The sequence below is a fragment of the Streptomyces sp. JJ36 genome, from assembly GCF_021696945.1.
Taxonomy (GTDB): Bacteria; Actinomycetota; Actinomycetes; order Streptomycetales; family Streptomycetaceae; genus Streptomyces.
Genome location: NZ_JACYHE010000013.1, coordinates 1 through 56,562, shown reverse-complemented (window position 1 = coordinate 56,562; position 56,562 = coordinate 1). Strand labels below are relative to the sequence as shown.

Genomic DNA, 56,562 nt, shown 5'->3' with positions numbered 1-56,562 from the left:
GCCGCGGTCGGCCCGGGCCGGCTGCGACTGGTGCACGCGAACGACTCCCGGGACGTCGCGGGCGCCCGCAAGGACCGGCACGCGAACATCGGCCGTGGGCACATCGGCGAGGAGCCCTTCGCGGACCTGATGACCCACCCGGCGACGGAAGGGGTGCCGCTGGTGATCGAGACCCCCGGCCGCACGGAGGGGCACGCGGCGGACGTGGCCCTGCTGAAACGGCTCCGCGACGGGCCGGACTGAGCGGCGCGACCCGTCCGGCGGCAGGGCGGGCGGGCCCGGACGGTGCACGACCCCGGACCCCGGCCTACGGCTCGGGGCCGTCCCCCGGCTCCTCCTGGTAGGAGTAGCGCTGCTCCTGCCAGGGGTCGCCGATGTTGTGGTAACCGCGCTCCTCCCAGAAGCCCCGCCGGTCCGCGGTCATGTACTCCACGCCGCGCACCCACTTCGGCCCCTTCCAGGCGTACAGGTGCGGGACGATCAGGCGGACGGGGAAGCCGTGCTCGGCGGTGAGCAGCTCGCCCCCGCGGTGGGTGGCGAAGAGGGTGTGGCCGGCGGTGAAGTCGGACATCCGCAGGTTCGAGCTGAAGCCGTACTCGGCCCAGACCATGACATGGGTGGCCTCCGGCGCGGGCGGCGCCAGGTCCAGGACGGTGCGCGCCCGCACCCCGCCCCACTCGGCGTCCAGCATGCTGAACTTCGTCACGCAGTGCAGGTCGGCCACGACCGTCTCGTACGGAAGGGAGGTGAACTCCTCGTGGGACCAGCAGTGCTTCTCGCCGTCCGCGGTGGCGCCGAAGACGCGGAACTCCCAGCGCTCGGGCTTGAACTTCGGCACCGGCCCGTAGTGGGTGACCGGCCAGCCGCGCTGCAGCCGCTGACCGGGCGGGAGCCGCGCACCCTCCGCTCCTCGGCTGTCCGGCTGACCCATGGCTCCATGGTGACAGACTCCGGTGGACGGCCCGGACCGCACCCCCGGCGGGCCGGCTCCGGCACCCTCCCGGAGCAGTATTCGGGGCATTTGAGGTAAGCCTTTACTTACTGGACCCGCACGGCTTTCCGGTGCGAGGATGCGTGCGCACCTGGCCGATTCCCCTGGAAGGACCGCTGCGATGCAGGGCGACCCCGAGGTCATCGAATTCCTCAACGAGCAGCTCACCGCCGAGCTGACGGCGATCAACCAGTATTTCCTGCACGCCAAGATGCAGGAGAACTTCGGCTGGACGAAACTCGCCAAGTACACCCGCGCGGAATCCTTCGACGAGATGCGTCACGCGGAGCGGCTGACCGACCGCATTCTCTTTCTGGAGGGTCTGCCCAACTACCAGCGGCTGTTCCACGTCCGGGTCGGCCAGACGCTCACCGAGATGTTCCAGGCGGACCGGCAGATCGAGGTGGAGGCCATCGACCGGCTGCGCCGCGGCATCGAGGTGATGCGGAGCAAGGGCGACATCACCTCGGCGAACATCTTCGAGGACATCCTCGCCGACGAGGAGCACCACATCGACTACCTCGACACCCAGCTGGAGCTCGTCGGGAAGCTCGGCGAGGCGCTCTACATCGCGCAGCTCATCGAGCAGCCGGACTCCTGAGCCGCCCGTCCGCCGGCCGTGCGCCCCGGTGCGGAGACGCCGCACCGGGGCGCGGCCGTTGCCGCGGGCGGGTGCCCGGGGTCAGCCGAAGCCGGGACGGTCCCGGAAGACCGCCCAGATGACCAGCGCAGCCATCGCGATCACCACCACGGACCACACCGGGTAGTAGGGCAGCGACAGGAAGTTGGCCACGATGATCAGTGAGGCCATGAGGACGGCGAACGCCCGCGCCCAGATCGCGCCGCTGAACAGGCCGAGCCCGGCGAGCACGGTCACCGCGCCCAGGATCAGGTGGATCCAGCCCCAGCCGGTGACGTCGAACTCGAAGGTGTAGTCGGCCGAGCTGACGACGAGCTGGTCCTCTCCGAGGGCCGCGATGCCCCGGAAGACGTCGAGCACACCGGTGATGAGCATCATCACGCCGGCGAACGCGACGACTCCCCCGGCGAGGGCGGACGGCCCGCCTCGTGCTGTGGTGGTCATGATCGGATCTCCTCTCCGGCTCGTCGGGCCGGGGCTCCGGGACGCGGCGGATGCGGTGCGCAGCGGGCCGCTCCGGCGGCCGGACGCACCCGTCCGGGGTGCGACACGAGGCCGACCGGGTCGGTTCACCCGGTCCACAGCGTCATTGTCCGCCGCTCGGCGGGAACCTGCCATTCCCGGCGTGCACGCAGCAGGAGAGCCGAGGCGAGGAGGAGAGAAGGGGGAGGAAGCGTGGCCGTCAGGCGGCCGCCGTCACACCCGGGACGGCCGCGGGCACGGGGGGCACCGGCGCCGGGGCGGCCGCGGGCACCAGCGCGGGCTCGGCGCGGTCCGGGGACTCGCCCCGGGGGCAGGCGCCGCGGCCGAGGATGCCCTGGATGCGGCGTACGCAGGAGCCGCAGTCGGTGCCGGCCTTGCAGGCGGAGGCTATCTGGCGCGGGGTGCACGAGCCGGCGTCGGCGTGCTCGCGGACCTGCTGCTCCGTGATGCCGAAGCACGAGCAGACGTACACGCGATCCACCTCCGTCGCGGGGCCGGGCGAACCCGGAAGGCCAGTGAGGTAACCCTAACCTTACCCGGGGGGCGCCGTCCACCGGGTGCCCGGCCACGCCCCCGCACATGCCACGGGGCCCGCGTCCCGGAGGACGCGGGCCCCGTGCCGTACGGACGGCCCCGTGCCGCCCGTGGCGGAGACCACGGGCGGCGGGGTACGGGCTCACTGGTCCCGGTACATCTCCGCGACCAGGAAGGCCAGGTCGAGCGACTGGCTGCGGTTGAGCCGCGGGTCGCAGGCGGTCTCGTACCGCTGGTGCAGGTCGTCGACGAAGATCTCGTCCCCGCCGCCCACGCACTCGGTCACGTCGTCCCCGGTCAGCTCCACATGGATGCCGCCCGGGTGCGTGCCCAGGCCCTTGTGGACCTCGAAGAAGCCCTTGACCTCGTCCAGCACGTCGTCGAAGCGCCGGGTCTTGTGTCCGCTGGCAGCCTCGAAGGTGTTGCCGTGCATCGGGTCGCAGACCCAGGCCGGCCGGGCGCCCGAGGCGGAGACCTTCTCCACCAGCGTGGGCAGCCGGTCGCGGATGCGGTCCGCTCCCATCCGGGTGATGAAGGTCAGCCGGCCCGGCTCGCGCTCCGGGTCCAGCCGCTCGACGAGGGTCAGGGCCTCCTCCGGGGTGGTGGTCGGGCCCAGCTTCACCCCGATCGGGTTGCGGACGCGGGAGGCGAACTCGATGTGCGCCCCGTCGAGCTGGCGGGTCCGCTCCCCGATCCAGAGCATGTGGCCGGAGACGTCGTAGAGGCTGCCGCTCCGCGAGTCCGTACGGGTCAGCGCTCCCTCGTAGTCGAGCAGCAGCGCCTCGTGCGAGGAGTAGAACTCGACGGTCTTGAGCTCCTCCGGGTCCGTGCCGCAGGCGTGCATGAACTTCAGGGCCTGGTCGATCTCGCGTGCCAGCGCCTCGTAGCGCTGCCCCGAGGGGGAGTTGCGCACGAAGTCCTGGTTCCAGGCGTGCACCTGCCGCAGGTCGGCGTAGCCGCCGGTGGTGAAGGCACGCACGAGGTTCAGTGTGGAGGCGGAGGCGTGGTACATGCGCTTCAGCCGCTCCGGGTCGGGGCGGCGGGCCTCGGGGGTGAACTCGAAGCCGTTGACCGAGTCCCCGCGGTAGCTCGGGAGCGTCACGCCGTCCCGGGTCTCGGTGGGCTTGGAGCGCGGCTTGCTGTACTGCCCCGCGATACGCCCGACCTTGACCACCGGGACCGAGCCGGCGTAGGTCAGCACGGCGCCCATCTGGAGCAGCGTCTTCAGCTTGTTCCGGATGTGCTCGGCGGACACGGCGTCGAACGCCTCGGCGCAGTCACCGCCCTGCAGCAGGAACGCCTCGCCGCGGGCCACGGCGCCCATCCGCTCCTTGAGCTGATCGCACTCGCCCGCGAAGACGAGCGGCGGATAGGACTCGAGCTCGGCGACGGCGTCGCGCAGAGCCTCGGTGTCCGGCCACTCGGGCTGCTGCGCCGCGGGAAGATCTCGCCAGCTGGCGTCGGGGGTGCTGGTCTCAGCGTTCACGGTCACGCGTCCAGGTTACGGGGTCGTGCCCGGGTATCAGCCCGCTGCCCGCGAAGTGAGACGCGCCGCGCATACCACACCTGGCGTGCACGCCCGGCGCACGGAGCGGGTACCCCGCGCACGTGCCCGACCGGGCGCCCCCCACCCGCGGTGGAGGCGCGACGGTACGGCCGGCGCGCACCCGGCGTGGCCCGGCGGGGCCCGGCGGCCGTCAGCCCGCGTACAGCCCTTCGATCTCCTCGGCGAAGTCCTTCGCCACCACGTTGCGCTTGAGCTTGAGCGACGGGGTGAGATGGCCGGAGTCCTCGGTGAACTGGGTGTGCAGCACCCGGAACCTGCGTACCGACTCCGCCCGCGACACCGCCGCGTTCCCCTGGTCCACGGCGCGCTGGAGCTCCGCGTGCAACTCCTCGTCGGCCAGCAGCTCCCCGTGCGAGAGGCCCGCCTTGCCGTGCTCCTCGGCCCACCGCGGCAGGAACTCCTCGTCCACCGTGAGCAGCGCCCCCACGAAGGGGCGGCCGTCCCCGACCACCATGCACTCGGCGACCAGAGCGTGCCCGCGGATACGGTCCTCCAGGACCGCCGGGGCGACGTTCTTGCCCCCGGCCGTCACCAGGATCTCCTTCTTCCGCCCGGTGATGGTCAGATAGCCGTCGGCGTCCAGGGTGCCGAGGTCGCCGGTGTGGAACCACCCCTGCGCCAAGGCGTCCTCGGTGGCCTGCGGGTTGTTCCAGTAGCCGGTGAAGAGATGCTCGCCGTGGAGCATGACCTCGCCGTCGTCCGCGATACGGATGACCGAGCCGGGCAGCGGCTGCCCGACGGTGCCGATCTTCTGCCGGTCGGCCGGGTTGAAGGCGGTCGCCGCACAGGACTCGGTGAGCCCGTAGCCCTCCAGCACCGTGAAGCCGATGCCGCGGTAGAAGTGGCCCAGGCGCTCCCCGAGCGGGGCACCGCCGGAGATGGCGTGGGTGGCCCGGCCGCCCAGCACGGCGCGGAGCTTGCGGAAGACCAGCCGGTCGAAGAGGGCGTGGCGGAGCCGCAGCCCCCAGCCGGGGCCGCCCTCGTTCTCCATGGCACGGCTGTAGGCGACCGCGGTGGCCACGGCCCGGTCGAAGATCCTCCCCTTGCCGCCGGCCTGCGCCTGGGCACGCGCGGAGTTGTAGACCTTCTCGAACACCCGCGGCACGCCCAGCACCATGGTCGGCCGGAAGGAGGCCAGCTCGTCGGTGAGCGTCCGGACGTCGGCGACATGCCCCAGCTTGACCGGCGCCATCACCGCCGCCACCTGCACCAGCCGCCCGAGGACGTGGGCGACCGGCAGGAAGAGCAGCACGGAGGACTCGCCGGTGCGGAAGAGCGGCGCCAGCCGCTCCACCACGTTGCCGCACTCGGCGAAGAAGCTGCGGTGCGTCAGCACGCACCCCTTGGGCCGGCCGGTGGTGCCGGAGGTGTAGACGATGGTCGCCGGGGAGTCGGCGGTGGCCGATGAACTCGCCTCGTCCAGCGCGGCCTCGGTGATCTCCGCCCCGGCCGCGGACAGCTCGGCCACCGCGCCGGCCCCGTCCGCCCCGGGCTCGATCCGCCACACGTGCGCGAGCTCCGGCAGCCGGTCCCGTACGGAGTCCACGGCTTCCCGGTGCGCCGCGGTCTCCACCAGGCAGCCGACGGCCCCGGAGTCGCCGAGGATCCAGGCGATCTGCTCCGGGGAACTGGTCTCGTAGACCGGCACGGTGATCCCGCCGGCGCTCCAGATCGCGAAGTCGAACAGCGTCCACTCGTAGCGGGTGCGGGACATCAGCCCGACCCGGTCGCCGGGCCGCACGCCCGCGGCGATCAGCCCCTTGGCGGCGGCGCGCACCTCCGCCAGGAACGCGGCGGCGGTCAGGTCCTCCCAGCGGCCGTCGCGCTTGCGCGCCACGACGGCGACGTCGGGGTGCTGCGCGGCGTTGCGGCGGACGAGATCCGTCAGATTGCCGTCCGCGGGGACCTCGTACAGGGCCGGAAGGCTGAACTCGCGCAATGGTGCTCCTCGTCGGCGCCGGGACGGGGGCCGTGGGGAAGCCTCCGTTGGCTGAATCCAGGATCCCGGGGGATCTTGGCGGTCTGACGGCCCGGACGTTACCCACTGGTAAAGGTGCCGGGATAGGGGGGACGGCCAGATGTTCCCTGCGTCACACGGGCCGAGTTCCGCCCGGCAGGTCCGGCCCCAGGAAGGGTAAGCGACCCGGTGCGTGACTGCCCAGTTCCGCACGGTGCGCACGCCGCGTGCGCGCCGAGCGCACCACCCCGCACCACCGGTCCGGCCACCCGTGCGCCGGGCGGCCTTAGGGTGTGGCCATGCGAGTCCACGTGGTGAGCGACGTGCACGGCAACAGCGAGGACCTCGCGACGGCGGGGGACGGCGCGGACGCGCTGGTGTGCCTGGGCGACCTGATCCTCTTCCTCGACTACGCCGACCACTCGCGCGGCATCTTCCCCGACCTCTTCGGGGCGGAGAACGCCACCCGCCTCGTCGAACTGCGCACCGCGCGCCGGTTCGCCGAGGCACGCGAGCTGTCCGCGCGGCTGTGGGCGGGCCTGGACCGCCGGGCGGCCACCGAGGAGGCGGTACGCCGGCAGTACGCGGAGCTCTTCGCCGCCTTCCCCTCCCCCACGTACGCGACCTACGGCAACGTCGACATGCCGCCGCTGTGGCCCGAGTACGCGCACCCGGGGACCACCGTGCTGGACGGGGAGACCACCGAGATCGGCGGGCTCCGCTTCGGCTTCGTGGGCGGCGGCCTGCCCAGCCCGATGCGCACCCCGTACGAGATCCCCGAGGAGACGTACGCCGCGAAGGTCGCCGCCCTCGGCGAGATCGACGTGCTCTGCTCGCACATCCCGCCCGCCGTCCCGGAACTCTGCTACGACACCGTCGCCCGCCGCTTCGAGCGGGGCAGCACGGCGCTGCTGGAGGCCATCCGTCAGGCACGGCCCCGCTACCACCTCTTCGGCCACGTCCACCAGCCGCTGCAACGCCGGATGCGGCTGGGCCGCACCGAATGCGTGAACGTCGGCCACTTCAACCACACCGGCACCCCCTGGGTCCTGGAGTGGTGACGGCCCGACCGCACGGTAACCTGCCCCCGCAGGCGGCAGGGCCGCACGGACCCGGCGGAGCAAGCGGAGGAGCCACGGCGATGGCGGAACACACCAGCTCGAGCATCACCATCGACGCCGCCCCCGGCGCGGTGATGGGGGTGATCTCCGACTTCGCCCGCTACCCGGAGTGGACCGGCGAGGTGAAGGAGGCCGAGGTGCTCTCCACCGACGTCGAGGGCCGCGCCGAGCGGGTGCGGCTGCTGCTGGACGCCGGAGCGATCAAGGACGAGCACACGTTGTCCTACGAGTGGGCAGGCCCGCACGAGGTGCGCTGGTCCCTGGTGTCCTCCCAGATGCTGCGCGCCCTGGACGGCTCCTACCGGCTCTCCCCGCTGGGGGACGGCACCCGCACCGAGGTGACGTACCGGCTGACGGTGGACGTCAAGATCCCGATGCTGGGCATGATCAAGCGCAAGGCGGAGAAGGTCATCATCGACCGGGCGCTGGACGGGCTGAAGAAGCGTGTCGAGTCCGTCGCCGACGGGACCGCCGGAGACGGCGGGCAGGGCGGAGGCGGCTCCCCGAAAGGCGGCGGGGAGTGAGATGACGGCCGACGGGCCGGCGCCGGCCGGCCGGGCCGGCGGACACGGCGGGCGCCCGCACACGGTGCTGGTGACCGGCGCGGGCGGCGCGGGGCGCACCACGGTCGCCGCGGCGAGCGCGCTGGCGGCGGCCCGCGCCGGACAGCGGGTGCTGCTGCTCACCACCGAGGACCCCGGCGTGCCGGAGGCCCTGCTGGACCTGCCGCCCGCGGAGACCCGCGGCAGCGGTCCCGCCGCCACAGCGGCGGCCCCCTCCGGGCCGCGCCCGGTTGCGGTCGGGGCGGTGCCGGGGCTGTGGGCGGCCCGCACGGCACCGGACGACAGCTTCCGGGAGCTCACCGCGGGCCTGCTGCGGCGGGCGCGTGCCGCGCTGGAGCTGGTGGGCACCGAGCCGCTGGACGAGGACGAGATCACCGCGCTGCCCGGCGCGGAGGCCCTGGCCCTGCTCCGGGCGCTACGTGCGGCGCACGCCTCCGGCGGACCGGGCGCCGGCGGCGCGGCGAGTCCGTACGGACCGTGGGACACCGTGGTGGTCGACCTGCCGCCCGCCCCGCAGGCCCTGCGGCTGCTCGCGCTGCCCGAGCAGCTCGGCCGCACGCTGCGCCGGCTGCTGCCGCCCGAGAAGCAGGCCGCCCGCGCCCTGCACCCGCTGCTGGCCCAGCTCGCCGGGGTGCCGATGCCGGCACCCCGGGTGTACGAGACGGCGGACCGGTGGCGGCGCGAACTGGCCGCCACCCGGGCGGTACTGGAGTCCCCCGGCACCTCGGTGCGGCTGGTCGCCGAACCGGGGCCGCTCGCGGCGGACCCCCTTGGCACCGCACGGGCAGCGCTGGCGCTGCACGGCGTACGCCTCGGGGCGCTGGTGGCGAACCGGGTGCTGCCCGCGGACTCCCCGGACCCCTGGCTCGCGGGACTTGCGGAGCAGCAGCGGGCCGCACTCAAGGAGTTCCGGGAGCTGTGCGCACCGGGCTGCCCGGGGGACCCGCCGGCCCTGTGCGAGCTCCCCCACCTGGGCCGTGCCCCGCTCGGCGTGGCCGCGCTGGCGGAGCTGGCGGCCCCGCTGCCGGTACCGGGTGACGGCACGGAGCCGTCCGCGACCGCGGCGCCCTCCGACAGGGGCGGGGCGGACGGCGCGCCGTCCGCAGGACGGCTGGAGGACCGGCTGACCGCCGAGGGACAGCTTCACTGGGTGCTGCCGCTGCCCGGGGCCCGCCGGGAACTGCTCGACCTGGTGCGGCGCGGGGACGACCTGCTCGTCTCCGTCGGGCCGCACCGGCGGCTGCTGTCGCTGCCCGCCGCGCTGCGCCGGTGCCGGGTGGCCGGGGCGGCGCTGCGGGACGGCGAGCTGCGGGTGCGGTTCACGCCCGACCCCGCGCTGTGGCCCCGGAGTGCCCGGCCGTTCGGGTAACGTCGGAGGAGAGGTCTTGTCTCCCGCGCGTGGTCAGCTTTCCGTACACCCGCGTTCCCGATACCCGCGTTCCCGCCTTCCCGCCGTAGGAGCCCGCCATGAGCGATGCCGCCGAGCGCCCCGCAGCCGAGCCCGACGCCGACGCCTGGGCCGCGGCCGTCGAGGAGGATCTCGCCGCCGAGCAGGCCCGGCGCCGCGCGGAGCACGGGCCGCAGCAGCTCAGCGCCGCGGAGGAGCTGCGCAAGCTCGCCGACGCGGTGTCGTCCCGGGTCGCGGAGCTGGGCCGGCCGCTCGGCGGCGCGGCCGGGCAGTTCGCCGTGCAGGGCGTCGCCCAGCAGTTCCTCGCCCAGGCCCGTGCGGTCGTCGAGCCGGTCGTCGAGCGCAACCCGCAGGTCTTCGACCACCTGGCCACCGCGGGCAGCGAACTGCTCGCCGCCTACCGCTCCGCCGTGCAGGGCCAGGAACGGCGCTGGGCGGCCACGCTGCGCCCGGAGGACGCGGTCCGGGAGGAGGGAGTCCCCGAGGACGCGGTCCGGGACGAGCCGGACCACCCGGGCGGCCGCACGGGCCGTACGGACGGTGCGGGCCGCGGCACGGACGCCGGCGACGGACGGGGCGACGACGACCCCGGCCCGGGGCCGGAGCGCATCGACCTCGACTGACCCGCCGGGCGGGGCGGAACGGATTGTGCCGGGCGTCCCACGGTGCGTGTGCAGGCGGGCGCCGGTGTGACGGATGCCTCCGGTACCCTCTCCGCAGCGGGGTTCGACGGAACAACTGAGGGACATATGGGACTCACCATCGGCGTCGACATCGGCGGTACCAAGATCGCGGCTGGCGTGGTCGACGAGGAGGGCACGATCCTCGAGACGTGCAAGGTGCCGACCCCGCCCACCGCCGAAGGCGTCGTCGACGCCATCGCCGACGCTGTCCGGACGGTCAGCGCGGAGCAGCCGGTGGAGGCGGTCGGCATCGGGGCCGCCGGCTATGTCGACGACAAACGCGCCACCGTGCTCTTCGCCCCGAACATCGCCTGGCGCCACGAGGCGCTCAAGGACAAGGTCGAGCAGCGCGTCGGCCTCCCCGTGGTGGTGGAGAACGACGCCAACGCCGCCGCCTGGGGCGAGTACCGCTTCGGCGCGGGCCAGGGCCACGACGACGTCGTCTGCATCACACTGGGGACCGGGCTGGGCGGCGGCATCGTGATCGGCGGCCGGCTGCACCGCGGACGCTTCGGCGTGGCGGCCGAGTTCGGGCACATCCGGGTGGTGCCGGACGGGCTGCTGTGCGGCTGCGGCAGCCAGGGCTGCTGGGAGCAGTACGCCTCCGGCCGGGCCCTGGTCCGGTACGCGCAGCAGCGGGCCGCGGCCACCCCGGAGAACGCCGAGATCCTGCTCGGGCTGGGCGACGGCACCGCAGCCGGGATCGAGGGCCGGCACATCAGCCAGGCGGCACGCGCCGGCGACCCGGTCGCCGTCGACGCCTTCCGGGAGCTGGCCCGCTGGGCCGGGGCCGGCCTGGCCGACCTGGCCTCGCTCTTCGACCCGTCGGCCTTCATCGTGGGCGGCGGCGTCTCGGACGAGGGAGACCTGGTCCTGGACCCGATCCGCAAGTCCTTCCGGCGCTGGCTGGTCGGCGGGAAGTGGCGGCCGCACGCCCAGGTGCTCGCCGCCCAACTCGGCGGCGAGGCGGGGCTGGTGGGCGCGGCCGACCTGGCACGCCAGGGCTGATCCGGCGCGGGCGCGCCCGCGCCGGGCAGGGCGCCCCGCGGTGCACCGGCGGGCGGTGCCGCACACGGGCGGAGTCGCGCGGGACGTCGTACGCTTCCGCCCATGACTCCTGCGGTGCTCACCGACCTCCCCGCATCGCGGACCGAGCCGGACGGCTCCGCGGTGATCCGCCTGCTCAGCTACAACGTCCGCTCCCTGCGGGACGACACGGGGGCGCTGGCCCGGGTGATCCGGGCCTGCGCCCCCGACGTCGTCTGCGTGCAGGAGGCACCCCGCTTCTTCCGCTGGCGCAAGCACGCCGCACGGCTCGCGCGCCTGTCGGGCCTGACCTGTGTGACGGGCGGCGCGACCGCCGCCGGGCCGATGATCCTGGCCTCGCTGCGGGCGTATGTGGAGGACACCGCGGACGTACTGCTCCCGCTCACTCCGGGGCTGCACCGACGGGGCTTCGCCACCGCCCTGCTCCGCTTCGGGCCCTCCGCGCGCCTGTCCGTGGTGAGCTGCCATCTCAGCCTCCGGGCGGACGAGCGCCATGCGCAGGCAGGGATGTTGCTGGAGCGGCTGCACCATCCGCGCACGCCGTACGCGGTGGCCGCGGGAGACCTCAACGAGGGACCACGCGGACGGTCCTTCCGCCGCCTGACCGCGGAGCTGCAGGACGCCTGGGCGGTGCGGCCGTGGGGGGCGGAGCACACCTCCACCCCGGCGGACCCGCACCAGCGCATCGACGCGGTGCTCGCCTCGGACGGCGTCGAGGTGCTGGGGTGCGGGGTGCCGCGCGGGCTGCCCGGGGTGAACGACCGGGACCTGCTGGCGGCGACGGATCATCTGCCGGTGCTGGCGGCCCTGCGCGTCCCGCCGCGCTAGGGGCCGCGCTTCGCGCGGGGCCCCTGTCTCCCTCGCGCCCGGCGCACCGTCCCGCCGGGACGGGCGCGGCGCCCCGACGGCCTCAGCGGGACCGCCGGACCCGGCCGGTGAGGGTGCGCGCGCTCGCTGAGGACGGAGGAGCCGCTCCCGCGGCACGCGCGCGCGGCGCCGGGCGCCTCGTCCGCCAGCGGGGTGAGCAGCTCCCGGACGGCCGCCGGGTACCGCCGGACCCGGCCGGCGACGGTGCGCGCCGCCGCGGCGGAACAGAGCCCGCTCGCGCAGCGCCCGCTGGCAGCGGGCGCGCCGCCGGACGGCCGCGGACGCCCCCACGGCACAGGAGCCCGGCGGGCGGACCCGCCCCGTCGCCGCGGGCCCTAACGGAGGCCCAGGCAGGGGAGCCAGGCGCGGTCGGCGCCGTGCCGCGCGGTGAGCAGGGCGCTCAGCGCTCCCGGCGCACCGCCCAGCAGCCCGTCCGACATCCCGGCGGGCGGTGTGCCGAGCACCCGCTTCGCCGTCAGGCGCTCCTCCAGGTGTCCAGTGAGCCGGTCGGCGAGGGCGGTGGCGGCCGGCAGCCCGGCGTGCCGGCGGAAGGCGTCCGCCACCGCGAGCACGCCCCCGGCGCCGTGGCAGAGCCCCAGCAGGTCGTCGGGGCGGTCCCCGAAGAGGTGGAAGTCCTCGTCGTACCGTTCGGCGAGGGTGCCGAACGCGGCCGCGGCCCGTTCGGCGGCCGCGGCGTCGCCGAGGGCGTCGGCCGCGTCCCAGAGGGCCCAGGGCACACCCGGGTTGCCGTAGCACCATGCCTGCCGGGCCTGTGCGCCGGCCGGCGGGGGCGTGCCGTCCAGCCCGGCGCCGGGCCAGCTCCGCACGCCGCGGGCGTCGTCGTACGCCTGGCCGGCCAGCCAGCGCGTGGCACGGCGCAGCGCGGCCGTGAGTTCCGGCTCCGGGCCGGATGCGGGTGCGGTGTGCCGTACGGCGGCGGTGAGCGCCGCGGCCAGCCCGGCCACGCCGTGCCCCATGCCGGTGTTGATCCGGCCCTGCAGCCAGGCGAGTTGCGGATGGCCGGCGTACCGGCCGGCCCGCAGGCGGGGCAGGTCGTCGCGGTCGCACAGGGCGACCAGATGGTGGGTGAACGGCCGCAGCAGAACCGCGGCGGGCCGGTCGCCGGCGCACAGCGCGAGCAGGGTGCCGGCGGGGCCGAGGACGAGGTCGTAGTCGGCGAAGCCGACCCGGTCCCGGCGCCGGTCGCGGGTGGCCGTGGCGGTGAGCCGGTCACGCAGCCGGTCGGCGGCGGTGTGCAGCACCGGGTGGAGCCCGGCGCCGAGCCGCAGCCCGGCGAGGGTGCCGGCGAGCCCGCCGTCGTACAGCCCGGGGTGCCCGCGCCCGTGCCCGGCCGTACGCGCCCAGACGGCGACCGCGCGCGCCGCCGTCTCCTCCGCCCCGGGCGCGCCGCTGCGGGCGACGAGCCGGGCGAGCACCGGGACGCCCGGGTCTCCGGGGGCGGCGGGGCGGCGGCCGGGGGCGGCCGACCACCGCTGCAGGAAGCGTACGGCGAGGTCATGGGCCGGTCCGTGTACGGCGGCGGGGCGGGGGCCGGTGGCGGGGCGGGGGCCGGGGGCGGGTGCCGTCCCGGTCGTGGTGGTGCCGGTGTGATCGGTGGTGCCCGGGTCGAGCGGCATGGGGGCTCCTCGTCGGCGTCCGCGCGGGGAGCCGTCCGGAGGTCCGGACGGCTCCGTGGGGTCACGGGCCCGCCCGGGGGTCCCGGGCGGGCCCTGGCTTCAGCTGCAGACGATGACCGTGCAGACGACCACCGTGCACAGCCCGCTGCAGGCGGCCGTGACGGCCTCCGGCGTGGGCAGCTCGCTGTCGGTGATGCGCTCGTCGAGGTCGTCGATCAGCGCGTCGAGGTCGGTGAGTTCCATGGTCGCGGGCATCTTCGTGTTCCCTTCTCTCCGTGGGTGAGGGCCGCCCCGGCGGCCCGTCCGGCGGCTGCGGACGGGCCGTCGGGGACGTCTGCGGGGACCTGCTCCGGGCCGGCGCACAGCGTCCGTGCGGCGGCCTCCGCGAAGTCCTCGGCACCGCGGTCGTGCGGCAGCCGCAGCAGGAGCTGCGCCGCGACAGCGGCTCCGTGGTGCAGCGGGTCCCGGAGCAGGAGGTCTCCGGGGGCGGGGAGCATCTCCTCGACCAGCAGGTCGTCACCGGCCTGCCGGGCGCAGAGCCGCTCCACGAGGTGCAGGGCGGTGAGCGAGGCGAGGTCCGCCGGCACCGGCTTGCCGCCCGAGGAGGTCCGGAGGAAGGCGTACCGGGGCAGCCCTGCGGAGTGGCGCAGCAGCGCCAGGGTGCGCGCCCGCTCCGGCAGCGGGTCGCCGGGCCGCCAGAGGGCGCCGCGGGGCACCCGCCAGGTGGCGGGGCTGAGCACCAGCGCGCCACCGGCGGCGGTGATGCGCGGCAGGCGGGGCGATCCGGGCAGCGCGGTGTCCGGCCGGTCGAGCCGGAGCATCCAGGAGGCGGCCGGGTGCCCGGCGGCCAGCAGTGCCCGCACCAGCAGGTCGTACGGCGGGACGGGGGTACGGGTGGCGTGGTGGACGGGGACGATGCGGCGCCCGTCGGCCTCGGCGAGGAGCCGTCCGCCGGGGCCGCGGCGGACGGTGATCCGGTCCAGCGGCAGGTAGCGCGGCCGCGGCCCGTGCGGACCGTAGTACGGGGTGGGGTCCGGGTCCCCGGTCCACCAGCCGGTGGTGACGGGCCGGCGGACGGCGTTGGCCGCGCGTTCGGCGAGCGGCGGCACCAGCAGTTCCACGAAGCGCACCCCGGTGCGGCGCTCCACGGCGGCGAGAAAGGCGCGGTAGGCGTCGGCGTTCGGGTAGGCGCCGTGCAGGGTGGCCAGCCCGTCGGCGAACCGGGCGTCCAGCATCCCGGCGGAGGAGGCGGATTCCAGTACGGCCACCGGTCCGGGGCCCGGCAGCGGTCGCAGCAGGCAGTCGAGCGGCCAGTCCGGCAGCGACGCGGCGGCGGGCGGGGCGCCGAGGGAGTCCAGCAGCGCGTCGTCGAGGTCGGTCTCCGCCGCGCCGGAGGCGTCGGCGAGGCGGGCCAGCAGCCGCCCGTAACCGGAGTCGCGGCACCGGGCGGCGGGCCAGCCGGGGTACGCCTGGTGGGCCGCGACCGGCGGCGGCCCGCCGGTCCCGGACTGCCAGCGGGCGAGCAGTTCGCTGACGGGCCGGGGTTCCCCGGTGAGCTGGTCGAGCCCGGGCGGGGACGCGGGCCGGTGCGTGCCGTGCGCGCCCTCCCGGGTGTCGGCGGCACGCAGCGCGGCGATACGTGCGGCGACGCGCAGGCCGTGTGCCACCCGGTCCGCGGCGGCGGCCGGCACCGGGGCGTCGAGGCGGCGGTAGGAGTCGAGGAACCATCCGGCGCCACCGGCCGGGCGGGGTCCGGTGCCCCTCTCCCCCTCCGCCGCGGGCTCCGGCCCGGGGCCGGGCAGGGTGCCGTGCCGGGCCGCTTCCACGGCGGAGGTCCACGGGGTGTGGTGCCGCCGGGGGGCGGTGCACACCTGGAGCACACCGCGCTCCAGCAGGTGCTGGAGGAAGCCGCGCAGCACTCCGGGGGCGGGGCCGGTGGGGTGCACGGCCGCGGCGCCGCCCGCCAGTGCGGCCTCCAGGCCGCCCAGCGTGACCGGCCCGTCGGCCAGCAGGGCCAGCACCGTCTCGAGAGCACGGGTGCGGCGGAGGACGACCTGCCGGAGGCGCCCCGGCTGCTGCGGGTCGACCACGTAGCAGCGCAGCCGTCCGGTGCCGTCGCCCGGAGCGGCGGGCGGCTCGGTGAAGTGCAGGGGCGCCGGGGCGAGCAGGGTGTCCGGGCCGGCGGTGCGCAGGTCCGGCGGTGTGTGGCGGGCGCGCGCCAGATGAACGTTCTCCGTGCGGCCGGCGGCGAGCGCCCCCAGGACGGTCCCGGGTGCGAGCAGCCGGTCCCCGGCCGGGCCGGCGGCGGTTTCCGGGGCGCCGGCGGCGAGCCGGGCCGTGGCCGTCTGGCCGGCCCACCCGCGGGGCGTGGTCTTGGCCGCGATCCGCCCCAGGACGCGCCAGAGATAGGCGCCGCGCTTGCGCAACTGCTTGCCGTCCCAGGTGCCGCCGGCCGCCAGCCGGCGCCCGGCGTCCGCGACGACCTCGGGGGCGGTGGCGGCCAGGAACTCCCGCAGGACCGGACGGGAGCACGCCAGGCCCCAGGCGTGGGCTCCGAGCCGGAGCTGTTCCGCCGTCACGGCCTGGTCCAGGGCGGCGCGTTCGGCGGCGGCCGTTTCGGTCTCGTGCGCCAGGTCGCGTACGGCTGCGGCGAGTCGGGGAGGCACGGCGGGCGAGGCGTCGAGGATCCGGCAGTCGTCGGGCCCGGGGACTCCGCCGCCGTGCAGCCGCCGGCGGAGGGCCAGCACGGCGCGGCGGTCGTCCCCGGCCAGCCGCGGGTGCGGCACCACGGTGCGGCCCAGCCGGTCGGCGAGTTCGCGGGCGCGGGCGGTACGGGCCGCGGCGGCGTGCTCGTACCGGACGAACCGCTCGGCCGGCCCCGGGTCGGCGGCGCCGGCCCAGTCGGCGCAGGGCAGCCCCGCGACCCGCAGCAGCACCGTGCCGCCGAGGGGCGGGTCGTGCGGCGCCGGTGCGGCGGGCCCGGGAGTCTGCCGCGAGGTCGGTGCGGACGGGTGCTCCGCTTCCGGGCGGCCGCCCATCTCAGCGGGCCTTCCCGTAGGCCGGCGCCGGGGCCGGCGTGTCCGCCCCCGCCGGGAACGGCGTGTCCGCCTCCGCGAGGGCCTCGGTCAGCAGCGCCTGGCGGGCGACCGAGAAGCGGCCCCGGTTCCAGTGGAAGATCACGGCGAAGGCGGCAGCGCGGCGCGGCCCCGTGCAGGCGTCACCGGACTCGAAGTAGCCCGCCCGCCAGCGCTCGGCGGCCTGCTGCACGGCCTCCGCGTGGCCGCGTACGGCGTCCCGCCACCCGGCGGGCAGGGCGCCGAGCTGCTCGTCGCGGGAGCACCGCCAGTACCCGCGGACTCCGGCGGCGGCGTGCTGCCGGGCCGGCCCGGTGAGGCCGTCCGGCAACCGGCGGCCGGTCTCCTCCCGTACGGCCGTCCAGACGCCGCGGTGTTCCCAGCCCACCACGCCCAGCCCGTCCAGCATCGCGCGCAGCAGCGTGAGGGACACCCGCCAGTCCGGCGGGGGCGGGGCGCCGTGACCGCCGGTCCCGGCGTGGTGGTCCAGCCAGGCGAGGGAGTCGGCGGTGAACAGGGCGTGCACCCAGGGCATGGCGCGTGGGCCGCCGAAGAGGTAGACCTCCGGCTCGTACACCCCCTCGACCGGCGGCTCCCCGTCGCCGTCGCGCGGCGTGAAGTGGTGCCGCAGGGCAGCCCGCAGGTCCTCCGCGTGTTCCGGGCCGGCGGCGCGGAAGCGGATCCGCAGGCCCGGCGGCTTGTGCAGGAAGAAGAAGTCGCCGGCCGGCCCTTCCGGGCCGGTGAGGGCGCGGGCGGCCGCGGCCAGCCGCCGGTACAGGTCCGGGAGCGGGTGCCGGCCGGGTGCGAGGGAGAGCTGCGTCCACCCGGACTCGGGCAGATCGTCCCGCAGCGCCCGCAGGCCGGCGGTGAGGAAGGTGCGGCGCGCCTCCGCGTAGGCGGTTCCGGGCTCGGCCGTGAGGGGCACGGTACGGTGCCCCTGCGTGCGTACGTCGTGCAGGCAGTCGGCCAGCAGACGTTCGACCTCCAGCATGCGGGCTCCTCGCGGTGGCTCCGGGCGGCGGAAGCACGCTGCCGGGACGCGGGGGGCGCTCCGGCACGGTGCGTTCCTCTCCTCCTGAGATGTCCGGACCGCGAATTCCCGAAAGCTCGGCACGCAGTAGTCAGATCATCGACGGGAGTGCGCCGGCGCTCCGGCCGGGCCGGGTGCGCCCTGCGGCGCCGCTAGGCGGAACGCCGCAGGTGTCCCGGCACCGGGCGTCCCCGGCCGCGCGGCGCAGGGCCGTCCCGGAGGCGTTCCGGCGGACGCCCCGGAAGAGCGGCGAACGGCCCGGAAGGGCGCTCCGGAGACCCCCGCGGAACACACCGGGCATCCCGGCACCGTCCCCGGAGGGGCACCCGGCGGAGCCCGCGGCGGAGGAAAGCCGGAGCACGCCGGTGAGGGGGCAGGCGCGGGGGGGGACCGCCCGGAACCAGCCGGGTCCGGCACGCGGGACGCGGCGCGGAACGCCTCCCGGCAGGAGCCCGCGGGCAGCGCGGACACGCCGCCCGCGGCACGGATCAGGTACGGCTCGGTGGAGGGGTGCGGGCTGCGGCGGGAACGCGCACGCACCGGAGGAGCGCCACCCGGCGGGGCACGGCGGAGCGGCCGCACGACGACTGCGCGAGGTCCGGCCTTCCGGCCCTCCCGTGGCGGCCGGAGGCGACGGCGGCGCGGGCTCGCCGTCCGGGCGGTGATCACGCCGGGCGGACTCCCCGGGTGCGGTGCGGACCGCCCCACCGGCCGGGCACGGCGACCCGCCGACAGCGCGAGCCGTCCGGCCCCGCCCGGGTGGGAGTCAGCGCCCGGCGCCCGCGCGCTCCCGCTCCCGGCGCAGCTCGACGTTGATGAGCCACCCCGTGAGCAGGGTCACCAGACTGAAGACCAGCAGCAGCGTGAGCATGGTCGGTTCCCCCTCGAACTCGTGCCCGTGACCGGCCCCTCCGGCACGGGTCAGGATTCTCCCGCACGGACCGGCCCTCGCGCACTTCCATATCCGGGCAGGCTGCGGCGGCGTCTCGCTGCCCGGTCCGGGCGGGACCCGCCCGCCCGGTGCTCAGACCACGGCCCCGCGCCCCGGGTCGTCGAAGTCGTCGTCGTCCCGGCCGTCCCGCATCCGGGCCACCAGGGTGGCGAACCCGCCCAGGAACCCGCCGACGCCGAGGGTGACGATCCACCAGGTCATCGGGACGCGGAAGAGCACCGCCCCGATCAGCAGCAGCGGCCCGCCCAGCGCCGCGACCCAGGCGAACTTGGTCACGGTGTCCGCCTCCGGCAGCGGCGGCGGCTCCGGCGGCACGAAGTGCCCTTCGTCGTCCTCGCGCTCCGCCCCCTCGGGCGGAGACCAGTCGCGGGGGCCGGCGCCCGGGGTGTAGACCGTGAAGCTGCGCACCGGCGGGTCGTCGTCCCGCTCCGGGACGTCCCCGGCGTCGTCCGGCCCGTCGCCGGTCCGGCGCGGGCCGTCCGCCGGTCCGTGCGCCCCGCCGGCCCGTCCGGGCGCTCCGTCCGTCCCGCCGTGTGCGTCCTCGGCGTCGCCCGCAGCGCTGCCGCGGGCGCCGGCGTCACGCGCCTCCGGCCCGCCGGTGTCCGGCTCGTCCTCGTACGCGGCGACGATCTGCGCCCAGGCGGCCTCCTCGTCGGCCGGCAGCGTGGGCTCGTGCTCGTCGCCCTGGCCCGGGCCGCCCTCACGCTCCGCCACGGGCGGCCTTCCCCGTCGCGGCGCCGGCGTCCGAACCGGAGAGCCGGGTGACGAAGCCGTGGGTGTCGGCGAAGACCCGCTCCGCGTCGTGGTCGAGGGGGGCCACGTGGTAGCTGCGTTCCAGCACCGTCTCGGTGACGTCCGTGGAGGAGACCCGGGAGAGGATCAGCGCCGAGTCGCCGGGGGGCACGACGTGGTCGGTGCGGCTGTGCAGCACCAGCAGCGGCTGGGTGACCTGCGGAAGCTCGGCCCGCACCACGCGGAAGAAGTCCCGCAGGGAGGAGGCGGCGTGCAGCGGCACCCGGGAGTAGCCCAACTCGTGTGTGCCCTCCTTGGCGATGTCGTCGGTCAGCCCCTTGGTGGAGGGCAGGAACTGGCGGAGTACGGGCAGCGCGTACCCCTGGAGCCGGGGGAAGGTGCACGCGGGGTTGACCACGGCCACCCCGCGGACCGCGTCCCCGTGCCGGGCGGCGAGGCGCAGCGCCAGCGCCCCGCCCATCGACAGGCCGCAGACGAACACCTCGTCGCAGCGCTCGCGCAGCACCCGCAGTTCGCGGTCGACGGTGGCGTACCAGTCCTGCCAGCCGGTGATCTGGAGGTCCTGCCAGCGGGTGCCGTGGCCCGGAAGCAACGGCAGGGCTACCGTGAGGCCCCGGTCCGCGAGGTACCGGGCCCACGGGCGCAGGGACTGCGGGGAGCCGGTGAAGCCGTGGCACAACAGGACGCCGGTCCGTGAACCGTCGTGATGCAGCGGCTCGGCTCCGGGCATGAGCGGCACCGCGGTACTCCCTTCGCGTCGTACGTCGGACACCACAGGGGCGGTGCTGCCACCCTACGCGCGCGTGCCGTCACCGGGTAGCGCGGCGGCGCCTGTGAGGGGAACCCGGCCCCGGGCGAGATAGGGTCGGCTCGTCGAACAGGAGGTCCTCGGTTGCTCTACGGCGCGATGAAGCTGTCGGTCGGCAGCTCCCTGAAGCTGGTCTTCCGCCCCTGGGTGGAGGGCCTGGAGAACGTGCCCGCCACGGGCCCGGCCATCCTGGCCAGCAACCACCTGTCCTTCTCGGACTCCTTCTTCCTGCCCGCGGTGCTGGACCGCAAGGTCACCTTCATCGCCAAGGCCGAGTACTTCACCTCCCCCGGCGTGAAGGGGAAGCTGACCGCGGCCTTCTTCAAGGGCGTGGGGCAGCTCCCGGTGGACCGGTCCGGCGTCCGGGGCGCGGGCGAGGCGGCGATCCGGAGCGGCCTGGAGGTACTGGAGCGCGGCGAGCTCTTCGGCATCTACCCGGAGGGCACCCGCTCACCCGACGGCCGGCTCTACCGCGGCAAGCCCGGCGGGCTGGCGCGGGTGGCGCTGCGCTCGGGCGCTCCGGTGATCCCGGTGGCGATGATCGACACGGAGAAGATCCAGCCGCCCGGGAAGCTGGTGCCCAAGCTGATGCGCCCGGGCATCCGGATCGGCCGGCCGATGGATTTCAGCCGTTACCAGGGCATGGACAACGACCGCTTCATCCAGCGCGCGGTGACCGACGAGGTCATGTACGAGATCATGCGGCTCTCCGGCCAGGAGTACGTGGACATGTACGCCACCGCGGCCAAGCGGCGGATCGCCGAGGCGCAGAAGGCGGCGGAGCAGGCCGCCAAGGAGGCGGACAAGGACCGGGACAGGGGCACGGACGAGGGCACGGGCAAGAACACGGACGAGGACGCGGACCACCGCCGGGGCCCGGGCACGGCGGAGCAGCCGGACACGGGGGACACCGGGGCCGCCCCGCCGGGCGGCACGGAGCGGCCCGCCGGGGAGGAGCGCGCCGCCGGGGAGGAGTCCGCCGGGCGGGCCGGCGGCCGCGGCGGCGACGGGCGCACCGCAGCCTGACGCCGCACGCGCCGGGGGACGAACGGAGGGGACGGGTGGCCGCGAGGATCTCGGTCGAGCAGCCGCTGTGGCGGGCGCTGACCGGCTACCGCCTGCTGACCATGTGCTACGCGGCCGGGCTGTGCGTCCTGGCGTACGACGAGTACGCGCACCCGCGGATCGCCGTGGCCTACCTCGCGGTCCTGGTGGTGTGGACGCTGGCCACCTGGAACCGGGTGCTGTCCGCGGCCCGCTGCACGCTCCCCTTCCTCGCCGCCGAACTGACGCTGGCGCTGACCGGCGTGGTGCTGACCCGCTACGTGGAGACCGCGGAGCGCATCGAGGGCGGCGCCAGCACGCTGCCGACGATCTGGACCGCCGGCGCCGTGCTCGGCTGTGCCATCAAGGGCGGCTGGCGCTGGGGCGCCTGGGCTTCGGTCGCGGTGGGCGTGGCCAATCTGGTGCAGCGCGGAAGCTGGTCCCGGGACACGGTGCACAACGTGCTGCTCGTCTGCGTCGCCAGCATCGCCATCGGCTATGTCATCGAGGTCGCCCGGGCGAGTGAACGTACGCTGGCCCGCGCGCTGCAGATCGAGGCGGCCACCCGGGAGCGGGAGCGGCTGGCCCGGGACATCCACGACAGCGTCCTCCAGGTGCTGGCCATGGTGCAGCGGCGCGGCACCGCGCTGGGCGGCGAGGCCGCCGAGCTGGGCCGGCTGGCCGGGGAGCAGGAGGTGGCGCTGCGCACGCTGGTCTCCTCCGGCCCGGTGCCCGCTCCCCGGGCGCCGGACGGCGGCACGGGCTCCCGACGGGATGCGCGGCGCCGGCGGCGCTCCGGCCGGGCGGGCAGGGCGGAGCCGTCGGCAGCGGCGACGGCGCCGGCCCGTACGGGTGGCCGGGGCGCCGCCGGGGAGGGCGCCGCGGACGGTACCGGGAGGCCGCACCCCGGGCGGACGACCGGCGGGGGCCGCACGGACACCGCCCCCGGCGCGGGCGAGGAGGGCGACGGCGCCCGGCTCACCGACCTGCGCACGCTGCTCGGCGGTCACGCCGGGTCCCGGGTGACCTTCGCCGAGCCGGGCGCGCCGGTGCTGCTGCCCGCGGCGGCGGCGCGCGAGACGGCGGCGGCCGTCGGAGCCGCCCTGGACAATGTGCGGCGGCACGCCGGCGAGGACGCGCACGCCTGGATCCTGCTGGAGGACGAGCCGGACGCCGTGCTGGTGACCGTGCGGGACGACGGGCCGGGCATCCCGGAGGGCCGGCTCGCCGCCGCGGAGGCGGAGGGGCGGATGGGCGTGGCGCTCTCCATCCGCGGCCGGCTGCGGGAGCTCGGCGGCACGGCGGCGCTGGTCTCGGTGCCGGGGCAGGGGACGGAAGTGGAGCTGCGGGTGCCGAAGGACGGAGGGGCGCCGCAGGACGGACCGCGGGACGGAGGGGTGTCGGATGACTGACGGGGAACGGCTCCCGGAGGCCGGGGGGCGGCCGCTGCGGGTGATGGTGGTGGACGACCATCCGATGTGGCGGGACGCGGTGGCCCGCGACCTGACGGCGGCCGGGTTCGAGGTGGTGGCGACCGCGGGCGACGGGCGGCAGGCGGTCCGCCGCGCCCGGGCGACCACCCCGGACGTGCTGGTGCTGGACCTCAATCTGCCGGAGCTGCCGGGCGTGGAGGTGTGCCGGCAGCTCGTGGGCGGGGAGTCGGCGCCCCGGGTGCTGGTGCTCTCCGCGAGCGGCGAGCACGCGGACGTGCTGGAGGCGGTGAAGTCGGGCGCCACCGGCTATCTGGTGAAGTCGGCCGGACCCGGGGAACTGCTGGACGCGGTGCGCCGCACGGCCGCCGGCGACCCGGTGTTCACGCCGGGGCTGGCGGGCCTGGTGCTGGGCGAGTACCGCCGGCTGGCGACGGAGCCGGCCCCCGCGGAGCCGGACGAGCCGGGGGTGCCGCACCTCACGGAGCGGGAGACGGAGGTGCTGCGGCTGGTCGCCAAGGGCCTGAGCTACAAGCAGATCGCCCAGCGTCTGGTGATCTCCCACCGCACGGTGCAGAACCACGTGCAGAACACCCTGGGCAAGCTCCAGCTCCACAACCGCGTGGAGCTGGTGCGCTATGCCATAGAGCGGGGCCTGGACGACTGACGGCCGGAGCCCGCCGGTCATCACTCGTACGGGTGGGCTCGGCGCGTCGCCGCGATTCGGCGCGTTCGGGGCATCCACTGTGACCTGGATCACCGTTAGCGTGGGCGCGTTGGCCCACGGAGAAGGGAGATCCGATGCGGGTCGGAGTGCTGACCGGCGGCGGCGACTGCCCCGGTCTCAACGCGGTCATGCGGGCCGTGGTCCGCAAGGGCGTCCAGGAGTACGACTACCGGTTCACCGGCTTCCGGGACGGTTGGCGCGGTCCGCTGGAAGGCGACGCCGTGCAGCTCGACATCCCGGCGGTGCGCGGCACGCTGCCGCGCGGCGGCACCATTCTGGGCTCCTCCCGGACGAACCCGTTCTCCGTGGAGAACGGCGTCCGGCTCATCGAGGAGAACCTCGCCAAGTTCGAGGTGGACGCGCTCATCGCGATCGGCGGCGAGGACACCCTCGGCGTCGCCGCGCGGCTCACCGAGGAGCACGGGCTGCGCTGCGTCGGCGTCCCCAAGACCATCGACAACGACCTCTGCGCCACCGACTACACCTTCGGCTTCGACACCGCCGTGCACGTCGCGACGGAGGCCATCGACCGCCTGCACACCACCGCGGAGTCCCACATGCGGGTCCTGGTGGTGGAGGTGATGGGCCGGCACGCGGGCTGGATCGCGCTCCACTCCGGCCTCGCGGGCGGCGCCAACTGCATCCTCATCCCCGAGCAGCCGTTCGACGTGGAGCGGGTCTGCGACTACGTCGAGTCCCGCTTCAAGGCGAGCTACGCGCCGATCGTGGTGGTCGCGGAGGGCGCCGTACCGCGGGACGGGACGATGGTGCTCAAGGACGACTCGCTGGACTCCTTCGGGCATGTGCGGCTCTCCGGCGTCGGCGAGTGGCTGGCCAAGGAGATCGAGCAGCGCACCGGCAAAGAGGCCCGTACCACCGTGCTGGGGCACACCCAGCGCGGCGGCACCCCGAGCGCCTTCGACCGCTGGCTGGCGACCCGCTTCGGCCTGCACGCGATCGAGGCGGTGCACGACCAGGCGTGGGGCAGCATGGTGGCCCTGCGCGGCACGGAGGTCGTCCGGGTGCCGCTCGCGGAGGCCACCGACGGGATCAAGACCGTGCCGCCCGAGCTCTACCAGGAGGTCAGCGTCTTCTTCGGCTGACGCCCCGGGCACGGCGCCGCGGGCCCGCGGCGCCGTGCCCGCCGCCCGGCACCACGCACCGCGGCGGTGCCGGGCACAGCGGTCACACCAGGACGCCGGCCAGCAGCTCGGCGGTGACCGTGGTGCCGTTCAGCGAGAGCACCGACTCGGGGTGGAACTGCACGCCCGCGAACCCGGGGCCGCGCAGGGCGTGCACCGCGCCGGTCCCCGGGTCCCGGCTCACCTCGACGCGGTGCAGGGCGAGCTCGGTGGCCTCGGCGTCGCCGCAGCGGGCGGTCCAGGAGCTGTAGAAGCCGACCGTCTCCGGCCGGCCGAAGAGGTCGATGCGCTCCTGCGCGCCCTGGCGGGGCCGCGCCGTGCGGACCAGTTCCAGACCGAGCTCGGCGGCGATCAGCTCGTGCCCCAGACACACTCCCAGCAGCCCGTGCCGGTGCCCGGCGAGCAGTTCCCGTGCCAGCCCACGGAGCAGCCGCATCCGGGGTTCGGCGGTGTCCCGCGGATCGCCCGGTCCGGGTCCCAGCACCACCGGGCCCCGGTGCCCGAGGGCCGCCTCCCGCACGCCGGGCTCGTCGTGCCGGCGTACGGTCACGGCGTATCCGCAGACCCGCAGCAGGTGGGCGAGCATCGAGGTGAAGGTGTCCCCGGCGTCCACCACCAGGGCGTGCCCGTGCGGCGCGGCGGACGGCTCCTGGAGGCGCAGCCAGAAGGGGGCGAGGCCCGCGCGGCGTGCCTCCAGCGCCTCCTGCACCCGGGGGTCGGCGGCGAGCCGCGGTCGGTGCCGCTCCCGGTGCCCGGGCGCCTCCCGTACGCCCAGCGCGGTGAGCACCCCGGCGGCCTTGGCGTGCGTCTCGGCGACCTCGGAGGCCGGGTCCGAGCCGCGGACCAGCGTGGCCCCGACCGGCACCCGGAACCGCCCGGTGGCCACGTCGACGTCCGCGGTGCGGATGAGGATGGGCGAGTCCAGGGTCTGCGCGCCGCCGGCGTCCCGGCCGAGCAGGGCCAGGGCTCCGGCGTAGTAGCCGCGGCCGCCGGGCTCGTGGCGGCGGATGACCCGGCAGGCGTTCTCCACCGGCGAGCCGGTGACCGTCGCGGCGAACATCGTCTCCCGGAGCACCTCGCGCACGTCGAGGGTGCTCCGGCCGCGCAGTTCGTACTCGGTGTGCGCGAGGTGCGCCATCTCCTTCAGCCGGGGCCCGACGACCACCCCGCCGCGGTCCCCGATGACGCTCATCATCTTGAGCTCCTCGTCGACCACCATGGAGAGCTCCTCGGTCTCCTTGGGGTCGCCGAGGAAGTCCAGCAACCCCTCGGGAGTGGGGCCCTCCGGCGGGTAGCGGTAGGTGCCGCTGATGGGGTTCATCACCACGGTGCCGCCGCTCATCCGCACGTGCACCTCGGGGCCGGCGCCCACCAGCACCCGGTCGCCGGTGTGCACGACGAACGTCCAGTACGCGCCCTGCTCCTGCACCAGCAGCCGCCGGAAGAGAGCCAGCGCGTCCGCGCGGGAGAAGCCGGGGAGGGTGCCCCGGTAGTCGCGCCGGATCACGAAGTCGGCGCCCTCTCCGGTGCCGATCTCGTCCCGCAGCACACGGCGCACGGTCTGCGCGTAGGCCGCGTCGGAGACGTCGAAGTCCCCGTCCGCGACGGTGACCCGGTGGTCCGGGAGGGCGTCCAGCGCGTCCGCGAGGGGCAGTTCGCCGCGTTCCCCGGGCACCAGCACGGTCAGCGGGGTGCCGTCGTCGCGGGCGTCGAACCCGCGTTCCCGGATCTGCCGGAACGGGACCAGCGCCAGGGCGCCGAGGCCGTGCGGCCCGTCCACCGGCAGGTCGGCGAGGCGTGCGGCCTCGTGCACCTCGCCGGCCAGCACCTCGACGGTGTCCGGGTTACGGCCGGGGGTGCGGCGGCGGAGCAGCGCGAAGGGGCGGGTGCCGGCGGCCAGGCGGCCCAGCACATCGCTCGCGGACGGCTCCTCGGGAGGACGTGCGGGCGGGCGGGCGGAGGGAGGCGTGTGCGGTGGGGTCATGGTGCGGGGTTCCTTTCCGGCCGGCGGTGCGCGTGACTGCCGGCGGCTCTCGGGACGCCCGATGCGGCGGAGGAACGGCCCGGAACGCACCGAAGGCCGCCCTCGGGCGGCCTTCGGTGTCTGCTGGGAGCGCGCGCAGTCAGGGGGCCGCCGGAGGAGCGGTCCACCACCAGGTACGGGTCTGCTGCGCGAACATGAGCGGCACCCTACCGCACCCCGGGCGGGCCCGGGCGTACGGCGCACCGGGCCCCGGGGCCGCACGGACCGCGCGCGGGCGCCGTACGGCCGGGCAGGCGCTCGGGTCCGGCGGGCGGCGTGCCGGCCGGGCTCCCGCTACAGCAGCGCGCGGAGCCGGTCGGCGAGCAGGTCCCAGCGCCAGCGCTCCTCGACCCAGGCGCGCCCGCGGGCCCCCGTCCGCGCGCGCAGTGCGGGATCCCGCAGCAGCGGCACGATCCGCTCGGCGGCCTCCTCGGGCGCACCGCCCCGTACGACCCACCCCGTCTCGCCGTGCAGCACCGCGTCCGGGGCGCCGCCGGAGTCCCCGGCGACCACGGGCAGCCCCGTGGCCGAGGCCTCCAGGTAGACGATGCCCAGTCCCTCCACGTCCAGCCCGCCACGCCGGGTGCGGCAGGGCATGGCGAAGACGTCCCCGGCGCCGAAGTGCGCGGGCAGCTCCTCCCAGGGCACCGCCCCGGTGAAGCGGACGGCGTCCGCGACCCCCGCGCGGGCGGCCAGGCGCTCCAGCTCGCCGCGGTACGGGCCGCCGCCGACGATCAGCAGCACGGCGTCCGGCACCTCCTCCCGGATGCGGGGCAGGGCGGCGATGAGGGTGTCCTGCCCCTTCCGCGGCACCAGCCGGGAGACGCACACCACCACCGGGTGGTCGCGCAGCCCGAGCCGTTCCCGTACCTCCGCGCCCCCGGAGCCGGGGTGGAAGGTCTTCTCGTCCACACCGGGCGGCAGTTGCACCATGCGTGCCGCGGCGGCCGGGGTCAGCGCGCCGGCGATCCGCCGCCGGGTGTACTCGCCGAGATAGGTCACGGTGTCCGTGTGCGCGCCGATGCGCCGCAGCAGCCGCCGGGCGGCGGGAAGCTGGGCCCAGGCCGCCTCGTGCCCGTGGGTGGTGGCCACCAGGCGCTCCGCGCCGGCCGCGCGCAGTGCCGGGGCCAGCAGGCCGAGCGGTGCGGCCGCGCCGAACCAGACCGCCCGGCAGCCGTGCTCCCGCAGCAACGCCACGGCCCGCCGGCGCACCCGCGGGGTGGGCAGCAGCATGGTGGTGCGGTCCCGTACCACGGGGAAGGGCTGTTCGGCGTCGAAGCGGGCGGTGGCCTCGGCGCCCTCCCGGCCGGGTTTCCAGGAGGAGGCGTAGACGACGACCTGCTCCGGGTCCAGGCGGAGCGCCATGCTGTGCAGGAACGCCTGGATGCCGCCCGGCCGGGGCGGGAAGTCGTTGGTGACGATGAGCGTCTTGCGCATGGCCCTCCTGTGCATCGCCGCACGACACTAGCGCCTGTCAGGCGCCGGCCGGCGCCCACGGTGCCACGGGACGCTGCCGGCCGGCGGCGCTTCCGGGCCCGGAAGCGCGGGCGGAGCCGCGGCGGGGCGGCGGGTACTGTCGGGGGATGCGCTCGACCACAGCCGCCGCGACCGCCGTCTGGACCGTCACCCGTGTCGCGCTGCTGCTGTGCGTCTTCCAGGTGTTCACCCTGCCCGGCCCCGACGTCACCAGCGACGTCCGGGTCATCTACCAGGGCTGGTCCGAGGTGCTGAGCCGGGGGACCTTCCCCCAGGACGACGTCTCCTGGCAGTACCCGCCGGCCGCGGCGCTGCCGGTGCTGGCCCCGCGGGCGCTGCCCTTCCTCGACTACCCGGCCGCCTTCTTCGTGCTGGCCTGCGTGGCCGACGCGGTCACCTTCGGCCTGCTGCTCCGCGCCGGGCGGCGCCCGGACGGACGGGCCGCGGGGGCCTGGTGCTGGGTGGCCGGGGTGCCGCTGCTGGGGCCGACGGCCTACGCCCGCTACGACGTGCTGGTCACGGCTCTCGCGGTCGCCGCGCTGCTGACGGCGGCCCACCGGCCGCGGGCCGCGGGGGTGCTGGCGGGGTTCGGGGCGCTGCTGAAGGTGTGGCCGGCGCTGCTGCTGCTCGGCATCCCGCGGGGACGTCCGGCACGGACCGCCTGGACCGCGGCCGCGGTGACCGGCGGTCTGCTCGCCCTCGCCTTCGGTGTGGCGATGCCGGGCGCCTGGGCGTTCCTCACCTTCCAGGGGGAACGGGGTACCGAGGTGGAGTCCCTGGGCGCGCTGGTCTTCCATGTCGCGCGGCACTTCGGCTGGGAAGGCCAGGTGCTGCTGCACTACGGCTCGATGGAGTTCCTGGGCCCGTACGTGTCCGTGGTGAGCGACGTGGCGCTGGCGCTGTCGGTGCTGGCCGGCGTGTGGCTGCTGAGTTGGCGGCTGCGGGCGCGACGGTGGAGCGGGAGCACGCCCGCGGAGGCGGCGTTCACCGCCGTGCTGCTCTTCACGGCCACCAGCCGCGTCATCAGCCCGCAGTACATGGTGTGGCTGGTCGGGCTGGCGGCGGTGTGTCTGGTGCTGCGGACGAGCCGCATGACCCCGCCGGCGCTGCTGGTGCTCGCGGCCACCGGGGTGACGCTGCTGGAGTTCCCGGTGTGGTTCGGGCACGTGGTGACCAGCGACATGCTGGGCATCGCGCTGCTGGTGGTGCGCAACGGGCTGCTGGTGGCGGCCTGTGTGCTGGCCTGCCGGCGGCTGTGGCGGGACACGGTGACCGAGCCGCGCGTGACGGACCGGGCGGAGGCGGCGGTGCCGGCCGCGGCGCCGCCCTGCCGGGCCGGGACCGGGGTCAGCCGAGCTCGGAGCGGAGATAGCCGCGCCACTGCGCGGTGAACTCCCGGGTGCCGACGCCGAGTACCGCACGCAACGCCCGGTCGGTGGTCTTCGGGCCCCCGTCGGCGTGCCGCCCGACGGCCGTGTAGAGCGTCATCAGCGCCCGCTCGCCCCAGCGTTCGGCGATCATGCGGCAGGCCAGCCAGCTCCCCTCGTAGGCGCGGGCAAGGACGGCGGCACCGTTGTCAAAGCCGAAGTCCTCGTCGGTGGGCAGGGCGCGCGGAATCCGCTCCGCGTACACCGCGCGGGCCAGCTCCGGGGCGGCCTGCCGGGCCGGGCGGCCGGTCCCGCGGTAGCCGAACCAGTCGGCCAGCCCCTCGGAGAGCCACAGCGGGGTCGCGGCTGTGGTGTGGGAGCGGGCGGCGACATGGGTCGTCTCATGGGTCATGACGACCTGCCGGCCCTCCCGGCTGAGCAGCCCGTACGCCTCCGGGTTCACCACGACGCGGTCGGCGGGCGCCGCCCGGCCCGGGCCGCCGCCGGAGGCCCGCCGGCCGGCGCTCTGGCTGCTGGTCACCGCCGCGATCCCGGCGTAGGCGTCGGCGGACGCGCCGAGCAGCTCCCCCATGCCGCGCACCGAGGCGGGGACCAGCACCACCAGCCGCTCCGGCCAGGGACGCGGCCAGGCGGCGGAGACGGCGGGCACGGCACGGTCGGCGGCCCGGGCGACGCCGCGCAGCACCTTCCGGTCCGCGAGGGTGCTCAGCACCAGGCTGCGGCTGCCCCGCACCGTCGTCACCCGGCCCTGTTCCCAGAGCTGCCGCGCACTGCCGCGGCGTTCCCCGGCGACGTACCAGCGTCCGTCGCGGCGGACCAGGTCCAGCTTCTCCACGCTGGTCCGGGGCGCCCGGTCGTAGCCGCGCAGCCGGTGCCGCAGCCGCACCTCCGCCGCGGCACGGCCGCCGTCCAGGCGCAGGCCGGTGATCTCGTAGGACCACTCGGCGAGCGGGAGGGCGCCGAGGTTCCGGAAGGCCCGCTGCTGCGCGGCGCGATAGCGGGGGGCCGCGGGATCGACGTGGGAGAGATAGCGCTCCGCGTCCCCGGCGTGGACGGCCGCGGCCTGCGTGTCGAGCAGCGCGCGCACCGCGTCGTGGGCGGTCCGCCGCTCGCCGGGCGGGCCTGCGCCACCACCGAGGGCCGCGAGCAGGGCGAGGAGCAGCACTGCGGCGAGCGCCTGCGGCCACCGTCGCCCATACTCACCCACACGAGGGATCGTACGGGGCGGTCAGGGCCGGGTCACCGCGGAGACGGGCATCATCCCGACCGGGTCGTGGCGGACGGCGGCGCCCGGATACGGGGCGTGGACGACCTGGCCGTTCCCCACGTACATGGCCACATGGCTGGCGTCGGCGCGGTAGAAGACCAGGTCGCCCGGTCTCGCCGCACTCAGCGGCACCCGCTGCCCGACGCCCGCCTGGGCCTGCGAGGTGCGTGGCAGTGCCACCCCGGCCTGGGCGTACGCCCACTGCGTCAGCCCGGAGCAGTCGAAGCTGTGCGGGCCGGCCTGGCCCCAGCCGTACGGTGCGCCGAGCGCCCGCCGGACCGCTGCCACCGCCGCGGCGGAGCGGCCGGAGACCGCCGCGGCCGGCACCACGTCCCGCTGCTCGCCCCGGGAGGCACGGTCACGGGCCGCCCGCTCCCGCGGAGTGAGCCGCTCCAGCAGCCGGCGGGCGGCGTCGAGCTTCCGCTGCACGGTGCTCTTGTGCTTCCGCAGCTCGGCACGGCGCCGCTCCAGCTCGCCGAGGCGACGCGCCGCCTCGGTGCGGTACTGCTCCAGGGACCGGCGGGCGTCCCGCAGCTCCTTCAGCCTGCCGGTCTGCCGGGCGCTGATGCGGTCCAGCGTGGCCGCCTTCGCCAGATAGCCGTCCGGGTCCTCGGAGAGCATCAGCAGCAGCCCGGGGTCGATGCCGCCGGAGCGGTACTGTGCACCGGCGGCCGCGCCGAGGGCGCCACGCAGCCGGTTGACCTCGGCCTGTCCTCGGGCGGCGCGGTCCTGCACCCGGCCGATGCGGTCCTGGAGCCGCTCGACCCGTTCCGCGGCGGCGTTGTACTTCTCGGTGGCGCGCTCGGCCTCGGTGTAGAGCCGGTCGACCCGGGCGGCCACCCTCCCCCGCTCCCCGCTGTCGGGCTCCGCGCCCGCGGGCACGGCGGCGAGTGCCGCGGCGGCGCTCGCCGCGGCGGTGAGCACGGTGACGCGTCCCGTCCAGCCGGAGGCCGGTGCGGGACGTCGGGAAGATCGGTGCGAGGCCACAGGAGGCGCGCTCCTTCCGCTAGGCGAACTGCCCGGCAGAATGTAGCCGTGTGACTACGCAGCGTCCAAGGACCGTGGCCCGGGACTCGATCCGTACGCAGATACGACTTCCCCGTCGATGACGCAGGTCACCGACGGGGAACCAACTCGGTTGGGGCCGCCCGGAATCACCCGGACGAAGGACGTTTGGCCACGCTCAGCCGACGCGCACCCCGAACATGAAGGGCATGTTGTTGATCGACTCGTAGCGCACGCTGGCGCCCGGCTTCGGGGCGTGCAGGATCTGGCCGTTGCCCGCGTAGAGACCGATGTGGTGCAGGTCGCTGTAGAAGAGCACCAGGTCGCCCGGTTGCAGGGCGCTGCGGCCGACCCGCGTGCCGGCGCTCGCCTGCGCCTGCGAGGTGCGCGGCAGCGAGACGCCCGCCTGTGCGTACGCCCAGGAGGTGAGGCCGGAGCAGTCGAAGGAGTTCGGGCCGGTGGCGCCCCAGACGTAGGGCGAGCCGATCTTGCCCTGGGCGGCGCTCAGCGCGGCGGAGGCCCGCTGCGAGGCGGGCACGTCGCTGCCCAGGTCCACGCGGTCGGAGGCGGCGCGGTTGGCGCGCTCCTCCTCGGCGGCGAGGGCGGCGCGTTCCCGCGCGGTCAGGGTGTTGAGCAGTTCCCGGGCCTCGGAGAGCTTGCCCTGGATCTTCTTCTTCTTGGCGCCCAGTTCCTTGCGGGTCTCGGCCAGGTCGGCGAGCTTGTCCTTGGCCTCCTCACGCTTCTGGGCGAGGCTGCGCTGCTTTCCCTGGATCTTCTCCAGCGCCTCGCTCTGCTTGGCGCTGAGCTGGTCCAGGGTGGACGCCTTGTCGAGATAGCTGTCCGGGTCGGAGGAGAGGAAGAGCTGCAGCGAGGGGTCCATGCCCCCGTTGCGGTACTGGGCGGTGGCCATCGAACCGAGGCCGTCGCGCAGCTCGTTCAGATCGGCCTGTCCGCGCGCGACGCTGTCCTGGAGATTGCCGACCTGCTTCTGCAGTTTCTCCTGCTTCTCCTTGGCGCCGTTGTACTTCTCGGTCGCCGCTTCCGCGTCCTCGTAGAGCTTGTCGACCTTGGCCTTGACCTCCTCCTTGGAGGGGTCGTCGGCCTGCGCGGTCTGCGAGGTCATGGCGACGGCAGCGGCTGCGGTCGCCGTGAGCACGGACACGCGAGCGCGGCTCGGCTGCTTGGGACGACGGTGGGACGCCACTGGGGCGAGCTCCTTCTTCCTCAGCCGCCTGCCGGTCGGTTCACTCCGGCTCCGCGTCACCGGTGCCCGGCTGACGGGACCGATTCGGCAGAACTAGGCGGTACCCCCGCTGTCACCCCGGTTGAGTGATCAAACGCGCGGAGGTTCGAGCCCAGACACTAGCCACGCGCATCTGATCGGATCAAATCCCTCCGGGAAAAAACCGGCCCGCAGACCACTTTCTTTACCCTCATCCCACGGGCAGCAACCATCACTTGACGCTCCGTAGGAGCAATACGGGCAAGCGGGAGCAATGGTCAGGATCGGGCAAGTCGCTTGAGCAGCAGCGCGGAGGCGACCGGACGGGCCCCGGCGGCCGCGCAACCGTCGGCGACCTCCCGGTCCGAGGAGACCACCACCACCGGGCGCCCCGCGGGCTCCGCACGCACCAGTTGCCGGATCAACTCGTCCGCGGTCTGGCCCGGTTTGCTGAACAGCACCCGCACCCCGCGGGGCGGCGCCAGCAGCACCGGCGCGGCCAGCTCCGCGCCGTCGAAGACACAGGTCACCTCGGCGCCGCTCTGCGCGGCGAGTCCGGCCAGCCCGCCGAGCAGCCGGAGCCGCTGCTTCTCCAGCGGCAGAGTCGGATAACCCGTCTTGGTGACGTTGTAGCCGTCCACCACCAGATGCGTCTGCGGCAGCGACAGCAACTGGTCCAGCCGCGCCGGGTCCGTCTCCGAAAGCCCGCGCGCCGCCAGGTCCTTGGGGCTCATGCGGCCGGGCTCCACCGCCTCCACGGTGTCGGCCGGCCGTACCTCGGAGGGCGGCACCGCCAGTTCCCGGCGCAGCCCCTGCGCCGCGTCCAGCACCGTGTCCAGCAGCAGCCGCACCCGCATGTCCTCGAGGCTGCGTCCCTCGCGCGCCGCCCTGCGGCCCGCTTCCAGCGCCGACTCCGCCTCGGCCAGCCGGGTCCGCAGCCGCCGTACGTCCTTGTCGGCGGCGGCCTTCTCCGTTGCGGCCGAGTCCCGCACCGACTCCAGCTCCGCCCGGAGCTTGCGCAGCGCCGCCTCGCCCCGCTTGACGTCGCTCTGGGCGCTGCGCAGTCTCCGCTGCACCGCCTCCAGCTCCTTGCGCGCGGCCTCCTGGTCGGCCCGGGCCCGCTCGGCCTCGTCCCGTGCCGCCGAGCGGGTACGGGCCAGCTCCTCCCGCAGCGCGGTCAGCTCGCGCTGGGTCTCCTCACCGGCGCGCTCCGCCTGCGCCCTGGCGGCCTCCTCGCCCGCGGCCAGCACCAGCTTGGGCCAGCCGTCCGGGCGCAGCACATAGGCCACGGCCGCCACCTCGACCGGGTCGGCGGCGGGCGGCGGGCTGCCGGACTCCAGCGCCTCCGCCAGTTCCGGCAGCGTCTCCCGCAGCCGGCCGGCGATGCGCTGCCGGAAGACCGCGTCGTTCTCCAGCGCCGCGGCGATGGCGTTGCCGCCGAACTTCGCCCGGCGCTGCGGGGTGAAGCGGGCGTACTGCCGCAGCGGCAGCGGCAGTTCCGCCATGGTGAGGCCGCCGAGCGCCTCGCCTGCCAGCGTGACGACCCGGCGGCGCACCTTCTCGGGCAGGGGACGGTCGAGCGCCTCGTCCGGCGTCCCGCGCTCCGTCGCGCGGTCACCGTTCGCACTGTCCGCCACCGCTCACACCTGCCCGTTCCGTCAGACCTGTGCGCCGGGCCGGTCCACCAGCTCGATCTGGTCCACGGAGTCGCACCACCGGCAGCGCACGGACTCGATGGTCTCACTGAGCACGTCCTGCTCCTCGACCCGCGCGTCACCCGCCAGGTCCAGATGGACGTACTCCACCACCTGGCTGGAGCGCTTCACGTCGAACCGGGTGAGATTGCCGCAGAGCGTGCAGCGCCACCGGGTCTCGGCCGTGGGCTGGGGAACCGTCATGGTGTCGTCCACTCCTTCACATCGCCTCGGGCACCTGTACCGCTTCGTCCTCGCGGGAGCACACCGGGTCACCCTACGGCCCGGCCACCACCGCGTGTGTCGGCGAGCGTGCACCGTGGCCGAGCCGTCATCATCCGCTCATGCACGGCTCCGGCACCCGCCCGCCTCACCGCACCGTTACCCGCTCCACGGCCGCTCACCCCGCGCCGCACCCGGTGACGACCTACGCCCTCATCGGGGTCTGCGCCCTGGTCTTCCTGCTGGGCCCGGCGTCCGGACCGGTGCCGGCGCACGACGGCGGGGCGGCGCTCCACCGCGAACAGGCCGCGTACTTCCAGCACTGGGGGGTGCTGCCGCGCGCGCTGTGGAGCGGCGCGGCCCGGCCGCTGCTCACCCCGTTCACCGCCCTCTTCCTGCACGGCGGCTGGCTGCACCTGCTCGGGAACCTGCTCTTCCTGTTCGTCTTCGGGGACCTGGTCGAGCGGCGGCTGGGCCCGTTCCGTTTCCTCTTCTTCTACGTCATTGTCGGCTACCTGGCCCTGCTGTGCTATGCCGCCGCACACCCGGATTCGGCCGAGCCGCTGATCGGGGCCTCCGGGGCGATCTCCGGAGTCCTCGGGGCCTTCCTCTACCTCTTCCCGACCGCCCGCGTCACCAGCGTCCTGCCCTTCCTCTGGTTCCTGCCGCTGCGCTTCCCGGCCTGGGCGGTGCTGGTCTTCTGGCTGGTGCTGCAGTGGGCGGCCGCCCGGCACGACACGGACGGGCCGGGGATCGCCTACCTTGCCCACGTCGTAGGCTTCATGGTCGGCTTCCTCTACGCGTGGCTCCGCTGTCGCTCCGCCACCCCCGATGAAGGGATCTCCTCGTGATCACCTCGATCGTGCTCATCAAGACCAGCACCGACCGCATCCCCGAGATCGCCGAGCAGATCGCCGCCCTCGAGGGCGTGAGCGAGGTGTACTCCGTGACCGGTGCCTACGACCTGATCGCCATGGTGCGGGTGGCGCAGCACGACGATCTGGCCGATGTGATCCCGGGGCGGATCAGCAAGGTGCCGGGGGTCCTGCACACCGAGACGCACATCGCCTTCCGCACGTACTCGCAGCACGACCTGGAGGCGGCGTTCGCCATCGGCCTGGACGCCTGACAGCGGCGGCCTCCCCGGCCGGGACGCCCGGCCCCGTCAGCCGCGGGGGCTCCGGACCAGCGCGCGGACGGCCGTGAGGAGACGGTCCACGTGCTCGTCGGGGGTGCCGGCGCCGAAGCTGACCCGCACGGCGTTCATCGGGGCGCCGGCCGCTCCGCACGTGTCCGGCCCGGCCGGCGCCCCGCCCAGCAGCACCCGCAGCAGCGGATGGGCGCAGAACAGACCGGCCCGCGCCCCGATGCCGTACTCCGCCGACAGCGCCTCCGCGAGCTCCGCGCTGTCCCGCCCCTCGGCCACGAAGGAGACCACGCCGACCCGCCCGGCCGGTCCGGCCCGCCCGGGCTCCTCACCGAAGAGCGAGAGCACCCGGGCCCCGGGCACCCCGGCCAGCCCGTCCAGCACCCCCCGGAGCAGCCGCTGCTCCCGGCGCAGCAGCCGGTCGAAGCCGGCCGCCTCCAGCGCGCGGCAGGCGGAGGCGAGGGCGTAGGCGCCGATCACGTTCGGGGAGCCGGCCTCGTGCCGGGCGGGCCCGGTGTGCCACTCGACCGCCACTCCCCCGTCCGGGCCGCGCTCCACCCGGCGGCCGGCGCCGCCGCCGGCCAGATAGGGCGGGGCGGCGTCCGGCCAGTCGGCCCGGCCGGCCAGCACTCCGGCGCCGAAGGGGGCGTACAGCTTGTGTCCGGAGAGGGCGACCCAGTCCACGTCCAGCGCGGCGATGTCGACCGGGTGATGGGGAGCGAGCTGAGCCGCGTCCAGCACGATGCGGGCGCCGTGCCGGCGGGCGACCCGGGCCAGCTCCCGCACCGGCCAGATCTCGCCGGTGACGTTGGAGGCTCCGGTGACGCAGACCAGCCGGGGGCCGGCGGGCGCGGCGCGCAACGCGGCCTCCAGGGCGGCGACGGCCTGCTCCGGGCTGCGCGGCGCCGGCAGACAGCGGGTCCGGTGGTCCCGCCAGGGCAGCAGGGCGGCATGGTGCTCGGTCTCGAAGACGAAGACCCGGGTGTCCGCGGGCAGGACGTGGGCGAGCAGGTTCAGGGAGTCGGTGGTGGCGCGGGTGAAGATCACCTGGTCGCCGGGGCGGCAGCCGAGGAAGCGGGCCACGGTGGCCCGGCTCTGCTCGTAGAGCTCGGTGGAGAGCTGCGAGAGCCGGCCGGCGCCGCGATGCACGCTCCCGTAACAGGGAGCGTACGCGGCGACGTCGTCCCAGACCCGCTGGAGTGCGGGGGCGCTGGCGGCGTAGTCGAGTGCGGCGTACGGCGCGTCCCCGCCCCCGGCGAGCGGGACCCGGACGTCCCGGCCCAGTACGGGCAGCGGGGTGTCGGCGGACGTGGAGCCGGTCCCGGGGGAGGCGGCGGAGGGGCGGCCCGAGAGGTGGGCGGTGACGTGGGCGGTGAGGGGAAGCGTGTCCACGGACATGGCGAGGTCTCCTGGTGGCTGGGCGGCACGCCGGGCGGTCGCGCCACGACGGCCGGGCGGGGCGGCATACGGGAGGAACCGGCCTCACGGTAGGAGTGCCGGGCGCGCGGCGGCAGACTGCGGCCGCGAAACCGCTGAGGCCCTGTCAAGTCGGCGCGGAGGCCGGCGGACAGGGCCTAGGGCATGTGCTGGGACACGCGAGACTCCCTCGGGGACCAGGACCCCTGCCCGACGAGGGATCCGCGCTTGCCGCAGACCTCGCTGCCTGCGGCCCGGTCATCACCCGGGGCACCCCGCCACGGACGGAGGGTTGCCGGACAGCGGGCCGGGGCCTTGATCGCTGTCACTCGTGACCTGCCCGGAAGTATGCCATACCCGGTCGGGGACCGGCCCCGTGGGTGCTCCCCCCAGGACCCGGCCCCCGCCCCGGACGGTATGCCGGTCGTGCCGTCCCCGCGGACGGCGAGGCTAGGCGTTGCTCGCCGCCACCCAGCGGTCCAGGACGTTCCGCGCCGCCCCCGAGTCGAGGGACTCCGCGGCCCGCACGAGGCCGGCGCCGATCCGCTCGACGAGCGGCCCCTCCTCGGGCTCCAGGGCGGCCAGCGCGGCCGCCGAGTTGAGCAGGACGGCGTCCCGGACCGGGCCCTTCTCGCCGTCCAGCAGGCGCCGGGCGACGTCGGCGTTGTACGCGGCGTCCGCGCCCTGCAGCGCCTCGACCGGCACCATCTCGATGCCGACCGCACGCGGGTCGAACGTCTCGCGCCGCACTTCGCCGTCCCGGACGATCCAGACCGTCGACGTGGCCGTCGTGGTGAGCTCGTCCAGTCCGTCGTCGCCGCGGAACACCAGCGCCGAGGAGCCGCGGTCCGCCAGGACCCCCGCGAGGATGGGCGCCATCCGGGCGTCCGCGACGCCGGTGGCCTGGGCGCGCACCCGCGCCGGGTTGGTCAGCGGGCCCAGGAAGTTGAAGGAGGTGGGGATGCCCAGCTCCCGGCGGGCGCCGGCCACATGCCGCAGCGAGGGGTGGAACGCGACGGCGAAGCAGAAGGTGATGCCGGCCTCCGCCGCCACCTCGGCGACCCGGCGCGGGGAGAGCTCCAGATTGACGCCCAGCTTCTCCAGCACGTCGGAGGCGCCGCTGGCGGAGGACGACGCGCGGTTGCCGTGCTTGACGACCTTCGCACCGGTCCCGGCCACCACGATGGCCGACATGGTGGAGATGTTCACGGTGCGGGCCCGGTCGCCGCCGGTGCCCACGATGTCGACCGTGGGGCCGGGGACCTCGATCAGGTTCGCGTGCTCGTACATGGCGCGGACCAGACCGGAGATCTCGTCGACCGTCTCACCCTTCGCCCGCAGTGCCACCGCGAAGCCGGCGATCTGGGCGTCGGTCGCCTCGCCGCGCATGATCCGGTCCATCGCCCAGGCGGTGGCGTCCGCCGTCAGGTCCTCCCCGGCCAGCAGGCTGCCCAACACGTCCGGCCAGTCCTGGGGGACGCCGCCGGAGGGTGAGCCGACGAGGGGAACAGTGTTCATCATCCACGCTCCAGAGTGCATCCACAGGACAGGCGGGCGAGCGGGCCGTCACGCACCGGAGGCGGCCGCCGGCGTGGGGCTGCCGCCACCGGACGCACCGACGGCGTCCGGCCCCGGTGTCAGCCTAACGGGACGGGCCGTTCCGTCGCGTGCACGCTCACATCGCGGGCGCCGCGTGCCACGCCCCGGCCGCGGCCCCGTACGGCACGCGCCGAGGCCCCGTACGACGAGGGCCCGCCCGGGTGTCCGGGCGGGCCCTCGCGGTGTGGCGACCGTGACGGTCAGTGGTGGCCGTGACCGCTGGTGATCTCGCGGTACTCCTCGGCGGTCGGCTTGGGGATCTGACTCTCCGGGCCGAAGTAGCCGCGGGACAGCTTGGCCCGCATCTTCTGCACCGGGCCGATCTTCCGCCGGACGCCGTTCTCGTCCACCTCCGGGCCGAGCTCGATCGGCCGGTACTGCTCGTGCGCGGTGAGGGTGTGGAGCTGCTCCTGGTTGAGCGGCTCGTGCACCTCGACGAACTCGCCGTGCGGCAGCCGCTTGATGATGCCGGACTCGCGCCCGTGCAGCACCTTCTCCTTGTCCCGGCGCTGCAGGCCGAGACAGATGCGGCGGGTGACGATGAAGGTGAGCACCGGCACCACGAAGAAGCCGATGCGGACGAACCAGGTGATGGCGTTGATCGACAGGTGGAAGTGGGTGGCCACCAGGTCGTTGCCGCCGCCGATCAGCATCACGAAGTACCAGCTGATCCACGCCGCGCCGACGCCGGTGCGGGTCGGGGCGTTGCGCGGGCGGTCCGCGATGTGGTGCTCCCGCTTGTCCCCGGTGACCCAGGCCTCGATGAACGGGTAGACCGCGATCGCGGCCAGCACCAGCGGGAAGACCAGCAGGGGGATGAAGACCCCCAGCACCAGGGTGTGCCCCGCGAAGTTGATCTCCCAGCCCGGCATGACGCGGATCAGGCCCTCGGAGAAGCCCATGTACCAGTCGGGCTGGGCGTTGGTGGACACCTGGTCCGGGCGGTACGGCCCGAGCACCCAGATCGGGTTGATCTGGAAGGTCGCGGAGAGCACCGCGATGACGCCGAAGACCAGGAAGAAGAAGCCGCCAGCCTTGGCCATGTAGACCGGCAGCAGCGGCATGCCGACCACGTTCTTGTTGCTCCGGCCGGGGCCCGCGAACTGGGTGTGCTTGTGGTAGAAGACCAGGATCAGGTGCGCCACCAGCAGCCCCAGCATGATGCCGGGCAGCAGCAGCACGTGCGCCGCGAAGAACCGCGGGATCACGTCGTGGCCGGGGAACTCCCCGCCGAAGAGGAACATCGACAGGTAGGTGCCGACCACCGGCACCGAGAGGATCGCGCCCTCCATGAAGCGGACACCGGTGCCGGAGAGCAGGTCGTCCGGGAGCGAGTAGCCGGTGAAGCCGGTGAACATGCCGAGCACGAACAGCAGGAAGCCGAAGAGCCAGTTGACCTCACGCGGCTTCCGGAAGGCGCCGGTGAAGAAGACGCGCATCATGTGCACGAACATCGCCGCGAGGAAGATCAGCGCGCCCCAGTGGTGGATCTGCCGGATGAGCAGACCGCCACGGACGTCGAAGCTGATGTCCAGCGTGGAGGCGTAGGCCTCCGTCATCCGGACGCCGTGCATCGGGACGTACGCCCCGTGGTACTCCACCTCGGCCATGCTCGGCGTGAAGAACAGCGTCAGGTAGACGCCGGTCAGGATGATGATGATGAAGCTGTAGAGCGCGACCTCGCCCAGCATGAAGGACCAGTGGTCCGGGAAGATCTTGCGCATGTTGGCCTTGGCCAGGCTGTAGACGCCCAGCCGGCCGTCGGCCCAGTCGGCGACCCGCTCGCCGCGGGGCGTCCGCTTCGTCTCGCTTGCAGTACTCATGCTCCGCGCTCCCAGAATGCCGGGCCGACGGGCTCGGCGAAGTCGCCCTGCGCCTCGAGGAACCCTTCGTCGTTGACGCTGATCTTCAGCTGCGGCAGCGGGTGGCCGGCCGGGCCGAAGAGCACCCGCGCACCGTCCGCGAGGTCGAAGGTGGACTGGTGGCACGGGCAGAGCACATGGTGCGTCTGCTGCTCGTAGAGGCTGACCGGGCAGCCGACATGGGTGCAGATCTTGGAGTAGGCCAGCACCCCTTCGTAGGACCAGTCCAGGGTCTTCTTGTCCTTGATGTCCTCCGGCTCGATCCGGACGAGCATCAGGGCGGCCTTGGCGATCTCGGTGTTGAACTCGTGGTCCTCGGGCTCCAGGCCCTCCGGACGGGCGAAGGCGAGCGAGCCGATGACCACGTCCTCGGGCCGCAGCGGCTCACCGGTGTTCTCGTTGATGAGCAGCTTGCCCTTCTCCCACGCGGTGTGGAAGAGCTTGTCCTCGGGCAGCGGACCGAGGTCGCGCAGCAGCACCACGCCGGAGAGCGGCACCAGCGTGAGCGCGCCGAACATGGTGTTGCGGATCAGTTTCCGGCGGCCCAGCGCGGACTCGCGGGCACCGTCCCGGAAGTCCGACATCACCTTGGAGCGGACCTCGGGGTCGGCCTCGATCGGGTGGCGGTCGTCGGCGACCTCCACGTCCGACATCAGGGTGCGGGCCCAGTGGACGGCGCCGGCGCCGATGCAGAAGAGGGCGACACCCAGGGTCAGACCGAGCGCGAAGTTGAGCGCGCTGACGTGCCCGATCGGCCAGACGTGGACGTTCTCGTCGATCGGGATGGCCACGTAGGAGGCGATGAAGCCGATGGTGGCCAGCATGGACACGGTGAAGAGCAGGGCGACGGTGCGCTCGGAACGCTTGGCGGCCCGCTCGTCGACGTCCTGGATGCGGTGCCCGTGCGGCGGCAGCCCGGGGTTCCGGAAGGGGTCCCCCTCCGTCGCGGGCACCGCGCCGTGCGCCCGGTCCTGCGCGCCCGGCAGGGTCTCTTCTGCGTCTGACACGTGGTCGTGGGATCCCGTCTCGCTACTCATGACTTCCTGGCCTTTGCGGTCCGCGCGGCGACCCAGACGGCGAGGACGACCATCGCACCGAGGCCGAACACCCAGGCGAACAGCCCCTCGCTGACCGGACCGAGACCGCCGAGCTTGAACCCGCCCGGCGTCTTCGCCTCGTCACTGTTCACGGTCTTCACGTAGGCGATGATGTCCTTCTTGTCCGTCTCGGTCAGGACCGAGTCGGGGAAGGAGGGCATGTTCTGCGGGCCGGTCTGCATCGCCTCGTAGATGTGCTTGGGCGTCACACCCTCGAGGTCCGGAGCGAACTTGCCGTGGGTGAGCGCACCGCCCTCACCGGTGAAGTTGTGGCACTGGGCGCAGTTGGTACGGAAGAGCTCACCGCCCTTGGCGATGTCGGCCCCGGACGGGTCGTACTGCTCCTCGGTGGGGATGGCCGGGCCCGGGCCGAGCGAGGCGATGTACGCGGCGAGCTGGTCGATCTCGGCCTGCGAGTACACCTTCGGCTTCTTCGGCGCCTGCGCCCCCGGCTGCTGGGCGGGCATCCGGCCGGTTCCGACCTGGAAGTCCACGGCGGCGGCACCGACGCCGACCAGGCTGGGGCCGTCGCTGGTGCCCTGGCCCTGGCTCCCGTGACAGCTTGAGCAGCCGACGTCGTAGAGCTTCTTGCCCTCCTTGATGGCGAGGGACTGGTTCGACTGCTGATCGGCCTTGGCCTCATCCACAGGAGCGAACGCGGCGTACAGCCCCCCGGTGGCCGCCAGCGCGAAGAGTAGGACGACAAGCGCCGCCAGCGGATGGCGCCGTCGTGCGGAGAGCTTTTTCACGGATTACCCCGGTGTCAGGATCTTCTGCGTCGATGCTTCTTGCTGTCTGCGTCGTGTCCCGCGGAGCGGGCCGCGCCCGCGTCGCCGGACTCGCTACTTGATCAGGTAGATCGTGGCGAAGAGGCCGATCCAGACGACATCGACGAAGTGCCAGTAATAGGACACGACGATGGCCGCAGTGGCCTGGTGGTGGGTGAATCTCCTGGCCATGTACGTCCTGCCCAGGACGAACAGGAACGCGATCAGGCCGCCCGTCACATGCAGACCGTGGAACCCGGTGGTCAGGTAGAACACCGACCCGTAGGGATCCGAGGAGAGCGTGAGGCCCTCGTGCTCGACCAGCTCCGTGTACTCGAAGACCTGACCGCCGATGAAGATCGCACCCATGATGAAGGTGACGATGAACCAGCCCCGGAGCTTCTTCACGTCACCGCGCTCGGCGGCGAACACGCCGAGCTGACACGTGAGGGAGGAGAGCACCAGGATCGTGGTGTTCGTCGCGGAGAAGGGGAGGTTCAGCGCCTGGGCGTGCTCCTCCCAGTACTCCGCACCCGTCACCGACCGCAGGGTGAAGTACATCGCGAAGAGGGCCGCGAAGAACATCAGCTCGGAACTCAACCAGATGATCGTTCCGACGCTGGTGAGGTTCGGCCGGTTGACCGACGGGTGCGCGTGCCCGGTTTCTACTGCTGTTGCTGTCGCCACGCCCGACATTATGTCGGTCGCTTATCCCGGGCTCACCTCGGGGGGTGCTGTTCGGTGTGTCCGTGCCCGTGCGCTGCCCGGACGCCGCTCCCCCGGGCGCGCCGCTGACCCTCCCGGCGGGGCTCGGGACGGCCCGGCGGGCGGCGCCCGGACCGCCGGCGCCCGGGCGTCACCCGGGCGTGCGAAGCGCTGTCGGGGCGGGCCGGTGAGGAGTAGCATCCGCAGCGACGGACGCGATCATCTCGGAGGAACGATGCAGCCGACCGCCACGGTGCTGGTCTACAGCGACGACGCCGACACCCGCGAGCAGGTGCGGCTCGCGGGCGGACGCCGCCCGGCGACCGACGTCCCCCCGGTGGAGTACGTGGAGTGCGCGACGCTGCCCGCGGTCCTCAGCACCCTCCAGGAGCGGCACATCGACGTCTGTGTGCTGGACGGCGAGGCGGTGCCGGCCGGCGGGATGGGCGTCTGCCGGCAGATCAAGGACGAGATCTTCCGCTGCCCGCCGGTGCTGCTGCTGATCGGACGGCCGCAGGACGCCTGGCTGGCGACCTGGAGCCGGGCCGAGGCGGCGGTCTCGCACCCGGTGGACCCGGTGGCCCTGGCGGACACCCTCGCGGGGCTGCTGCGCCACGACGGCGACGGGGCGAGGGCCGGGGCGGGCGCCGGGGCGGCCTGACCGGGCCCGGAGCACGTTCCGGGGGTTCCTCCGGGCGCCTTCCGGTCGCTCCGGGGCACGGCGGGTGCACGCTCAGGTGTCGAAACGGAGCCGTCCGGTCGCGTGGGTCTCGTCGCCGGAACCGCCCGCCGCGCGGTGGGTGGCGCTCCCCCGGCGCCACTTCTCCCAGGAGAGGTTCCAGTCGCCGTAGCCGTTGCCGAAGACCGGCATGTCCTCGCCCTGGCCGTTCACATAGCGGACGATGTCACCCGGCTGCACCAGGTGGTAGAACCACTTGGCGTCGGCGGTGCTCATGCCCGTGCAGCCGTGGCTCACGTTGGCGGCGCCCTGGGAGCCGGTGGACCAGGGGGCGGCGTGCACGAACTCGCCGCTCTGGGTCAGCCGTGCGTTCCAGTAGACCGGCAGGTCGTAGGATTCCGCACTGCCCGCGGGTATCCCGATGCTCCCGCTGGTCATCCGCACGAACTGCTGCTTGGCCAGGATCACCTTGATGCCCGAGCGGGTGCGGAAGCCGGCCTTGCCGGTGGTCACGGGTATCGTCTTCAGCTTCTCGCCGCTCTTCGACACCGTCATGGTGTGGGCGGCGATGTCCACCAGCGCCTCGACGCGGTCGTCGGTGCGGATCCGCAGCGGCTTCGAGGCGCCGCCGCGGAGGCCGTCGCGTATCCGGACGCCCTCCAGGGTGGAGCGGACGGATATGTCCGCGTTCTCGGGCCAGTACTCCCGCGGCCGGTAGTGCAGCGTCCGGTCGTCCACCCAGTGCCAGCCGCCGCGTACCAGCGGGCTGGACTCGACCTCCAGCGCGCGCTCGACGACGGCCTTCTCCTTGCGGCTCTTCAGCTTGTGGCTCAGTTCGGCGACGACGGGCTGGCCCACGCCGTAGGTGCCCTTCTCCGGGCCGAAGGTCACCTTGAGCTTCCGGCCGTCGGCCGGCCTGGTCGCGAAGCGGAGCGTACGGCGTCCGGGCTTGCCGCTGTCGTCCTCCGTGCTGATCCGCACGGTGTACCGCACCCCGGCGTGCAGCGGCGCCGTGCTGCGCCAGCTACTCCCGTCGGGGGCCAGCCGGCCACGCAGATACCGCCCGGCGCCGTCGACGGCGACCACATCGGTGATCCGCCCGCCCACGTCCTCCGCGGTGATCTTCAGTGGCTTGTCGTAGTCGGCGTCGTCGCTGCCCTCGGCGACGCTCACGGATATCTGCTCACTCGCGTCGTAGGGCTCGGCTGCGAGCGGGTTTCCGTCGTCGCTGCAGGCGGTGAGGCCGGCCGCCAGCGGGGCCAGCACCAGGGCACAGCTCAGAGCCGTGCGGCGGTTGCGCTTGGGTCGCTGTCTCATGACGCCAACATAGGGAGACATATCGCCACAGAGCCTGCTGAACTACGGCAAACGGGTCGGCCCCCGGGGGTGTGTCCCCGGGGGCCGACCCTGTGTGCCCGGCACGGCTTACTGGTTCTGCGCCTCACCGTGGTAGTACTCGAACACCCAGCCGAAGACGCCCACGAGCACCAGCGGCAGGGAGAAGAAGAACAGCCACCAGCCGAAGACGATGCCCAGGAAGGCCAGGGCGCCGCCGAGGCCGAGGGAGAGCGGCTGCCAGCTGTGCGGGCTGAAGAAGCCCAGCTCGCCGGCGTCGTCCGCGACGTCCGCCTCCTTGTTGTCCTGCGCGCCGGTGTCCGTACGGCGGGCGGTGAAGGCCAGGTAGTACCCGATCATCACCGCCAGTCCGAAGGACAGGAAGAGGGCGGTGGTGCCGACCGGCTCCTTCGACCACAGTCCGTAGACGACGGCCACGGCGAGCATGAACACCGAGAGCCAGATGAACATGTGTCCCTGGATCTTCACTTGGCGTCACCCTCTCCGTCGGTGGCTCCGTTGGTGGCACGCCCCTCGCCGGTACCGGCGGTGCTCCCGGCCAGGACCCGCTCCCCCGAACGCTGAGCCGGGATCTCGTCGAGCGCGGCGATCTCCGGGTGATGCAGGTCGAAGGCCGGGGACTCGGAGCGGATCCGCGGCAGGGTGAGGAAGTTGTGCCGCGGCGGCGGGCAGGAGGTGGCCCACTCCAGCGACCGGCCGTAGCCCCAGGGGTCGTCGACGTCGACCTTCCTGCCGTACTTGGCCGTCTTCCAGATGTTGTAGAAGAACGGCAGGATCGACAGCCCGAGCAGGAACGAACTGATCGTGGACACCGTGTTCAGCGCGGTGAAGCCGTCCGCGTCCAGGTAGTCGGCGTACCGGCGGGGCATGCCCTCGGCGCCCAGCCAGTGCTGCACCAGGAAGGTGCCGTGGAAGCCGATGAAGAGGGTCCAGAAGGTGATCTTGCCCAGCGTCTCGTCGAGCATCTTCCCGGTGAACTTCGGCCACCAGAAGTGGAAGCCGGCGAACATCGCGAAGACCACGGTGCCGAAGACCACGTAGTGGAAGTGGGCCACCACGAAGTACGAGTCGGAGACGTGGAAGTCCAGCGGCGGCGAGGCCAGGATGACACCGGTGAGACCGCCGAAGAGGAAGGTCACCAGGAACCCGATCGTCCAGAGCATCGGGGTCTCGAAGGAGAGCGAGCCCTTCCACATGGTGCCGATCCAGTTGAAGAACTTCACGCCCGTCGGCACCGCGATGAGGAAGGTCATGAAGGAGAAGAAGGGCAGCAACACCCCGCCGGTGACGTACATGTGGTGCGCCCACACGGTCACCGACAGACCCGCGATGGAGATGGTCGCGGCGATCAGCCCGATGTAGCCGAACATCGGCTTGCGGCTGAAGACCGGGATGACCTCCGAGACGATGCCGAAGAACGGCAGCGCGATGATGTACACCTCGGGGTGTCCGAAGAACCAGAACAGGTGCTGCCAGAGCAGCGCACCGCCGTTGGCCGCGTCGAAGATGTGCGAGCCGAACTTCCGGTCCGCCTCCAGCGCGAAGAGCGCGGCCGCCAGCACCGGGAAGGCCAGCAGCACCAGCACGCCGGTGAGCAGCACGTTCCAGGTGAAGATCGGCATCCGGAACATCGTCATGCCCGGGGCGCGCATGCAGATGATCGTGGTGATGAAGTTGACCGAGCCGAGGATGGTGCCGAAGCCGGAGAAGGCCAGGCCCATGATCCACATGTCGGCGCCGATACCCGGCGAGTGCACCTCGCTGGAGAGCGGGGAGTAGGCGAACCAGCCGAAGTCCGCCGCGCCCTGCGGGGTGAGGAACCCGCCCACCGCGATCAGCGAGCCGAAGAGGTAGAGCCAGTAGGCGAACATGTTCAGCCGCGGGAACGCCACGTCCGGCGCGCCGATCTGCAGCGGCATGATCCAGTTCGCGAACCCGGCGAACAGCGGGGTGGCGAACATCAGCAGCATCACCGTGCCGTGCATGGTGAACGCCTGGTTGAACTGCTCGTTCGACATGATCTGCGTGCCCGGGCGGGCCAGCTCGGCGCGCATGAAGAGCGCCATGACGCCGCCGATCACGAAGAAGGCGAACGACGTGATCAGGTAGAGGGTGCCGATCGTCTTGTGGTCGGTGGTGGTGAGCCACTTGACCACGACGTTGCCGGGCTCCCTGCGGCGCACCGGCAGCTCATCCTCGTACGAGTCCTCTGCTGCGGCGGCACCCTGGGGTTCGTTGAGGATGCTCACGGGTTATTCGTCTCCGCATTCCTGGCGTCGCCGGTCGTGGCGATGCCCGCCGGGATGTAGCCGGTCTGGCCCTTCTCCGCCAGCCTCTCGAGATGGCGCTGATAGCGCTCCGGGGAGACGATCTTGACGTTGAAGAGCATTCGGGAGTGGTCCACACCGCACAGTTCGGCGCACTTGCCGAGGTAGGTGCCCTCCTTGCTGGGGGTCACCTGGAAGCGGTTGACATGGCCGGGGATGACGTCCTGCTTCATCAGGAACGGGACCGCCCAGAAGGAGTGGATGACGTCCCGGGAGGTCAGCACGAACTGGACCGTTTCACCCTTCGGCAGCCACAGGGTCGGGCCCGGGTTGCCGGTCTGCGGGTTGCGGTCCGCCGGGGTGCCGACGGTGTAGACGCCCTCCGCGCCCTCGGGGAAGGCGCTGCGCATCCGGTCCGGGATGGGGGCGAGTTCGTCGGCGTCGGTGTTGGAGGTGGTCGCGTCGCCGTCGACGTCCTCGATGTAGTTGAAGCCCCAGCTCCACTGATAGCCGACGACGTTGATCACGTGGTCCGGCTTCTCGGAGGTCTCCAGCAACTCCGCCTCGTCACGCGCGGTGAAGTAGAAGAGCACCGAGACGATGATGATCGGGACCACGGTGTACAGCGCCTCGATGGGCAGGTTGTACCGGGTCTGGGGCGGGATCTCCACCTTGGTCCTGCTGCGCCGGTGGAAGATGACGCTCCACAGGATCAGACCCCAGACCAGGACGCCCGTGGCGATCGCCGCCGCCCACGAGCCCTGCCACAGGGAGAGGATCCGCGGCGCCTCCTCCGTGACCGGGGTGGGCATGCCGAGCCGGGGAAAGTCCTTGTATGTGCAACCGGTCGCGGTCGCCAGGACCAAGCCCGCAGTCAGCGCCTGCGGCAGCTTCCGCCGCATCGGGCGCCGCGACGAGCGGTCGGAGCCGTTGGGACTCACGTAGCGCCTTCCCGAGAGTCTCGCCCGCTTCAGCCGGGCTCGGCCGTCTTGCGTGGTCGGGCGCGGCCCTGGCGCGGGCAGGGGTTTGGATGTTTATGCGGACCAAACCCTAACGGACGCCCTCCGGGGGTGCGCGGGGAGGGTGCACAACGCGCCGCCGCGCCCACCCCGAAGGGGTGGCGGGCCGCGGAACGCCCCGCGGACGCCCCGGCACGGGGCCACGGCGCCGCCCGGAGCGCGGGGTTCCGCCGCACCTCCGGGGCGGGCCCGGCGCGCGCTCTCCGGAGGGCGGAGCGCCCCGGCACACCACCGGCGGAAAGAGTTAGCGTACGGGCGTGTCCTACTTCGACGCCGCGTCCGGCCTTCCCCTGCACCCCGTCGCCCGGGAGGCGCTGCTCGCCGCGCTCGACGACGGCTGGGCGGACCCCGCCCGGCTGCACCGGGAGGGCCGGCGTGCCCGGGTGCTGCTGGACGCGGCCCGGGAGACCGCGGCCGAGGCCGTCGGGTGCCGCCCGGACGAGCTGACCTTCACCCCGTCCGGCACCCGGGCGCTGCACACCGGCGTGGCCGGGGCGCTCGCCGGCCGCCGCCGGGCCGGCAGCCGCCTGGTGGTGTCCGCCGTGGAGCACTCCGCCGTGCTGCACGCGGCGGCCGCGCACACGGCCGCCGGGGGCACCGCGACGGAGGTGCCGGTGGACCGTACGGGCCGGGCCGGCCCGGAGGAGTACGCCCGCGCCCTGTCCCCGGACACGGCGCTGGCCTGCCTGCAGAGCGCCAACCACGAGGTGGGCACCGAGCAGCCGGTGGGTGACGTCGCCCGGGCGTGCCGGGAGGCCGGCGTACCGCTGCTGGTGGACGCGGCCCAGTCGCTGCCCTGGGGGCCGGTGGACGGGCCCTGGGCGCTGCTGGCCGCCAGCGCCCACAAGTGGGGCGGTCCGCCCGGGGTGGGGCTGCTGGCCGTACGCAAGGGGACCCGGTTCGCCCCGCCCGCGCCGTCCGACGAGCGGGAGTCCGGGCGGTCCCCCGGCTTCGAGAACATCCCGGCGATCGTGGCGGCGGCCGCCTCGCTGCGTGCGGTCCGGGAGCGCGCGGCCGCCGAGGCGGCCCGGCTGCGCGCCCTGGTGGACCGGATCCGCGCCCGCGTCCCGGCGCTGGTGCCGGACGCCGAGGTGGTGGGCGACCCGGTGCGGCGGCTGCCGCACCTGGTGACCTTCTCCTGTCTGTACGTCGACGGGGAGGCGCTGCTGCACGCCCTCGACCGGGCGGGCTTCTCCGTCTCCTCCGGGTCCTCCTGCACCTCCGGCACGCTGACGCCGAGTCATGTGCTGAAGGCGATGGGCGTGCTCTCCGAGGGCAACGTGCGGGTCTCGCTGCCACCGGGCACGGCGGACGCGGAGGTGGAGCGCTTCCTGGAGGTGCTGCCGGAGACCGTGGCCGCCGTACGGGCCGAGCTGGGCGCGCCCGCCCCGGCGGAGCCGCCCGGGACGGCGCCCGGGGACCGCACGGTGGACACCCTCGGGCGGCTCTGCCCGGTGCCGGTGATCGAGCTGGCGAAGGTGATCGGGGAGGTGCCGCCCGGCGGAGTGGTGACGGTGCTCTCCGACGACGAGGCGGCCCGGCTGGACATCCCCGCCTGGTGCGAGATGCGCGGCCAGGAGTACCTGGGGGTGGAAGGCACCGCCCACCGGGTGCGGCGCCGCGCCTGACGCCTGCGGCGCCCCGCCCGGCGCCCGCAGCCGCACACGGAACGGGCGGGACGGGGCGCCCGGCCCCGTCCCGCCCGCCTGGGACGCGCTCCGGTCAGTCCAGGTGGGCCTGGACCTCGGCGGCGGCGTCGTCCCCGTACGCCTTGGTGAAGCGCTCCATGAAGTGCCCGCGCCGCAGCTCGTACTCCTGCGTGCCGAGGGTCTCGATCACCAGTGTGGCGAGCATGCATCCGACCTGCGCCGCACGCTCCAGGGAGACGTTCCAGGAGAGCCCGGTGAGGAAGCCCGCGCGGAAGGCGTCACCGACGCCCGTCGGGTCGACCTTGGCCTCCTCCTGGGGGCAGCCGACCACGATCGGCTCCTCACCCTTGCGGTCGATCCGCACGCCCTGCGCGCCCAGCGTGGTGACCCGGGTGTCCACCCGGTCCAGGATCTCGGCGTCGCTCCAGCCGGTCTTGGTCTCGACGAGTCCCTTCTCGTACTCGTTGGTGAAGAGGTACGTCGCCTTGTCGAGCAGCACCCGGATGTCCTCGCCGTCCATCCGGGCGATCTGCTGCGAGAAGTCGGCGGCGAACGGGATGCCGCGGGAGCGGCACTCCTCCGTGTGGCGGATCATCGCCTCGGGGTCGTCGGCACCGATGCAGACCAGGTCGAGGCCGCCGACCCGTTCGGCGACCTTCTGCAGCTCGATCAGCCGGGCCTCGCTCATGGCACCGGTGTAGAACGAGCCGATCTGGTTGTGGTCGGTGTCCGTGGTGCACACGAAGCGGGCGGTGTGCGCCGTCTCGGAGATGCGGACGGACTCGGTGTCCACCCCGTGGCGGTCCAGCCAGGCGCGGTATTCGTCGAAGTCCTCCCCGGCGGCGCCGACCAGGACCGGCCGGGCGCCGAGCTGTCCCATGCCGAAACAGATGTTCGCACCGACGCCACCGCGGCGGACGTCCAGACTGTCGACGAGGAAGGACAGGGAGACCGTGTGGAGCTGCTCCGCGACGAGCTGGTCCGCGAAACGGCCGGGGAACGTCATCAGGTGGTCGGTGGCGATGGAACCGGTGACTGCAATACGCACGGCGAATTCTGCTCCTGATGGAGGAGACGGAAACGGGCCCGACCACGCTACCGGGTGAAGCCCGTCAGCCGAACAGGACGGATCTACCAGATAGTAGGTCCTTCCCGGCATCCGGGGGCGGGCGTAGCGTCGATCTCATGGACGAGTACGCGCCCGCGCCCGGTTTCCCGCCGGCAGAACCCGAATCGCTCTCCCAGCTTCGCGGCGACTGCGCCCGCATGGCTCCGCACTGGAGGGCCGGCACCCGCCCGGCCGGTCCGCGCCCCGCGCCCGCCGGCTCCCCGCGGCCCCGCGGCGTACGGGTGCCCGCGCGCTCGGCCCACCTGCTGGACGGAATGTCCGAGTACGGCGACTGAGGGAACCACTCGCTCCTCCGCCCCGTCCCACCGCCGTCCCGGCACACCGGGATGCGAGTCTGACGGACGAGCGCAGGCGAAGGAGCGATGCGGTGAGCACCCAGGAGACCCCCGAGCGGCCGCGGCGACACCGGCGGCTGACCGTCGTGTCGGTGGCGGCGGCCGTCCTGCTGGCCGGAGGCGGTGGCGCGTACTGGGCCTCGAGCGCCGCCGACGACGGCGCCGGCGGCCCCGCGAGCGGCGGCGGTTCCGGTCCCCCGCCCCTGACCCTCGACGGCCTCGGGCAGGAGGAGGCCGGCGGCGGCCGGGAGCCGGGGATCGCCCCCGGCGAGCCGGACCCGAACGGCGTCTTCTACCGCGCCGGCGGCCCGCTGCCGGACGGCCCGGAGCGCGCCGCGGTGCACCGCCCCGCCGGGGGCGTGACCGCGGAGAAGGTGCGGGCCGTCGCCGAAGCGCTGGACGTGGCGGGCGAGCCGGTGCACCGGCACGGGCGCTGGCGCGTCGGCGGCCACCGGGACGGCTCCGGGCCCACCCTGACGGTGGGCGCCGAGCAGGCGGCCGGCTCCTGGTCGTTCGTCCGTTACGCCCCGGCGTCCGACGACAAGTGCGGGAAGCCGGACGGACGGAGCCGTACGCTCCCCGCACCCTGCCCCGGCGGCCCGGTCGGCGGCCCCGGCGCGAGCGGCGGCGACCCGGTCCCGGCGGCGGAGGCGAAGCGGCAGGTGCGGCCGGTGCTGCGGGCCCTGGGCCTGGGCGGCGCGCGGCTCGACGCCTCCGCCACGCAGGGCGCGCTGCGCACGGTGGTCGCGCGGCCCGAGGTGGCCGGGGTGCCGACCCACGACTGGAGCAGCACCTTCACCGTGGCGGGGGACGGCCGGCTGGTGCGCGGGCACGGGCGGCTGGGCGCCCTGACGCGGGGCGCCGAGTACCCGGTGCTGCCCGCCGCGGACACCCTGCGGGAGCTGAACGAGCGGCGCGGCCCCGTGGGGCAGCTCCCGCCGTGCTCCGCCGCGCCGCCGGCCGCCGGCGAGCCGCACCCCGAGCGGCCGGAGGGATCCGACGTGGCGCCCTGCCGGCAGACCGGCCCGGACGGCACCGCGACCGTGACCGGTGCGACCTTCGCGCTGGCCACCCAGTACTCCCGCGGTGAGCCGGTGCTGGTGCCCTCCTGGGTCTTCGACGTGCGGCCTTCCGGCGCCTCCGGCGGCGGGAAGACCGGCGGCAGGACCTACCAGGTGACCTTCCCGGCCGTGCAGCCGGAGTTCCTGCGCACCGCCGGTGGCGGCCCGGGCGGCGGGGACAGGGACACGCCCACCGGGGCGCCCGCCGGCCCCGGCATCCCGCACGGCCCGGAGACCCCGGCCGACGCCCGGCGGCCGCTGGTCTCGTACGCGGCGGACGGGCGGACCCTGACACTCACCTTCTGGGGCGGCGTCTGTCACCCGTACGAGGCGCGGACCGAGGAGACCGCGGAGCGGGTGCGGGTCGCCGTCCGGCGGGTGCCGGAGAAGTCGGGGAAGCCGGAGGAGCCCTGCATCGCGATGGCGAAGAAGCAGACGGTGCGGGCGGAGCTGGAGCGGCCGCTCGGCGACCGCGCGGTGGTGCACGCGCGGAGCGGGAAGCCGGTGCCGCGTACGGAGTGAGCGGGAGCCCGCGGCACGAAACGAAGGCCGGGTCCGCTCGCGGCAGTGCCGTGAGCGGCCCCTGAGACGCCGCGAGGGCGGTGGACCCGTCCGGGTCCGCCGCCCTCGTGCGTACCGGGTGCGCCGGCCGGGGGCCGGCGGTCCGCGGTGTCGCGTTCTCGGGTGCGGAGGCTCAGTTGAAGGAGTCGCCGCAGGCGCAGGAGCCCGTGGCGTTCGGGTTGTCGATGGTGAAGCCCTGCTTCTCGATGGTGTCGACGAAGTCGATGGAGGCGCCGCCCAGGTAGGGGGCGCTCATCCGGTCGGTGACGACCTTGACGCCGTCGAAGTCCTTCACCACGTCGCCGTCGAGCGAGCGCTCGTCGAAGAAGAGCTGGTACCGCAGGCCCGAGCAGCCTCCGGGCTGGACGGCCACGCGCAGCGCCAGATCCTCCCGGCCCTCCTGCTCGAGGAGGCTCTTGACCTTCGCCGTGGCGGCGTCGGACAGGATGATGCCCTCACTCACAGCGGTCTCGTCCGATACGGACATCTGCTTCTCTCCCGGGTTGTACGGACTGCTCTGCCACCGGCTGGAACCAGCGGTGTCCCGGATTCATTCCAGGCTCTGCACTCGGTGTCGGCACATCACTGTGTCGTCCGCCTTCATGCTCGCACACCGGCGCCCGGCGGTCACCGGCACGCACCCGCGGCGCGCCCGGTAATGCGTCACATCGACACGATGGCCATCGTCAAACTGACGTGAAGCGGTTATGATGGATAACGTCAATGAGACGATAAGTGCTCGTGGATCTGAACAGAAAGGGTGTGTGACGTGTCCACCGCCCAGCCCCTGGACGTCCAGCCGACGCCGCTCGCCCTGCTGCTGCTCGGCCGCGAGGCCGACCCGAAGAGCGAACGCGGCGTGGAGTGCCCGGGCGACCTGCCCGCCCCCTCCGACCCGGACCTGGTGGCACGCGCGCGTGCGGCCAAGGAGAAGCTCGGCGACAAGGTCTTCGTCCTGGGCCATCACTACCAGCGCGACGAGGTCATCGAGTTCGCGGACGTCACCGGGGACTCGTTCAAGCTGGCGCGGGAAGCCGCCGCCCGCCCGGAGGCCGAGTACATCGTCTTCTGCGGCGTGCACTTCATGGCGGAGTCCGCGGACATCCTCACCTCCGGCACCCAGCAGGTCGTGCTGCCGGACCTGGCGGCCGGGTGCTCGATGGCCGACATGGCCAGCGCCGAGCAGGTCGCCGAGTGCTGGGACGTCCTGACCGAGGCCGGCGTCGCCGGGTCCACGGTGCCCGTCTCGTACATGAACTCCTCGGCCGACATCAAGGCCTTCACCGGCCGGCACGGCGGCACCATCTGCACCTCCTCCAACGCCCGCCGTGCGCTGAGCTGGGCCTTCGAGCAGGGGGACGGCCCGGACACCAAGGTGCTCTTCCTGCCCGACCAGCACCTCGGGCGGAACACCGCGGTGCGCGAGCTGGGCCTGTCCCCGGAGGACTGCGTGGTCTACAACCCGCACAAGCCGGGCGGCGGCCTGACCGCGCAGCAGCTCCGCGACGCCCGGATGATCCTGTGGCGCGGCCACTGCTCGGTGCACGGGCGCTTCTCGTCGGCCAGCGTGGAGGACGTACGGGCACGCATCCCCGGGGTGAACGTCCTGGTGCACCCCGAGTGCAAGCACGAGGTCGTCGCCGCCGCCGACCACGTCGGGTCGACGGAGTACATCATCCGGACGCTGGAGGAGGCGCCCGCCGGCTCGAAGTGGGCGATAGGCACCGAGCTGAACCTCGTGCGCCGGCTGGCGAACCGGTACGCCGACGAGGGCAAGGAGATCGTCTTCCTGGACCGCACGGTCTGCTTCTGCTCCACCATGAACCGCATCGACCTGCCGCACCTGGTGTGGGCGCTGGAGTCGCTCGCCGACGGCAAGGTGGTCAACCGCATCGAGGTGGACGCCGAGACCGAGCACTACGCCAAGGTCGCCCTGGAGCGGATGCTGGCGCTGCCGTGACCGGGACGCCCGCCCTCCGGCCCCTCCCCGGTCACTCCGGCCCCCCGGTGCCGGAGCCGGGCGGGCCGGGCTCTCCGCGACCGTCCGCCGGGCCCGGGGAGCCGGCTGCGGCGTCCCGGGCCGCCCGGTAGGCGGGGCGGAACAGGGGGAACGGGATTCTCCGGGGCGCGCGGAACCGCAAGCTCCGGGAATCCGTCACACTACGTGGTACGGACCGGACGCTGTGCTATCTTCCGGCAGCCGCGTTCCGGCGGACCGTGGACGGCTCGCAGGTGCCGGGACCGGTCCACCCGAGACGGCGGAGAGCGGAGAGGTGAGCAGCCCGATGCGGCACGGTCCCGTGGAGGAAAGAGCCCTGCGGCGGCTGCTCGCCGAAGCGGGGCGACCGCCCCGCGACGGGCAGCCTCCCGGCTTCTCCCGCGTCGCGGACCTGCTGCGGGACCTCTCCGGGCCCTCCGCCGGCGCAGAGGGCACAGAGCCCCTCCGCGGTGAGGAGGCCGCCGTGGCCGCCTTCCGCGCGGCTCATGCCGCCCGGACGGGCGCCCAGGCCGCCACGGATGCCCGTCCCGGTACGACACAGCCGCGGTCTGCCGGGCTGCGTCTCCCCGGACGCCTGCGGACGCGCACCGTCGCCGTGGGGGTCGCCGTGGCGGCGCTGCTCGGCAGTGGCGTCGCCGTCGGGGCCGGCCTCGGCCCCTTCGCCGGCCCCGGCCGGGACGGGGAGGACGACCCGGAGCCCGGACCGCGGCCCGTCTCCTCTCCCGCACCGCCCTCCCCGCCGGCTTCCCGGAGCACCGCACCGGAGCCGGACAGCGGGACCCGGGACCGTACCGGCGCGGAGCGGGACGGCGGTGCCACCGGTGCGGCGGAGCTCCGGGACCTGTGCCGCGTCTGGGCGGAACGGCACGGCGCGCGGCCCGGGGCCCTGAACAGACCCGGGTTGCGCCCGCTGGCCGAGGCGGCCGGGGGGCCGGGGAAGGTGGCCGGCTACTGCGCGGAGCGGCGCGACACACGCCGGCCGGCCCCCGGGCCCGCGGACACCGGCGGCGAGCGCGGCGACGGCGGCGAGCACGGCCGTCCGGGCGGCGAGCACGGCCGTCCGGGCGGCGAACAGGGCGGTGCCCGCGAGGACGGGCCCCGCGGCCCCGGCGGGAAACCGGGCGGAGGACCCGGCGGCGGCCCGGCCGGCGGCCACGGC

51 protein-coding genes and 1 riboswitch (1 of these 52 only partly in view) are annotated in these 56,562 nt (G+C 74.4%); of the genes, 21 read left to right on the top strand and 30 right to left on the bottom strand.

Going from position 1 to position 56,562, the window contains the following annotated elements:
- Positions 1–243: the 3' end of a deoxyribonuclease IV gene (locus tag HOY81_RS07895; RefSeq protein ID WP_237319513.1), read on the top strand. 636 nt of this gene lie to the left of the window's left edge; 243 of the gene's 879 nt are visible here — the last part of the coding sequence; its start codon lies off the left edge, out of view; it ends in the stop codon at positions 241–243.
- Between the two features lie 64 nt (positions 244–307).
- On the opposite strand, the gene HOY81_RS07890 is transcribed toward HOY81_RS07895, so the two are convergent.
- Positions 308–931, bottom strand: coding sequence for a sulfite oxidase-like oxidoreductase (locus tag HOY81_RS07890; RefSeq protein ID WP_237319512.1), 624 nt, complete (start codon positions 929–931; stop codon positions 308–310).
- Positions 932–1,112: 181 nt separating this feature from the next.
- Here HOY81_RS07890 and bfr point away from each other — a divergent pair, with 181 nt between their 5' ends.
- Positions 1,113–1,592, top strand: a complete 480-nt coding sequence (bfr, locus tag HOY81_RS07885; RefSeq protein ID WP_237319511.1) for a bacterioferritin — start codon at positions 1,113–1,115, stop codon at positions 1,590–1,592.
- 81 nt (positions 1,593–1,673) lie between these two features.
- On the opposite strand, the gene HOY81_RS07880 is transcribed toward bfr, so the two are convergent.
- The 4 genes from HOY81_RS07880 to HOY81_RS07865 form a co-directional block, all read right to left on the bottom strand.
- Positions 1,674–2,075 (bottom strand): hypothetical protein, encoded by a 402-nt coding sequence (locus HOY81_RS07880; protein WP_237319510.1) that lies wholly within the window; start codon positions 2,073–2,075, stop codon positions 1,674–1,676.
- 238 nt (positions 2,076–2,313) lie between these two features.
- A complete protein-coding gene (locus tag HOY81_RS07875; protein WP_237319509.1) occupies positions 2,314–2,586 on the bottom strand; it encodes a bacterioferritin-associated ferredoxin in 273 nt (90 codons plus the stop codon).
- Positions 2,587–2,790: 204 nt separating this feature from the next.
- Complete coding sequence (locus HOY81_RS07870) at positions 2,791–4,140, bottom strand: class II 3-deoxy-7-phosphoheptulonate synthase (RefSeq protein ID WP_237319508.1); 1,350 nt, start codon at positions 4,138–4,140, stop codon at positions 2,791–2,793.
- A gap of 205 nt (positions 4,141–4,345) precedes the next feature.
- The gene (locus HOY81_RS07865; protein ID WP_237319507.1) at positions 4,346–6,154 is read right to left on the bottom strand and encodes a long-chain fatty acid--CoA ligase; all 1,809 of its coding nucleotides are present in this window, start codon (positions 6,152–6,154) and stop codon (positions 4,346–4,348) included.
- A gap of 317 nt (positions 6,155–6,471) precedes the next feature.
- On the opposite strand from HOY81_RS07865, the gene HOY81_RS07860 reads away from it, so the two are divergent.
- The 6 genes from HOY81_RS07860 to HOY81_RS07835 all read left to right on the top strand — a co-directional run bounded on the left by HOY81_RS07860 (position 6,472) and on the right by HOY81_RS07835 (position 11,822).
- Positions 6,472–7,233 carry a metallophosphoesterase gene (locus tag HOY81_RS07860; RefSeq protein ID WP_237319506.1) on the top strand — a complete coding sequence of 254 codons (762 nt, stop codon included), beginning with the start codon at positions 6,472–6,474 and terminating at the stop codon, positions 7,231–7,233.
- Positions 7,234–7,313: 80 nt separating this feature from the next.
- Entirely contained in the window at positions 7,314–7,817 is a 504-nt protein-coding gene (locus HOY81_RS07855; RefSeq protein ID WP_237319505.1) for an SRPBCC family protein, read from the top strand.
- Position 7,818: 1 nt separating this feature from the next.
- Positions 7,819–9,225 carry an ArsA family ATPase gene (locus HOY81_RS07850; RefSeq protein WP_237319504.1) on the top strand — a complete coding sequence of 469 codons (1,407 nt, stop codon included), beginning with the start codon at positions 7,819–7,821 and terminating at the stop codon, positions 9,223–9,225.
- Positions 9,226–9,323: 98 nt separating this feature from the next.
- Positions 9,324–9,887 (top strand): DUF5304 domain-containing protein, encoded by a 564-nt coding sequence (locus HOY81_RS07845; RefSeq protein WP_237319503.1) that lies wholly within the window; start codon positions 9,324–9,326, stop codon positions 9,885–9,887.
- A 126-nt stretch (positions 9,888–10,013) separates the two neighbouring features.
- The gene (locus HOY81_RS07840; RefSeq protein ID WP_237319502.1) at positions 10,014–10,955 is read left to right on the top strand and encodes an ROK family glucokinase; all 942 of its coding nucleotides are present in this window, start codon (positions 10,014–10,016) and stop codon (positions 10,953–10,955) included.
- Positions 10,956–11,057: 102 nt separating this feature from the next.
- The gene (locus HOY81_RS07835) at positions 11,058–11,822 is read left to right on the top strand and encodes an endonuclease/exonuclease/phosphatase family protein (RefSeq protein WP_237319501.1); all 765 of its coding nucleotides are present in this window, start codon (positions 11,058–11,060) and stop codon (positions 11,820–11,822) included.
- Between the two features lie 374 nt (positions 11,823–12,196).
- Here the strand turns inward: HOY81_RS07835 and HOY81_RS07830 are convergent, their stop codons facing one another.
- From HOY81_RS07830 to HOY81_RS07805, 6 genes are all read right to left on the bottom strand, one after another.
- A complete protein-coding gene (locus HOY81_RS07830) occupies positions 12,197–13,498 on the bottom strand; it encodes a lanthionine synthetase LanC family protein (RefSeq protein ID WP_237319500.1) in 1,302 nt (433 codons plus the stop codon).
- A 99-nt stretch (positions 13,499–13,597) separates the two neighbouring features.
- Positions 13,598–13,741 (bottom strand): hypothetical protein, encoded by a 144-nt coding sequence (locus HOY81_RS07825; protein ID WP_237319499.1) that lies wholly within the window; start codon positions 13,739–13,741, stop codon positions 13,598–13,600.
- Positions 13,714–16,536 (bottom strand): lantibiotic dehydratase, encoded by a 2,823-nt coding sequence (locus HOY81_RS07820; RefSeq protein ID WP_237319498.1) that lies wholly within the window; start codon positions 16,534–16,536, stop codon positions 13,714–13,716. The genes HOY81_RS07825 and HOY81_RS07820 overlap by 28 nt, the downstream gene beginning before the upstream one ends.
- Before the next feature lies 1 nt (position 16,537).
- Positions 16,538–17,563: a thiopeptide-type bacteriocin biosynthesis protein gene (locus tag HOY81_RS07815; RefSeq protein ID WP_237319497.1), complete on the bottom strand. Its 1,026-nt coding sequence runs from the start codon at positions 17,561–17,563 to the stop codon at positions 16,538–16,540.
- Positions 17,564–18,626: 1,063 nt separating this feature from the next.
- Positions 18,627–19,268 carry a hypothetical protein gene (locus HOY81_RS07810; RefSeq protein WP_237319496.1) on the bottom strand — a complete coding sequence of 214 codons (642 nt, stop codon included), beginning with the start codon at positions 19,266–19,268 and terminating at the stop codon, positions 18,627–18,629.
- Positions 19,255–20,046, bottom strand: coding sequence for a carboxylesterase (locus tag HOY81_RS07805; protein ID WP_237319495.1), 792 nt, complete (start codon positions 20,044–20,046; stop codon positions 19,255–19,257). Before HOY81_RS07805 ends, HOY81_RS07810 begins: the two co-directional genes overlap by 14 nt.
- 168 nt (positions 20,047–20,214) lie before the next feature.
- On the opposite strand from HOY81_RS07805, the gene HOY81_RS07800 reads away from it, so the two are divergent.
- From HOY81_RS07800 to HOY81_RS07785, 4 genes are all read left to right on the top strand, one after another.
- The gene (locus tag HOY81_RS07800) at positions 20,215–21,141 is read left to right on the top strand and encodes a 1-acyl-sn-glycerol-3-phosphate acyltransferase (RefSeq protein WP_237319558.1); all 927 of its coding nucleotides are present in this window, start codon (positions 20,215–20,217) and stop codon (positions 21,139–21,141) included.
- Positions 21,142–21,176: 35 nt separating this feature from the next.
- Positions 21,177–22,571: a MacS family sensor histidine kinase gene (gene macS, locus HOY81_RS07795; protein WP_237319494.1), complete on the top strand. Its 1,395-nt coding sequence runs from the start codon at positions 21,177–21,179 to the stop codon at positions 22,569–22,571.
- Positions 22,564–23,256 carry a response regulator transcription factor gene (locus HOY81_RS07790; RefSeq protein WP_237319493.1) on the top strand — a complete coding sequence of 231 codons (693 nt, stop codon included), beginning with the start codon at positions 22,564–22,566 and terminating at the stop codon, positions 23,254–23,256. The genes macS and HOY81_RS07790 overlap by 8 nt, the downstream gene beginning before the upstream one ends.
- A 134-nt stretch (positions 23,257–23,390) precedes the next feature.
- A complete protein-coding gene (locus HOY81_RS07785) occupies positions 23,391–24,419 on the top strand; it encodes a 6-phosphofructokinase (protein WP_237319492.1) in 1,029 nt (342 codons plus the stop codon).
- A gap of 82 nt (positions 24,420–24,501) precedes the next feature.
- Here HOY81_RS07785 and HOY81_RS07780 read toward each other — a convergent pair whose 3' ends face one another.
- Positions 24,502–26,442, bottom strand: a complete 1,941-nt coding sequence (locus HOY81_RS07780) for an anthranilate synthase family protein (RefSeq protein ID WP_237319491.1) — start codon at positions 26,440–26,442, stop codon at positions 24,502–24,504.
- Positions 26,443–26,775: 333 nt separating this feature from the next.
- Positions 26,776–27,918: a glycosyltransferase family 4 protein gene (locus HOY81_RS07775; protein WP_237319490.1), complete on the bottom strand. Its 1,143-nt coding sequence runs from the start codon at positions 27,916–27,918 to the stop codon at positions 26,776–26,778.
- Between the two features lie 146 nt (positions 27,919–28,064).
- On the opposite strand from HOY81_RS07775, the gene HOY81_RS07770 reads away from it, so the two are divergent.
- Positions 28,065–29,348: a glycosyltransferase family 87 protein gene (locus tag HOY81_RS07770; RefSeq protein ID WP_237319489.1), complete on the top strand. Its 1,284-nt coding sequence runs from the start codon at positions 28,065–28,067 to the stop codon at positions 29,346–29,348.
- Here the strand turns inward: HOY81_RS07770 and HOY81_RS07765 are convergent.
- The 5 genes from HOY81_RS07765 to HOY81_RS07745 all read right to left on the bottom strand — a co-directional run bounded on the left by HOY81_RS07765 (position 29,305) and on the right by HOY81_RS07745 (position 34,737).
- On the bottom strand, positions 29,305–30,552 hold the full coding sequence (locus HOY81_RS07765; protein ID WP_237319488.1) for a hypothetical protein: 1,248 nt from the start codon (positions 30,550–30,552) through the stop codon (positions 29,305–29,307). The two genes, HOY81_RS07770 and HOY81_RS07765, sit on opposite strands and share 44 nt — an antisense overlap.
- 21 nt (positions 30,553–30,573) lie before the next feature.
- Entirely contained in the window at positions 30,574–31,599 is a 1,026-nt protein-coding gene (locus tag HOY81_RS07760; protein ID WP_237319487.1) for an NlpC/P60 family protein, read from the bottom strand.
- A gap of 196 nt (positions 31,600–31,795) precedes the next feature.
- On the bottom strand, positions 31,796–32,821 hold the full coding sequence (locus tag HOY81_RS07755) for an NlpC/P60 family protein (protein ID WP_237319486.1): 1,026 nt from the start codon (positions 32,819–32,821) through the stop codon (positions 31,796–31,798).
- 296 nt (positions 32,822–33,117) lie between these two features.
- On the bottom strand, positions 33,118–34,476 hold the full coding sequence (locus tag HOY81_RS07750) for an NYN domain-containing protein (protein ID WP_237319485.1): 1,359 nt from the start codon (positions 34,474–34,476) through the stop codon (positions 33,118–33,120).
- 21 nt (positions 34,477–34,497) lie between these two features.
- Entirely contained in the window at positions 34,498–34,737 is a 240-nt protein-coding gene (locus HOY81_RS07745; RefSeq protein WP_237319484.1) for a hypothetical protein, read from the bottom strand.
- 140 nt (positions 34,738–34,877) lie between these two features.
- Here HOY81_RS07745 and HOY81_RS07740 point away from each other — a divergent pair, with 140 nt between their 5' ends.
- Together HOY81_RS07740 and HOY81_RS07735 are read left to right on the top strand one after the other, a co-directional pair.
- Positions 34,878–35,606 (top strand): rhomboid family intramembrane serine protease, encoded by a 729-nt coding sequence (locus tag HOY81_RS07740; RefSeq protein WP_237319483.1) that lies wholly within the window; start codon positions 34,878–34,880, stop codon positions 35,604–35,606.
- Complete coding sequence (locus HOY81_RS07735) at positions 35,603–35,884, top strand: Lrp/AsnC family transcriptional regulator (RefSeq protein WP_237319482.1); 282 nt, start codon at positions 35,603–35,605, stop codon at positions 35,882–35,884. Before HOY81_RS07740 ends, HOY81_RS07735 begins: the two co-directional genes overlap by 4 nt.
- 36 nt (positions 35,885–35,920) lie before the next feature.
- On the opposite strand, the gene HOY81_RS07730 is transcribed toward HOY81_RS07735, so the two are convergent.
- From HOY81_RS07730 to HOY81_RS07705, 6 genes are all read right to left on the bottom strand, one after another.
- Positions 35,921–37,300: an aminotransferase class V-fold PLP-dependent enzyme gene (locus HOY81_RS07730; protein ID WP_237319481.1), complete on the bottom strand. Its 1,380-nt coding sequence runs from the start codon at positions 37,298–37,300 to the stop codon at positions 35,921–35,923.
- 237 nt (positions 37,301–37,537) lie between these two features.
- Positions 37,538–37,655: riboswitch (SAM riboswitch) on the bottom strand.
- A gap of 113 nt (positions 37,656–37,768) precedes the next feature.
- Positions 37,769–38,836: an anthranilate phosphoribosyltransferase gene (gene trpD, locus HOY81_RS07725; protein WP_237319480.1), complete on the bottom strand. Its 1,068-nt coding sequence runs from the start codon at positions 38,834–38,836 to the stop codon at positions 37,769–37,771.
- 281 nt (positions 38,837–39,117) lie between these two features.
- Positions 39,118–40,740 (bottom strand): ubiquinol-cytochrome c reductase cytochrome b subunit, encoded by a 1,623-nt coding sequence (locus tag HOY81_RS07720; RefSeq protein ID WP_237319479.1) that lies wholly within the window; start codon positions 40,738–40,740, stop codon positions 39,118–39,120.
- Entirely contained in the window at positions 40,737–41,816 is a 1,080-nt protein-coding gene (locus HOY81_RS07715; RefSeq protein ID WP_237319478.1) for a ubiquinol-cytochrome c reductase iron-sulfur subunit, read from the bottom strand. Before HOY81_RS07715 ends, HOY81_RS07720 begins: the two co-directional genes overlap by 4 nt.
- Entirely contained in the window at positions 41,813–42,625 is an 813-nt protein-coding gene (locus HOY81_RS07710) for a c-type cytochrome (protein ID WP_237319477.1), read from the bottom strand. The genes HOY81_RS07715 and HOY81_RS07710 overlap by 4 nt, the downstream gene beginning before the upstream one ends.
- A 93-nt stretch (positions 42,626–42,718) precedes the next feature.
- Entirely contained in the window at positions 42,719–43,339 is a 621-nt protein-coding gene (locus HOY81_RS07705; protein ID WP_237319476.1) for a heme-copper oxidase subunit III, read from the bottom strand.
- 244 nt (positions 43,340–43,583) lie between these two features.
- Between HOY81_RS07705 and HOY81_RS07700 the strand changes: the two genes are divergently transcribed.
- The gene (locus HOY81_RS07700) at positions 43,584–44,009 is read left to right on the top strand and encodes a hypothetical protein (protein ID WP_237319475.1); all 426 of its coding nucleotides are present in this window, start codon (positions 43,584–43,586) and stop codon (positions 44,007–44,009) included.
- Between the two features lie 72 nt (positions 44,010–44,081).
- On the opposite strand, the gene HOY81_RS07695 is transcribed toward HOY81_RS07700, so the two are convergent.
- The 4 genes from HOY81_RS07695 to coxB all read right to left on the bottom strand — a co-directional run bounded on the left by HOY81_RS07695 (position 44,082) and on the right by coxB (position 48,591).
- Positions 44,082–45,344: an Ig-like domain-containing protein gene (locus tag HOY81_RS07695; RefSeq protein ID WP_237319474.1), complete on the bottom strand. Its 1,263-nt coding sequence runs from the start codon at positions 45,342–45,344 to the stop codon at positions 44,082–44,084.
- A 108-nt stretch (positions 45,345–45,452) separates the two neighbouring features.
- Positions 45,453–45,851 carry a cytochrome c oxidase subunit 4 gene (locus HOY81_RS07690; protein ID WP_237319473.1) on the bottom strand — a complete coding sequence of 133 codons (399 nt, stop codon included), beginning with the start codon at positions 45,849–45,851 and terminating at the stop codon, positions 45,453–45,455.
- A complete protein-coding gene (gene ctaD / locus HOY81_RS07685; protein WP_237319472.1) occupies positions 45,848–47,632 on the bottom strand; it encodes a cytochrome c oxidase subunit I in 1,785 nt (594 codons plus the stop codon). Before ctaD ends, HOY81_RS07690 begins: the two co-directional genes overlap by 4 nt.
- Positions 47,629–48,591, bottom strand: a complete 963-nt coding sequence (gene coxB / locus HOY81_RS07680) for a cytochrome c oxidase subunit II (RefSeq protein WP_237319471.1) — start codon at positions 48,589–48,591, stop codon at positions 47,629–47,631. Before coxB ends, ctaD begins: the two co-directional genes overlap by 4 nt.
- Positions 48,592–48,926: 335 nt before the next feature.
- Between coxB and HOY81_RS07675 the strand changes: the two genes are divergently transcribed.
- Positions 48,927–50,297 carry a cysteine desulfurase/sulfurtransferase TusA family protein gene (locus HOY81_RS07675; RefSeq protein ID WP_237319470.1) on the top strand — a complete coding sequence of 457 codons (1,371 nt, stop codon included), beginning with the start codon at positions 48,927–48,929 and terminating at the stop codon, positions 50,295–50,297.
- A 94-nt stretch (positions 50,298–50,391) separates the two neighbouring features.
- Here the strand turns inward: HOY81_RS07675 and HOY81_RS07670 are convergent, their stop codons facing one another.
- Positions 50,392–51,366, bottom strand: a complete 975-nt coding sequence (locus HOY81_RS07670; protein WP_237319469.1) for a carbohydrate kinase family protein — start codon at positions 51,364–51,366, stop codon at positions 50,392–50,394.
- Positions 51,367–51,503: 137 nt separating this feature from the next.
- On the opposite strand from HOY81_RS07670, the gene HOY81_RS07665 reads away from it, so the two are divergent.
- Both HOY81_RS07665 and HOY81_RS07660 read left to right on the top strand, forming a co-directional pair.
- On the top strand, positions 51,504–51,722 hold the full coding sequence (locus HOY81_RS07665; RefSeq protein ID WP_237319468.1) for a hypothetical protein: 219 nt from the start codon (positions 51,504–51,506) through the stop codon (positions 51,720–51,722).
- Positions 51,723–51,814: 92 nt separating this feature from the next.
- Positions 51,815–53,365, top strand: coding sequence for a hypothetical protein (locus tag HOY81_RS07660; protein ID WP_237319467.1), 1,551 nt, complete (start codon positions 51,815–51,817; stop codon positions 53,363–53,365).
- Positions 53,366–53,537: 172 nt separating this feature from the next.
- Here HOY81_RS07660 and HOY81_RS07655 read toward each other — a convergent pair whose 3' ends face one another.
- Positions 53,538–53,891, bottom strand: coding sequence for an iron-sulfur cluster assembly accessory protein (locus HOY81_RS07655; RefSeq protein WP_237319466.1), 354 nt, complete (start codon positions 53,889–53,891; stop codon positions 53,538–53,540).
- Between the two features lie 282 nt (positions 53,892–54,173).
- Between HOY81_RS07655 and nadA the strand changes: the two genes are divergently transcribed.
- Positions 54,174–55,364, top strand: a complete 1,191-nt coding sequence (gene nadA, locus HOY81_RS07650; RefSeq protein WP_237319465.1) for a quinolinate synthase NadA — start codon at positions 54,174–54,176, stop codon at positions 55,362–55,364.
- Positions 55,365–55,677: 313 nt separating this feature from the next.
- The coding region (locus tag HOY81_RS07645) for a hypothetical protein (RefSeq protein ID WP_237319464.1) at positions 55,678–56,562 on the top strand (885 nt) is incomplete at its 3' end.

Bases quoted from the DNA above. Each gene is read 5' to 3' on its own strand.
- HOY81_RS07890 (WP_237319512.1), bottom strand. From the start codon at position 931: ATGGGTCAGCCGGACAGCCGAGGAGCGGAGGGTGCGCGGCTCCCGCCC.
- bfr (WP_237319511.1), top strand. From the start codon at position 1,113: ATGCAGGGCGACCCCGAGGTCATCGAATTCCTCAACGAGCAGCTCACC.
- HOY81_RS07880 (WP_237319510.1), bottom strand. From the start codon at position 2,075: ATGACCACCACAGCACGAGGCGGGCCGTCCGCCCTCGCCGGGGGAGTC.
- HOY81_RS07860 (WP_237319506.1), top strand. From the start codon at position 6,472: ATGCGAGTCCACGTGGTGAGCGACGTGCACGGCAACAGCGAGGACCTC.
- HOY81_RS07855 (WP_237319505.1), top strand. From the start codon at position 7,314: ATGGCGGAACACACCAGCTCGAGCATCACCATCGACGCCGCCCCCGGC.
- HOY81_RS07850 (WP_237319504.1), top strand. From the start codon at position 7,819: ATGACGGCCGACGGGCCGGCGCCGGCCGGCCGGGCCGGCGGACACGGC.
- HOY81_RS07845 (WP_237319503.1), top strand. From the start codon at position 9,324: ATGAGCGATGCCGCCGAGCGCCCCGCAGCCGAGCCCGACGCCGACGCC.
- HOY81_RS07840 (WP_237319502.1), top strand. From the start codon at position 10,014: ATGGGACTCACCATCGGCGTCGACATCGGCGGTACCAAGATCGCGGCT.
- HOY81_RS07835 (WP_237319501.1), top strand. From the start codon at position 11,058: ATGACTCCTGCGGTGCTCACCGACCTCCCCGCATCGCGGACCGAGCCG.
- HOY81_RS07830 (WP_237319500.1), bottom strand. From the start codon at position 13,498: ATGCCGCTCGACCCGGGCACCACCGATCACACCGGCACCACCACGACC.
- HOY81_RS07825 (WP_237319499.1), bottom strand. From the start codon at position 13,741: ATGGAACTCACCGACCTCGACGCGCTGATCGACGACCTCGACGAGCGC.
- HOY81_RS07820 (WP_237319498.1), bottom strand. From the start codon at position 16,536: ATGGGCGGCCGCCCGGAAGCGGAGCACCCGTCCGCACCGACCTCGCGG.
- HOY81_RS07815 (WP_237319497.1), bottom strand. From the start codon at position 17,563: ATGCTGGAGGTCGAACGTCTGCTGGCCGACTGCCTGCACGACGTACGC.
- HOY81_RS07800 (WP_237319558.1), top strand. From the start codon at position 20,215: ATGAAGCTGTCGGTCGGCAGCTCCCTGAAGCTGGTCTTCCGCCCCTGG.
- HOY81_RS07790 (WP_237319493.1), top strand. From the start codon at position 22,564: ATGACTGACGGGGAACGGCTCCCGGAGGCCGGGGGGCGGCCGCTGCGG.
- HOY81_RS07785 (WP_237319492.1), top strand. From the start codon at position 23,391: ATGCGGGTCGGAGTGCTGACCGGCGGCGGCGACTGCCCCGGTCTCAAC.
- HOY81_RS07780 (WP_237319491.1), bottom strand. From the start codon at position 26,442: ATGACCCCACCGCACACGCCTCCCTCCGCCCGCCCGCCCGCACGTCCT.
- HOY81_RS07775 (WP_237319490.1), bottom strand. From the start codon at position 27,918: ATGCGCAAGACGCTCATCGTCACCAACGACTTCCCGCCCCGGCCGGGC.
- HOY81_RS07770 (WP_237319489.1), top strand. From the start codon at position 28,065: ATGCGCTCGACCACAGCCGCCGCGACCGCCGTCTGGACCGTCACCCGT.
- HOY81_RS07745 (WP_237319484.1), bottom strand. From the start codon at position 34,737: ATGACGGTTCCCCAGCCCACGGCCGAGACCCGGTGGCGCTGCACGCTC.
- HOY81_RS07740 (WP_237319483.1), top strand. From the start codon at position 34,878: ATGCACGGCTCCGGCACCCGCCCGCCTCACCGCACCGTTACCCGCTCC.
- HOY81_RS07730 (WP_237319481.1), bottom strand. From the start codon at position 37,300: ATGTCCGTGGACACGCTTCCCCTCACCGCCCACGTCACCGCCCACCTC.
- trpD (WP_237319480.1), bottom strand. From the start codon at position 38,836: ATGAACACTGTTCCCCTCGTCGGCTCACCCTCCGGCGGCGTCCCCCAG.
- HOY81_RS07720 (WP_237319479.1), bottom strand. From the start codon at position 40,740: ATGAGTACTGCAAGCGAGACGAAGCGGACGCCCCGCGGCGAGCGGGTC.
- HOY81_RS07715 (WP_237319478.1), bottom strand. From the start codon at position 41,816: ATGAGTAGCGAGACGGGATCCCACGACCACGTGTCAGACGCAGAAGAG.
- HOY81_RS07705 (WP_237319476.1), bottom strand. From the start codon at position 43,339: ATGTCGGGCGTGGCGACAGCAACAGCAGTAGAAACCGGGCACGCGCAC.
- HOY81_RS07700 (WP_237319475.1), top strand. From the start codon at position 43,584: ATGCAGCCGACCGCCACGGTGCTGGTCTACAGCGACGACGCCGACACC.
- HOY81_RS07695 (WP_237319474.1), bottom strand. From the start codon at position 45,344: ATGAGACAGCGACCCAAGCGCAACCGCCGCACGGCTCTGAGCTGTGCC.
- HOY81_RS07665 (WP_237319468.1), top strand. From the start codon at position 51,504: ATGGACGAGTACGCGCCCGCGCCCGGTTTCCCGCCGGCAGAACCCGAA.
- HOY81_RS07655 (WP_237319466.1), bottom strand. From the start codon at position 53,891: ATGTCCGTATCGGACGAGACCGCTGTGAGTGAGGGCATCATCCTGTCC.